The 57,671-nt window shown below is 45.0% G+C and carries 49 protein-coding genes (1 of these 49 running past the window's edge); 28 read left to right on the forward strand and 21 right to left on the reverse strand.

All coding sequences use genetic code 11. The features are described from left to right. The 7 genes from AACV78_RS18480 to AACV78_RS18510 form a co-directional block, all read left to right on the forward strand. Positions 1–1,874: hypothetical protein (locus tag AACV78_RS18480; protein ID WP_194074322.1), on the forward strand; the 1,874-nt coding region annotated here is incomplete at its 5' end. 106 nt (positions 1,875–1,980) lie between these two features. After that, complete coding sequence (locus tag AACV78_RS18485) at positions 1,981–2,784, forward strand: hypothetical protein (RefSeq protein WP_194008876.1); 804 nt, start codon at positions 1,981–1,983, stop codon at positions 2,782–2,784. Between the two features lie 912 nt (positions 2,785–3,696). Then, a complete protein-coding gene (locus AACV78_RS18490) occupies positions 3,697–6,060 on the forward strand; it encodes an ATP-binding protein (RefSeq protein WP_228042332.1) in 2,364 nt (787 codons plus the stop codon). Between the two features lie 130 nt (positions 6,061–6,190). Continuing rightward, on the forward strand, positions 6,191–6,946 hold the full coding sequence (locus tag AACV78_RS18495; protein WP_194008878.1) for a ParA family protein: 756 nt from the start codon (positions 6,191–6,193) through the stop codon (positions 6,944–6,946). Next, entirely contained in the window at positions 6,943–7,875 is a 933-nt protein-coding gene (locus AACV78_RS18500) for a ParB/RepB/Spo0J family partition protein (RefSeq protein WP_194008879.1), read from the forward strand. Before AACV78_RS18495 ends, AACV78_RS18500 begins: the two co-directional genes overlap by 4 nt. Positions 7,876–8,059: 184 nt before the next feature. After that, on the forward strand, positions 8,060–9,040 hold the full coding sequence (locus tag AACV78_RS18505; RefSeq protein ID WP_194008880.1) for a HipA domain-containing protein: 981 nt from the start codon (positions 8,060–8,062) through the stop codon (positions 9,038–9,040). Continuing rightward, on the forward strand, positions 9,037–9,792 hold the full coding sequence (locus tag AACV78_RS18510) for an HIRAN domain-containing protein (RefSeq protein ID WP_194008881.1): 756 nt from the start codon (positions 9,037–9,039) through the stop codon (positions 9,790–9,792). The genes AACV78_RS18505 and AACV78_RS18510 overlap by 4 nt, the downstream gene beginning before the upstream one ends. Before the next feature lie 381 nt (positions 9,793–10,173). Here AACV78_RS18510 and AACV78_RS18515 read toward each other — a convergent pair whose 3' ends face one another. Further along, positions 10,174–11,007: a hypothetical protein gene (locus tag AACV78_RS18515; RefSeq protein WP_194008882.1), complete on the reverse strand. Its 834-nt coding sequence runs from the start codon at positions 11,005–11,007 to the stop codon at positions 10,174–10,176. A gap of 292 nt (positions 11,008–11,299) precedes the next feature. Beyond that, positions 11,300–12,286, reverse strand: coding sequence for a tyrosine-type recombinase/integrase (locus AACV78_RS18520; RefSeq protein ID WP_228042333.1), 987 nt, complete (start codon positions 12,284–12,286; stop codon positions 11,300–11,302). Between the two features lie 734 nt (positions 12,287–13,020). Here AACV78_RS18520 and AACV78_RS18525 point away from each other — a divergent pair. Beyond that, a complete protein-coding gene (locus AACV78_RS18525) occupies positions 13,021–13,212 on the forward strand; it encodes a hypothetical protein (RefSeq protein ID WP_228042334.1) in 192 nt (63 codons plus the stop codon). 811 nt (positions 13,213–14,023) lie between these two features. Here the strand turns inward: AACV78_RS18525 and AACV78_RS18530 are convergent. Continuing rightward, complete coding sequence (locus tag AACV78_RS18530) at positions 14,024–14,200, reverse strand: hypothetical protein (RefSeq protein WP_194008884.1); 177 nt, start codon at positions 14,198–14,200, stop codon at positions 14,024–14,026. A 51-nt stretch (positions 14,201–14,251) separates the two neighbouring features. Between AACV78_RS18530 and AACV78_RS18535 the strand changes: the two genes are divergently transcribed. Beyond that, positions 14,252–14,497, forward strand: coding sequence for a hypothetical protein (locus AACV78_RS18535; protein ID WP_194008885.1), 246 nt, complete (start codon positions 14,252–14,254; stop codon positions 14,495–14,497). 241 nt (positions 14,498–14,738) lie between these two features. On the opposite strand, the gene AACV78_RS18540 is transcribed toward AACV78_RS18535, so the two are convergent. Beyond that, entirely contained in the window at positions 14,739–15,008 is a 270-nt protein-coding gene (locus tag AACV78_RS18540) for a hypothetical protein (protein WP_194008886.1), read from the reverse strand. 136 nt (positions 15,009–15,144) lie between these two features. After that, the gene (locus tag AACV78_RS18545) at positions 15,145–18,126 is read right to left on the reverse strand and encodes a DUF3987 domain-containing protein (protein WP_194008887.1); all 2,982 of its coding nucleotides are present in this window, start codon (positions 18,124–18,126) and stop codon (positions 15,145–15,147) included. A 290-nt stretch (positions 18,127–18,416) separates the two neighbouring features. Here AACV78_RS18545 and AACV78_RS18550 point away from each other — a divergent pair, with 290 nt between their 5' ends. Beyond that, positions 18,417–18,755: a helix-turn-helix domain-containing protein gene (locus AACV78_RS18550; RefSeq protein WP_194008888.1), complete on the forward strand. Its 339-nt coding sequence runs from the start codon at positions 18,417–18,419 to the stop codon at positions 18,753–18,755. 72 nt (positions 18,756–18,827) lie between these two features. Here AACV78_RS18550 and AACV78_RS18555 read toward each other — a convergent pair whose 3' ends face one another. After that, positions 18,828–19,589 carry a class I SAM-dependent methyltransferase gene (locus AACV78_RS18555; RefSeq protein ID WP_228042335.1) on the reverse strand — a complete coding sequence of 254 codons (762 nt, stop codon included), beginning with the start codon at positions 19,587–19,589 and terminating at the stop codon, positions 18,828–18,830. Between the two features lie 219 nt (positions 19,590–19,808). Further along, positions 19,809–20,384: a hypothetical protein gene (locus AACV78_RS18560; protein WP_194008889.1), complete on the reverse strand. Its 576-nt coding sequence runs from the start codon at positions 20,382–20,384 to the stop codon at positions 19,809–19,811. Positions 20,385–20,811: 427 nt separating this feature from the next. Here AACV78_RS18560 and AACV78_RS18565 point away from each other — a divergent pair, with 427 nt between their 5' ends. The 6 genes from AACV78_RS18565 (at position 20,812) to dnaN (ending at position 27,812) form a co-directional block, all read left to right on the forward strand. Further along, on the forward strand, positions 20,812–21,159 hold the full coding sequence (locus AACV78_RS18565; RefSeq protein ID WP_228042336.1) for a hypothetical protein: 348 nt from the start codon (positions 20,812–20,814) through the stop codon (positions 21,157–21,159). After that, entirely contained in the window at positions 21,131–21,445 is a 315-nt protein-coding gene (locus tag AACV78_RS18570) for a helix-turn-helix domain-containing protein (RefSeq protein ID WP_194008890.1), read from the forward strand. Before AACV78_RS18565 ends, AACV78_RS18570 begins: the two co-directional genes overlap by 29 nt. An 89-nt stretch (positions 21,446–21,534) precedes the next feature. Next, positions 21,535–21,783: a hypothetical protein gene (locus tag AACV78_RS18575; protein ID WP_333093920.1), complete on the forward strand. Its 249-nt coding sequence runs from the start codon at positions 21,535–21,537 to the stop codon at positions 21,781–21,783. Between the two features lie 461 nt (positions 21,784–22,244). Beyond that, on the forward strand, positions 22,245–23,486 hold the full coding sequence (locus tag AACV78_RS18580) for a hypothetical protein (RefSeq protein WP_194008891.1): 1,242 nt from the start codon (positions 22,245–22,247) through the stop codon (positions 23,484–23,486). A 595-nt stretch (positions 23,487–24,081) separates the two neighbouring features. Further along, a complete protein-coding gene (locus tag AACV78_RS18585) occupies positions 24,082–25,509 on the forward strand; it encodes an ATP-dependent DNA helicase (RefSeq protein WP_194008892.1) in 1,428 nt (475 codons plus the stop codon). Positions 25,510–26,261: 752 nt separating this feature from the next. Next, positions 26,262–27,812 carry a DNA polymerase III subunit beta gene (dnaN, locus tag AACV78_RS18590; protein WP_194008893.1) on the forward strand — a complete coding sequence of 517 codons (1,551 nt, stop codon included), beginning with the start codon at positions 26,262–26,264 and terminating at the stop codon, positions 27,810–27,812. Between the two features lie 239 nt (positions 27,813–28,051). Here dnaN and AACV78_RS18595 read toward each other — a convergent pair whose 3' ends face one another. Continuing rightward, complete coding sequence (locus AACV78_RS18595; protein WP_228042337.1) at positions 28,052–28,888, reverse strand: SGNH/GDSL hydrolase family protein; 837 nt, start codon at positions 28,886–28,888, stop codon at positions 28,052–28,054. A gap of 904 nt (positions 28,889–29,792) precedes the next feature. Between AACV78_RS18595 and dnaX the strand changes: the two genes are divergently transcribed. Both dnaX and holA read left to right on the forward strand, forming a co-directional pair. Continuing rightward, the gene (dnaX, locus tag AACV78_RS18600) at positions 29,793–31,208 is read left to right on the forward strand and encodes a DNA polymerase III subunit gamma/tau (protein ID WP_194008895.1); all 1,416 of its coding nucleotides are present in this window, start codon (positions 29,793–29,795) and stop codon (positions 31,206–31,208) included. Then, positions 31,205–32,161: a DNA polymerase III subunit delta gene (gene holA, locus AACV78_RS18605; RefSeq protein ID WP_194008896.1), complete on the forward strand. Its 957-nt coding sequence runs from the start codon at positions 31,205–31,207 to the stop codon at positions 32,159–32,161. The genes dnaX and holA overlap by 4 nt, the downstream gene beginning before the upstream one ends. A 253-nt stretch (positions 32,162–32,414) precedes the next feature. On the opposite strand, the gene AACV78_RS18610 is transcribed toward holA, so the two are convergent. Continuing rightward, a complete protein-coding gene (locus tag AACV78_RS18610; RefSeq protein WP_194008897.1) occupies positions 32,415–32,612 on the reverse strand; it encodes a hypothetical protein in 198 nt (65 codons plus the stop codon). Positions 32,613–32,881: 269 nt separating this feature from the next. Between AACV78_RS18610 and AACV78_RS18615 the strand changes: the two genes are divergently transcribed. Next, positions 32,882–33,328, forward strand: coding sequence for a DUF6932 family protein (locus tag AACV78_RS18615; RefSeq protein WP_194008898.1), 447 nt, complete (start codon positions 32,882–32,884; stop codon positions 33,326–33,328). Continuing rightward, positions 33,325–33,858, forward strand: a complete 534-nt coding sequence (locus AACV78_RS18620) for a helix-turn-helix domain-containing protein (protein ID WP_194008899.1) — start codon at positions 33,325–33,327, stop codon at positions 33,856–33,858. Before AACV78_RS18615 ends, AACV78_RS18620 begins: the two co-directional genes overlap by 4 nt. Before the next feature lie 334 nt (positions 33,859–34,192). Here the strand turns inward: AACV78_RS18620 and AACV78_RS18625 are convergent, their stop codons facing one another. Next, on the reverse strand, positions 34,193–34,795 hold the full coding sequence (locus tag AACV78_RS18625) for a CBS domain-containing protein (protein ID WP_194008900.1): 603 nt from the start codon (positions 34,793–34,795) through the stop codon (positions 34,193–34,195). Between the two features lie 520 nt (positions 34,796–35,315). Between AACV78_RS18625 and AACV78_RS18630 the strand changes: the two genes are divergently transcribed. Together AACV78_RS18630 and AACV78_RS18635 are read left to right on the forward strand one after the other, a co-directional pair. Then, positions 35,316–37,949, forward strand: coding sequence for a DEAD/DEAH box helicase (locus tag AACV78_RS18630; RefSeq protein WP_194008901.1), 2,634 nt, complete (start codon positions 35,316–35,318; stop codon positions 37,947–37,949). A gap of 226 nt (positions 37,950–38,175) precedes the next feature. Then, a complete protein-coding gene (locus AACV78_RS18635; protein WP_228042338.1) occupies positions 38,176–39,357 on the forward strand; it encodes a DNA methyltransferase family protein in 1,182 nt (393 codons plus the stop codon). Between the two features lie 12 nt (positions 39,358–39,369). Here AACV78_RS18635 and AACV78_RS18640 read toward each other — a convergent pair whose 3' ends face one another. Next, on the reverse strand, positions 39,370–40,431 hold the full coding sequence (locus AACV78_RS18640) for a hypothetical protein (protein WP_194008902.1): 1,062 nt from the start codon (positions 40,429–40,431) through the stop codon (positions 39,370–39,372). A gap of 327 nt (positions 40,432–40,758) precedes the next feature. Between AACV78_RS18640 and AACV78_RS18645 the strand changes: the two genes are divergently transcribed. From AACV78_RS18645 to AACV78_RS18655, 3 genes are all read left to right on the forward strand, one after another. Next, complete coding sequence (locus AACV78_RS18645; RefSeq protein WP_194008903.1) at positions 40,759–41,190, forward strand: helix-turn-helix domain-containing protein; 432 nt, start codon at positions 40,759–40,761, stop codon at positions 41,188–41,190. A gap of 128 nt (positions 41,191–41,318) precedes the next feature. Then, positions 41,319–42,029 (forward strand): hypothetical protein, encoded by a 711-nt coding sequence (locus tag AACV78_RS18650; RefSeq protein WP_194008904.1) that lies wholly within the window; start codon positions 41,319–41,321, stop codon positions 42,027–42,029. 273 nt (positions 42,030–42,302) lie between these two features. After that, the gene (locus AACV78_RS18655) at positions 42,303–42,980 is read left to right on the forward strand and encodes a response regulator (protein WP_194008905.1); all 678 of its coding nucleotides are present in this window, start codon (positions 42,303–42,305) and stop codon (positions 42,978–42,980) included. Positions 42,981–43,061: 81 nt separating this feature from the next. Here AACV78_RS18655 and AACV78_RS18660 read toward each other — a convergent pair whose 3' ends face one another. Together AACV78_RS18660 and AACV78_RS18665 are read right to left on the reverse strand one after the other, a co-directional pair. After that, positions 43,062–44,225, reverse strand: a complete 1,164-nt coding sequence (locus AACV78_RS18660; protein WP_194008906.1) for a hybrid sensor histidine kinase/response regulator — start codon at positions 44,223–44,225, stop codon at positions 43,062–43,064. Beyond that, positions 44,222–46,156 (reverse strand): type IV secretory system conjugative DNA transfer family protein, encoded by a 1,935-nt coding sequence (locus tag AACV78_RS18665; protein WP_194008907.1) that lies wholly within the window; start codon positions 46,154–46,156, stop codon positions 44,222–44,224. Before AACV78_RS18665 ends, AACV78_RS18660 begins: the two co-directional genes overlap by 4 nt. A gap of 83 nt (positions 46,157–46,239) precedes the next feature. Here AACV78_RS18665 and AACV78_RS18670 point away from each other — a divergent pair, with 83 nt between their 5' ends. Then, positions 46,240–47,304, forward strand: a complete 1,065-nt coding sequence (locus AACV78_RS18670; RefSeq protein WP_194008908.1) for a DUF5895 domain-containing protein — start codon at positions 46,240–46,242, stop codon at positions 47,302–47,304. Between the two features lie 3 nt (positions 47,305–47,307). Here the strand turns inward: AACV78_RS18670 and AACV78_RS18675 are convergent, their stop codons facing one another. From AACV78_RS18675 to AACV78_RS18705, 7 genes are all read right to left on the reverse strand, one after another. After that, positions 47,308–47,943: a hypothetical protein gene (locus AACV78_RS18675; protein WP_194008909.1), complete on the reverse strand. Its 636-nt coding sequence runs from the start codon at positions 47,941–47,943 to the stop codon at positions 47,308–47,310. A 526-nt stretch (positions 47,944–48,469) separates the two neighbouring features. Next, positions 48,470–50,557 (reverse strand): hypothetical protein, encoded by a 2,088-nt coding sequence (locus AACV78_RS18680; protein WP_194008910.1) that lies wholly within the window; start codon positions 50,555–50,557, stop codon positions 48,470–48,472. A 335-nt stretch (positions 50,558–50,892) separates the two neighbouring features. Continuing rightward, positions 50,893–51,114 carry a hypothetical protein gene (locus tag AACV78_RS18685; protein ID WP_194008911.1) on the reverse strand — a complete coding sequence of 74 codons (222 nt, stop codon included), beginning with the start codon at positions 51,112–51,114 and terminating at the stop codon, positions 50,893–50,895. A 411-nt stretch (positions 51,115–51,525) separates the two neighbouring features. Continuing rightward, positions 51,526–51,822, reverse strand: coding sequence for a type II toxin-antitoxin system RelE/ParE family toxin (locus tag AACV78_RS18690; protein ID WP_194008912.1), 297 nt, complete (start codon positions 51,820–51,822; stop codon positions 51,526–51,528). Then, complete coding sequence (locus AACV78_RS18695; protein ID WP_194008913.1) at positions 51,822–52,076, reverse strand: type II toxin-antitoxin system ParD family antitoxin; 255 nt, start codon at positions 52,074–52,076, stop codon at positions 51,822–51,824. The genes AACV78_RS18690 and AACV78_RS18695 overlap by 1 nt, the downstream gene beginning before the upstream one ends. A gap of 444 nt (positions 52,077–52,520) precedes the next feature. After that, complete coding sequence (locus tag AACV78_RS18700) at positions 52,521–53,192, reverse strand: hypothetical protein (RefSeq protein ID WP_228042339.1); 672 nt, start codon at positions 53,190–53,192, stop codon at positions 52,521–52,523. A gap of 129 nt (positions 53,193–53,321) precedes the next feature. Continuing rightward, positions 53,322–54,572 carry an RNA-guided endonuclease InsQ/TnpB family protein gene (locus tag AACV78_RS18705; protein WP_339383712.1) on the reverse strand — a complete coding sequence of 417 codons (1,251 nt, stop codon included), beginning with the start codon at positions 54,570–54,572 and terminating at the stop codon, positions 53,322–53,324. A 108-nt stretch (positions 54,573–54,680) separates the two neighbouring features. Here AACV78_RS18705 and AACV78_RS18710 point away from each other — a divergent pair, with 108 nt between their 5' ends. Continuing rightward, entirely contained in the window at positions 54,681–56,504 is a 1,824-nt protein-coding gene (locus AACV78_RS18710) for a bifunctional 3'-5' exonuclease/DNA polymerase (RefSeq protein ID WP_228042340.1), read from the forward strand. 175 nt (positions 56,505–56,679) lie between these two features. Next, complete coding sequence (locus AACV78_RS18715; RefSeq protein WP_194008916.1) at positions 56,680–56,913, forward strand: hypothetical protein; 234 nt, start codon at positions 56,680–56,682, stop codon at positions 56,911–56,913. A 243-nt stretch (positions 56,914–57,156) separates the two neighbouring features. On the opposite strand, the gene AACV78_RS18720 is transcribed toward AACV78_RS18715, so the two are convergent. Next, on the reverse strand, positions 57,157–57,671 hold the end of the coding sequence (locus tag AACV78_RS18720) for an ATP-binding protein (RefSeq protein WP_228042341.1). It continues 1,159 nt past the right edge of the window; the window shows 515 of its 1,674 coding nt (coding positions 1,160–1,674); the start codon falls outside the window, past its right edge; it ends in the stop codon at positions 57,157–57,159.

Here is a 57,671-nt window from a genome sequence, read left to right on the forward strand (position 1 = left end):
CCCCCTCCCCCTCGAAAGATGATGATATTGATGAAAACTTCATTGCTAATTTCGACCCCAATGCACCCCTAACACTTGAAACTCAATATCAACTCGCTCAAGATGAGGAAAGCCCACTGCCCCCGCCTGTTTCCGAAAGAGGCGTTCCTAGAGCAGTGACAATGCTGCTGTTGACTGGTGGAATACTATTGCTAGGACTGCTAATTTGGCAATTTATCAAGCCTAAATCACCTCGCGAACCTATCGCACAATCAACACCAAAAGAAAGCTCTTCTGGCACCATTAAAGATGAAAAACCGGAGTTGCTGGCTAAATTAGCTTACCAAGACCAACAAAAACTGTTAGCCGAAAAACCGCAAAAAACCGCAAAACCCAAAACAGAACCGTCACCCAAACCGTCAAGAGCCCCACGAAATCCTCGAACTCCGCGTCTAGTTACTACCCGGAGCTCCGCACCGCCACCTACTCCTCTACGCGAACCCCTACCCGCACCCAGAACAGTAGTGCGGACGGTAACAGTACCCGCACCCATACCTCAAAGAGTACCCTCAAGAACACCCGCACCGGCCCCCATACTCAAACCGTTAGTACCCCCACCTTTAATTCCAACTCCAACATCCGAAAAAATCGACCCGTTTGAGCGGTGGAATCAACTCGCCCAACTCGGACAAATCAGGGGGAATTTTGACCCTAACCGAATAGCGAATGCCGTGAGTGCAACACCAAGCACTCCAGCGACAACAAGTGCTACCGCCGCCGCTAGTACGAACCCAACTCCAACAAGTGAATTCCTAACAGTCAATATCGGCAACCAAAAGTTGCAACCCTCATACGTTTCTTTGGAACAAATCCCACAAGAATTATATAACCGCCCAAATAACGCCACCAGGGAAAAGCTACACCCGGAATTTCCCCCGCCAGAGGACAGCCTCGAAACCGCCGACAACTCCCAAAACCCCACCAACCAATTAACTCCGGCTCCCTTTTCCCCCCAAACAAGTTCCGATTCTACTGATAACTCAATCGAGACGGAGGCTCGACTGAGCGCGAGCCGAACGTCCTTGCCCGCCGATACAGAATTTCAAACCCTTTCCCCTGAAGCTGCTCCAGAGGCTTCTGCCTTAACAAACTCCCCAACCCTAGAACAAGTAAACTCCCCAGGGGCAAAAGGCATTCTCAACCGCACGCCCCAAAGTTCTTCAACCTCCCAAACAGCTCAGGTTCCCCTTGGAACCACAGCCAACAGCGTAGTTTCGGTTCCCCTGTTGTGGGATGAAGGCTCAGGCAAACAGCTTTACGACAAATTTGCCGTCACCCTCACAGCCGACTTCACGGCAACTGACGGCTCTATTGCTTTTTCTGCGGGCACGGTTGTCATTGCCAAAGCCAGCACCGTCAGCAAGACCAATCGCATGGTACAAGCTACTGCTGTGGCGCTCGTCTACTCTGATAGCAACGGTCAGATTAAACAGCAGCCCATTCCAGAAGGCGCAATTTTGATTGCAGGAGAGGGTGGAGGGCCACTAATTGCTTCAGGCTACTTCGACCCCGGTTCCGATATTGCCGGACAGGATATCCTCACCGCAGTGCTGTCGGGAGTTGGACGAGTCGGGCAAGTATTCGCAGAGCCTAAAGTCAGGAGTTCTAGCAGTATTAGTGGCGGGTTTGGAAGCAGTACGACCACCGTTGAAAGTCGAGACCCCCAAATTTGGTCAGCCGTCCTCGATGGCTTCTTCAGCCCCCTAGCAAAACGGATGGAAAGCCGCTCAGATAGAGCAACTGAAGAACTTTTAAACCGCCCTAACGTAGCTGTGGTTAATAAAGGAACCCCCGTTTCTATTACTGTTAACAGCTTTCTCAACATTTACCGTTGACCGAGGCGTTGGTAAACGGTTAAGTCGCCCCAACGCGACTGCGATTAGTAAATAAAATCCCCGTTTCTACTGTCAACAATTTTCTCAACATCAACCGATAACTGCCATGACGAATCGCATCCAATCTCCAATAATGCTTTCCCTCGGAGGGCTTTTGTTCACAGCAGTGTTCGCCGCTGCAAGCTACCCCGACTGTGCTTTTGCTCAATCAAGAGTAACAGGCTATCAAACTGTGGGTCGAGATATTGCCGTCAATAGTGCGATCGATATTTTAGTCTATCCCGGTCGCGCAAGTGCGATCGACTTCAGCTCAACCGACGAAGCTCTCGCCTACGTTTTAATTGCCGACCCCTCAAAAATAGTTTTCAGCACCGATGCACAGTTGGCAAGCGGCCAAGCCAAAACTGTTTTCTTACGTCCCATTCAAGCGCTCAATTTTCCGGGAGCTACCACAGCTACCATCACTAACCTTTCAATCAAAACTGTAGATTCAAAAGGGAAACAGCGACTTTACAACTTCAACATCGTTCCTACCAACAAAGAACCAGAACACTTAGGAATTCGCATCGCTCCCGTCACCCCAAGAATGTCGCCGACTGTGAACGTTGATAGAGGTCGCGCACCCTCTGCATCAGATGTTGAAAAAGGATTGCTGATTGCCATTCAAAGAGGCTACACAGCAGCCAACGACCCAGTAGTCTACAGCGTGCGACAATTTTTAGCTCTGGTAAGAAATCAGAATCTATCGGCGGCCGATGCTGCTGCACGAGCCGGAGTAGACTTGTCTGTGATTGTCGAGCTGAGCCGCATTGCACGAGAAGAATTCAACTACCCTCGAACAAGATTTCAACAGCGACAACCGCCAACAGCCCGAACTACTAGGCTTCTTAAAAGTAGCTCTGCTTTTTGATTGGAGCCGGAGCTGCGGGAATAGGTAACGGGAATGGGGAATGGGGAGTGGGAGAGAATTTGACTGACTGTCTCCTCACTTCAAATTCCGCTTCATCAAAATTGTTGGGGAAAAGGTAATTTGGAAAAAGGTAGTTAACTCATAACTCATAACCGAAGAGCGCTTGGGGGGAGGCTCTCGGCAATCTCATAACTTCCTATTACCCATCCGATTATCGAAAAATTGAGATGCGAATCCTCTCCTCAATACTGCCCGCGCTGAGTCAGGCGGGAGCCTGTGTCGCTAGCCGCTCGCTCTGAGCACTTATGGCTTTTGACTGATTCAGATTGGTTTGAGGCTGCGCTACTAATAGGAATTAGTCAAACAGCATAACGAGACCGAGCGGGGATGGTGAATGAGGAGAGGAGAACTCTTTTACTTTTTACTTAACGCGAAGCTGAGTTATGAGTCATAACTCAAAACTCTTTACTTACTCCCAAACCGCTACACTCATTACCGCTATTCTTCTTTCTCTGACGAGAGCGCCCACGAGCGTCTTTCATCTGTTCGTTAAATAGGTATTCTTTGAACGGTTCGGGAGCAACATCAAATCCGGCTATTTTACACCCTAATCATTATGATCCTAGCTCCGGCTGTTGGCAAGCCAATTACCTTCTTGCCAATTACCTTTTTCCTAATTACCAAATAATAAAGGGGTTATCAAACCGCATAGGGTGTTAATTCCCTCTGAAAAAAAACGTTTTTTTTCTCATTCCCACTCCCTTTTTTCAACCAATGTTCCGCCCAAAAAGCTCAGTCAAAAAAAAGTCTGCCCTCCCGCTGCGCGTTGTGCTTACAGTTCCCAACGCTCTTTTGATTTCAACTTTACTATGTCTGACGGGATGGCTTTCTTTTCAAACAGGGCGGCAGACGATGAACGACTTGGTTGCACAGCTATTGGGAGAAGCAACGAGCCGCATCTCTGACCGCCTTGACAACTACTTAAAAGAAGGAGTTCTTGACAACTACTTAAAAGAAGGGGCTGGGGTTGGGAAAGGAGAAAAGAATTACAGTCAAATTCCAACTAATTCGGTAAATCAACTTTCTCCAAGTCAAACAGCCGGAGTCACAATCAAATCAAATGGGAAAAGAAATGGGTCAGACTCTCCAAAAACAATATTCCGTCAACAAAAAACAAATTCTGCTTTTCCCACCCCAACCTCAAAATTCAACTTGCACGATTTCCACATCAGCCCTAACTGTCAAGCCTTTATCTTAGACCGTTCGGGACGTTTAGTTGCTCGGAACGAGGTAACTGAACCAAAACCGTCTATTTCTGTTGACGGACTGCAGCGAGTTCGCACCCAAGCTCTCCAACAAAAAGTAATCCGGCTTTCAACAGAGTATTTGCTTAAACATTATGGCAGCCTCGCTGCTATTAACAGCAGCCAAAATCTTAACTTTACTGCCAGCAACTCACTATATTTGCTGCAAGTCAGACCTTTTGAAAACTCGAATGGCTTAAATTGGCTGATTGTGGCAGTTGTACCCGAAACCGACTTCACGGGCAAAGTTCAGGCCAATACTCGCAACACTATTTTGCTCGTACTGCTGGCTTTGGTTCTTTCTATCTGCCTTTTGCTGTCCATTTCCCTAAGAATAGAACAGCGGCTACTGCGATTAATTTCGGCAACAGAGGCGATAGCTGGCGGCGATTTCGACTCAACAGTTTCAGGTAGTGGCGTTGCGGAACTCGAAGCCTTAGCTTGTGCTTTCGAGCGCATGAATTGCCAGTTAAAAGCATCTCGCAAGCGGTTAGAAGAATATTCCGGCGATTTAAAGCGGCAAGTTGCACAGAAAACGAAGGAACTAAAACAAGCTAAAATTGCCGCCGAAAGCGCCAATCGCGCTAAAAGTACCTTTCTGGCTAATATGAGCCACGAATTGAGAACGCCTCTGAATGCGATTATCGGTTTTGCCCACCTCCTTGTAAACTCTAAAAAAACTGCACCGGAACAGCAGTCGAGTTTAGATGTTATCAATCGCAGTGGCGAGCATTTGTTGAAACTAATCAACGATATTTTGTCGCTGTCTAAGATTGAAGCTGGTCAAATTACCCTCGAATCAAATGCTTTTGACCTGTACAGTTTGCTCAATGATATAGAAGGGATGTTCCAACTCAAAACTCAATCTAAAGGGTTGCAACTTGTTTTTGAACGCAGTTCAGATGTACCGCAATATGTCCGAACTGATGAAAGCAAGCTGCGCCAAGTTTTGATTAATCTGTTGGGTAATGCTGTTAAATTTGCTGAGACGGGTAGGGTGAAGCTGACTGTAAAATGCCTTCAGTTGCTGGCAAAAAAACCGTTATCCAAATTCTTTCTCCAGTTCTCTGTGAAGGATACAGGCCCAGGCATTGCTCCTGACGAGGTTAGCCGTTTGTTCAAGCCGTTCGTGCAAACTGAAGCTGGCCGGAAATCGCAAACGGGAACGGGCTTGGGATTGCCAATCAGTAACTCTTTCGTCAAGCTGATGGGTGGTGAGATTAAGGTCAAAAGTTCTGTGGGGAAAGGAACGGTTTTTAGTTTTTACGTTAAAGTCAGTCATGCAAGTGAGAGCGAAATTTATGACAGACTGCCGCAAAAACGAGTGAAGGGGTTGGCACCTAACCAACAAATTTATCGCATTCTGGTAGCGGACGATGAGTCGGCAAATCGGTTGTTGTTAACTCAGATATTGAAGTCGGCTGGTTTTGTTGTGCGGTTTGCGGATAACGGGATTGAGGCGGTTAAGTTGTGGCGGAAGTACAAGCCGGATTTAATTTGGATGGATTTGAGGATGCCTGTTTTAGACGGCTTTCAAGCAGTTCAACAAATTCGAGCTCTGCCTGACGGTTCTAACACTAAGATTATTGCTTTGAGCGCTAATGCTTTTGTTAAAACCCAGGAACTTGCCTTGTCGAATGGCTTTGATGATTTTGTTGCCAAACCGTTCCGAGAGGCTGTAATTTTTGAGAAGATGGCGCTTCATTTGGGTGTTCGCTATATCTATGAAGAGGGTTCGGCGAGGAAGTCCGAACAGGATGAGCCTGTTATGCAACTGACTCCTGAGTCGCTGGCTCGGTTGCCGAGGGAGTCGATTGAGAAGCTTTATAAAGCAGCCGCTTGTGGAGACGAGCAAGCGGTAAGGCTGTTGATTGAGCGAATTCCGCTGTCGCAGAAGCAAATTGCTGTGGCTCTGACTAAATTAGTTGACAATATGAGCTTAGATATTATCAGCGATTTGACTCAACACTAGCTTTAAATGCTAACTGCGATCGCAGTTAGCGGTGAAAAGTTCTCAAAGTTCTTTCAAAGATTAGCCTACAATAAGCCGCAGTCCACTAATATTGTTTAATCAACACGTTTCAGAGCGTGCTTAAAAATAAATGAGCAAAATTATTGCGCTGTTCAACCAGTCAGGCGGCGTCTCCAAAACCAGTTTGACAATGAATTTAGGCTACCATTTAGCCAAGCGGAAGCAAAAAGTCTTGTTAGTAGATATGGACCCCCAAGCCTCACTTACCGCCTTCATGGGCTTGGAACCCTCTGAGTTACAGGAAACTGTGTACGAGTCCATTATGAACGGTTCTGACGCGGCGCTCCGCAAAAACCTTCACAACATGGACTTGCTCCCTTCTAATATTAATTTGAGCGGAGCAGAGCTGGAACTGGTGGTGGCTGACATGAGAGATAGTCGGCTAAAAGAAGTCATTGACCCCCTTAGCTCGCACTATGACTTCATATTGATAGACTGCCCTCCTTCGCTAGGCATCCTATCCTATATCAGTCTAGTTGCCTCCACTCACGTCTTAATTCCGATTCAGACTGAATATAAAGCTCTCAAAGGAACCGAATTGCTGTTGCAAACTATTGCTCGCGTCAGAAAACGCGCTAATCGGAAATTGCAGATTGCTGGAGTGATTCCGACGCTGTACGATACCCGTACTGTGCAGGCCTTTCAAAGTTTGCAGTCAATTACTACTTCTCTGGAGAAGATTGGTGCGATTTACCCCGCCGTGCCTCGGACTGTGGCTTTTGCCGATGCGTCACAGCAACACGTACCTCTGGCCGTGTACAATCCAAAACATCCAGCCGTCGCCGTACTCGATACTATTGCACAAGGACTCTTAGCTCTGGCATGAATCAAAAGCGCGACAGTCAGCCTTATCAAATCAAAGGAGTTGAGGCTCTATTAGGAACCAGCGACAGTGCAGATGCCGCATCCGAATTTGTCTCAATACACAAAATTGTCTTGCCCCAGCAGCAGCCGCGCCGCTATTTCGATCCGACAGCTATGCAAGAACTGGTGGAGTCAGTCAAGCAGCTAGGAATTCTGCAACCGCTCCTGGTACGCCCCATAGATGGCAACAAGTACGAATTGGTAGCGGGAGAACGGCGCTATCGAGCCGCGTCGTCGTTAGGCTTGACTGAAGTTCCTGTCGTGATTCGGGAACTGACAGACACAGAGGCTCTGCAAATTGCACTGCTGGAGAACTTGCAGCGGGAAGATTTGAATGCGATTGAGGAAACCGAGGGGATTCTGCAATTGCTGGCAATGAAATTAAACTCTACCTCCTCGTCTGTTATTGCTTTGCTCGGAGCGGCCGCGCACCCGGAACGCACGGGTGTGGATAACGTTATCCACAGCTCGGACTGGCAAATAGTAATCGATATATTTGCACTCGTTGGGAAGTACACTCCAGAGAGCTTCCGAACCAATCGCCTCCCCTTGCTGAACCTGCCAGATGATGTGATTGGAGCGCTGCGGAAAGGACGGATTGAGTATACCAAAGCCAGAGCGATCGCCCGAGTTAAGGATAGCTCGGAGCGCTCGCAATTACTAGAGGAGGCGATCGATCTCGACCTCTCCTTGACCCAAATCAAACAGCGCATTGCCGATTTAAAAGCGAAAACTACGGGGGAGGAGACGGCACCGGATCGATCGCTTAAAAGTCGCGTAGATGCAGCTTATGGCAGAGTGAAAAAATCTAAGGTTTGGGATGACCCCAAAAAGCAAAAGAAACTAGAGAAGCTGTTAGCTGAACTGGAAGCATTGGTGGGTGACGGATAGGAAAAATGAAGCGAATTTTAACTAACTCGCGGGAAGTCCCGCGATCTATCTGAAAGATGAGCGTCGGGTTAGCACAAGGTAGGGTTCATTCATGACCCCTACCGGACTTTGTGTTCTAACCGACGAAAGCGGTTGCTATATTTGTCAACTGCGAGTACGGCGAAAGAAATAGGTTCTCCAATTTATGTCCGATGAATTCCCCATCATTATTGTCACCCCTCAAGCTTACGAACTCTCCAAGACTGAGGCAATGGGAAGCAAGTATAAGTTTTGGTTTGAACACCCAGAACTCGGCCGCTGCCTGTACAAACAAGCAAGACTTGATTTAGGCGAAGATTGGGCAGAAAAAGTGGCCTCCGAATTGTGCGAATTACTGGGAATTCCTCATGCTAATTATGAACTGGCCGCCACGAGTGAGGGGAATCTCGGTGTAGTCTCTTCTTACTTTTTACCCAACGGTGGCACCCTCGTTCACGGTAACGAACTTCTTACTCCCATCGTGCCAAATTACCCCACCTTTGCAACCTACAACCTGTCACAACATACAATTGATCTAGTGTTGAGAATTATCTCTGATGAATCTGTGAACTTACCCATTGGTTGGACAGTACCCAGTGGCATCCAAAAAGCTGTAGAAGTGTTTGTCGGCTATCTTCTGTTAGATGCGTGGATTGGCAATGGCGATCGCCACCACGAAAACTGGGGTGTTGTCCGAAATAAGGCAGTGCCTACTACATCCGAAACAACACACCTAGCACCCACTGCATCCGAAACAGCACACCTAGCGTCTACTACATCCAAAACAGCACACCTAGCACCCAGTTACGATCATGCTTCCAGTCTGGGGCGCGACCTCTCAGATGAACAAAGGCAAAAACGCTCAGTAGAGGCTTATGCTAACAAATGTTTCTCGGCGTTTTATGGCAGCGTTGATGATAAAAAGCCTCTCAAAACTGTTGATGTATTTGACTGCGCTGCACGTCGATTTCCGAATGCAGCGCATATATGGCTTGAGCAACTTGAAAGTATCTCAAAGGCGAATATACTAGATATTTTTAATCGAATTCCTAACACTCGTATCTCACCGATTGCAGCCGAGTTTGCCCAAAAGATTCTTGAATTCAATCAACACAGACTGCTTAACTTGAGGAAAACGCTACCGTGAAAACACACTCAACGCTTTTTTTGGCTTGGCAAGATCCAAACAGCCGTTCCTGGTTTCCCATTGGCAGGCTAACATTTGACGGAACCAACTACCAATTTACCTACACGCAAGGCGTTTTAGAAGCTCAACAGAAGTGCGGTTTTGAACCCTTGCCCTCGTTTCCGCGCTTAGGTGAAGTATATACATCAACCTACTTATTTTCCGTATTTGCTAATCGGTTGATGCCTAAAAATCGCCCCGATTACTCAAGTTTTATTCACTGGCTAAATCTGACTCAAAATGAAAGCGATCCAATTGCCATGTTAGCCCGCAGCGGTGGGCGGCGAGAAACAGATACTCTAACTGTTTTTCTCATTCCTGAACCAGATTCAGAAGGGCGGTATCGCCTTCACTTTTTCTTGCACGGACTGCGGTATTTGCCACCCTGTGCAATTGAGCGAATTAACCGCTTAGAGACAGGACAAAATTTGTGGTTAGCTCACGAATTTCAAAATCATTATGATTCTAAAGCATTGACTTTAAATACAGAAGACCACCATATTGTCGGGTATTGTCCGCGATATTTGAATAGTGAGATTTTTGAAGTTCTATTGAGGAATCCCAGTTTGGTAGAGGTGCGCGTAGAGCAAGTCAATCTACCGCCGACACCACTCCAGTTTCGCCTGCTGTGTAATATAACTGCTCAATGCTATAATGACTTTCGCCCCTTTTCAAGTTATGAATATCAGCCCCTCAGCAGCTCTTGGGTTTAATAACTGCATCTAAATAACTAGACAATACTGTATATAACTCGACAAAACATTTGGTATAATGGCTCCATGTCTAGCTTGTCTAGATTTGTGTAGGTTCTATCGAGCGGTACTGGAAAACCCCCGCAACTTCGAGTTAGACTCCTCTTGGCAAAGTTGAGCCAAACATTCATCACCGCAATTCGCTCAGGAGCCTTTTCGCAATCCGGCCTGCTCGATCGGCGCTTTCTTCCCCAATCCGGTCTCACCGGAGTGCTACTGAAGAGCAGAATGTAGCAATTTAGTATCAATTGCTACATTCTGCACCAAATATCCGAGAGAGCCCGACTGCTAAAAGCCGATCGACTGCTCGCGAGCGAGCGCCCTCAATATCTCAAAGCGGTTCTATACTGGGCTTTTTTCTTGTTGGTGCAAAGATTCTGCAAATTCACGAAGTTGAGCAAGCGCTTCTTCGGATAAGTTTTCAAGCATTGAATTTAGCTGCTTTTTATTACCATTTTCGGGGCGGCTGGTGGCGAGAGATTGTGTTGCTATCGGAGAGAGTTCGCGCTGTAAAAAATCTTCAAATAGCTGAAAAAATGTATCAAGCGCTTGGGATTCATCTTCTGAATAAAAAAGGATAATTCGCGCCCAAGACCGGGTAGATTGCTGGTTAAATTGCTTTTCTATCCAGTCTTGAAATTCGGCAAATTCTTGTTCCTGTTCAGTAACAGGAATTCCGAGTTGGCGACAGGCACAAGTGTAACCGTCTAAAAAAGCTTGCAGACTAAAGATAGAACGCTTGCCAAGATAAAGGGCGGGTCTAGCTTTAATTTTATCTAAAAGCTGATAAAAATTGTTGTCTGCCGTAATTGGGGGTGTAGCTTGAGGATTTTTCCAGGCATATTCTTTGAGGGAGGCGGGTTCTGAGGGCTTTTCTCCTTGGTTAAATTCTGCAAGTAGTTCAAAAAAGTAATTGAAGGCTTCTCTATCATTGATGCAGAAAAGTTGAATGATGTTTGCCCAAGAGTTAACGGTTTTGACTTTTAATTTTTTCTGAATCCAAGGTTGAAAGTCTCGATAAAAATCCTGTTCTTCTGAAGTGATTGAGATGCGTAAATCTCGCTTTGCTATTTTGTAGCCATTTAAAAACATGAACAGATGAGGCAGGGAAGTTTGTCTTAAATATTTCGTGGGTTGATTTTTGATTTCTGCTAGAATGTCATAGAGTTGACTCATTTGATTGACCTTCATTTTGGTTAAAAGTTGTACTATCAAATTCTGTAATAATGAATTCTTCGCTAATGAATTGAAAGTCGTTTAGCCAATCTTCGCGGGTTATTCCTACTTAAACACTTTGAACTGAGGCGAAAATTTGGTCAGCAGATTCAGCACTTCATCTTTCAATTTGGTTCCCTTCACCGCCATCCGGCTCCTCAATTAAATCTAAACTTAGTATAAAACGCTCTAAGAGGACTTCCTCTGAGAGAAGCCCGCGCTGTACCGCCTAGCGGTCAGCGTCGGGAGTACATCACCGCACCAAACTAGCCAGGAGTCCCGACGCTTCCCGCTGCAAGCTCTGCCGATTGTCATCGTAGCAATTAAGGACGTTCGAGCTGGTATGGCGGCTCAACTTCTGCGCCATTCGCGTATTGCCGTTGCTTGCATCTAACAGAGTCGTAATTGCAGCGTGGCGTATTCTGTGCGGGCTGATTCTTTTAGGAATTCCCGCAGCGGAGCAAGTTGAGAAAACAAGCTTGTAAATAGCGTACCCGCTCAACCTCAACCCGTATTCCCGCTTTGTCAAAGCGATAAATAAAGGCTCTTGGGGCATTGCAGCTCCCCGCACGCTCAGCCAATCAGAAATCGCATCTGCCGTCGCGCTGTGCAAGTCAATTAGCTGCGCTTGAGTTCCCCTACCTTTGCCGTAAATGTTCAGAGTTCGGGCTAGCGGGTCAAAGTCGCCAATATTGGCTCCGCCGATCTCCCCCCGGCGCAGCGCATTGTCCCACAGCAGCCGGAGAACTGCATAGTCGCGCTTTCCCTGGGGTGTACTCCGGTCAGGAATTTCCAACACCGACTGCATCGCCGCCACATTCTCAGAAGCAACTCGGCCAAACCCTGTAGTATCCCGGTAAGGAACCACCTTCTCTCCTTCAACATCTACCAAACTCCACTCGCACTCGCCCACCTTGCGAGCAAAATTCACTCCTCTTTTGATCGCCGCCAGCCGCCGATTAATCGTCGCTTCCTTGAGTCCCTTGTCGATTAGTTTGGCTTTATATTTGAGAACCACCGCGACAGCGGCGAAGCGGTTCAGCCGTAGGAACTCGCGCACCAATGCTGGGTGCGGTTCCTGCTCCGTCATTGTCGTAAAGAAATCGTACAAGTCTTTCTCATAAGCACGCCTAGTGTTGACAGAGCGCTTGGCAGCTAACAGCTCTGCCACTAGGTCGCGCGTCGAAGCTATTTCTCCAAAGGAATTAGTAGCGTGTTCTAAGTCCATAGCCGGCCTCATAATGTGGCTTTCCAGACCAGATTACCCGATCAAGAGGTGCAAATAGCACAAGATTCAACCTTGAAAGACAACTTGAATACGTGCAGAAAATTTGCTGGGCTGTAAAAATACTCAGTTTCAATTTTGAGTCTCAACACTACTTATAACTAAAATTTATTGACGATTTGACGATTCTCCTGAACTTCCCTGTTTGTAAAGGTTTCAACTTCTAAGCTTCATTGACGATTTTTGACATTGTTTTTGACGATTCTCCCCAAATGCTTTCCCACTATAAGTTTGGGGAATAGCCGCTCTGTTTTTGACGATTCTGACGATTGGTTGATCGACCTGTCGCGATCGTCATTGACGACTTACGCCTGACATGATCCGGTCGCCACTGCTATCTGATTGACAATCGTCAATGACGATTCTGAATTGTCAAAGCTGTTATTGACGATTGAAGTGCTTATGGAGTAAAAGTTTTAGGGAATCGTCAAATCGTCAACGCTAATTTTAAGCTTTTGCAAAAAAGGGATCGGCAGGCCTTCGCGATCACACTCGGGAGCAACTAACTTCCCTGTAGCGTTTTGAACCAGCATCCGACATAACCTTGGCTTTTGAGGACTTGATGCCTCACGAGTGTCCTAACTCAAGGTCACGACAAATTTTCTTTGACGATTTGACGATTCTTCTAAACTATCGTAGTTATAAGGCTTTCAGCTTCTAACTTTCATTGACGATTATTGACATTGTTTTTGACGATTCTCCCCAAACGCTTTTTCAGCATGGATTTTGGGGATATACTGCAAATTTTTGACGATTTTGACGATTGCTTGACGCCCATCGCCCTATCAAGCTGGCAGGGAAGCGGATTGTCCTTGTTATCGCGGGAGCGGGCGATCGTGAATTTATTGGGATGTGGCTGGGGAATCGTCAATGACGATTGAAAATCGTCAAAGCTGCTATTGACGGGGGAACTGCTTGATGTGTAAGAGTTTCAAACTATCGCCAAATCGTCAATGCAATTTTTAAATTAGCAGTAAATTAGATGCCGGATAGTCCGTCGCGATCGTCCACAACCAACTTGCACCCCAGCATTTTCCGCTTTTCTCCTAACACAGCTTTTACAAAGGGGTTGGGATTCAGTGTCAAGCCGTGAACCAGAGCGCGACTAAAAAAGAAATTTTCTTTGACGATTTGACGATTCTCCTAAACTCTTCTATTTATAAAGCTTTCAGCTTCTAGCTTTTATTGACGATTATTGACATTATTTTTGACGATTCTCGATAAACGCTTTCTCTGCAAGGGCTGTGGGAATGTACTGCGAGTTTTTGACGATTCTGACGATTGCTTGACAACCTCTGGTGGACAAGCGAACTGCCACTATCACATGAACTCGATGTAAGCGAATGAGCAGGACTTACGCAGTTACTCTATATATAGTTATTTAATGTAGACTTTAATTTACTAAAACACTATATATACCGTTTTTTGTAAGTCCCGCGAGTAAGGTCAACAATGAATCGTCAATGACGATTCTGAATCGTCAAAGCTATTACTGACGATTGAAGTGCTTACGGGGTAAGAGTTTTAGGGAATCGTCAAATCGTCAACAAAAAAATAGGACACCACACCACCTATGGCGCTATATGGCGCTTGATGTAATTACCGTGAGTAACGTCAGCAGTGAATCGTCAATGACGATTCTGAATCGTCAAAGCTGTTATTGACGACTGAAGTGCTTATGGGGTAAGAGTTCTATGGAATCGTCAAATCGTCAACAAAAAATTTGGTGTACTCGGAGTTTTCTACGATTCTGACGATTGCTTGACGAGTCCAGCTTGCCGAACTAGCAGTTTGTAGGTTGCCGCTGTTACCAGTATGCTCACCTGCGGGCGATCGTAAATCTCTTGGGATGTGCTGAGGAATCGTCAATGACGATTTTCAATCGTCGAAGCTGTTATTGACGAGGGAACAGCTTGTTCTGTGGGAGTTTCAAACTATCGTCAAATCGTCAACGCAATTTTTAAACTAGCGGTAATTAGGTATCCGGTGACAATTGCGATCGCCCACAACCGACTGGACTTTAGTGTCTTCCGCTCTTCTCCCAACACAGCTTCTTTCTTGAAGCAACAGACGAAGGTTTCAATGCTCAGCTTTAGCCCTGGCTGCCAACAGTTACAAATTTCGCCCAACGTGCAAGACGATTATAGTGAACTGTTCTCTCTGTAAAGGTTTTAGCTTTTAAGAATCATTGGTGATTTTTTACAAAATTTTTGACCACGACTCACTCCGCGACAAAAAATGTGGTGGTTTGATGCGTTACGCTATCACTTCGCACCTTACATATAGAGGTTTTGCGTAAGTCTGGTTGACGATTCTCGCGATCGAGTTCACTCCACATAAGGCAAGAGGGATGCGCTACCTGGTTTTGACGATTGAAGTGCAAATACCCGCTAAGGTCAGATTTCTATCATGCGGTTTGAGGAATGCCCTGCCTGGTTTTGACGATTCTGACTCCGGTACGAGCAGCCCCACCGTGTAGAGCGCTCCAGACGGGAAGCGCGATCGTCAATGACGGTTGAGAATCGTCACAACTGTCATTATTGATAACGTAATCGCTTACTCTGGAAGACTTTGGAAGAATCGCTGCTGTCGGAGGACGGCATTTTTTGCAAGTTGCCACAAATACCCTGGACTGCACTTGCAACTCGGTTCGCGCGATCGCTCTGCGGGCTTGCAACTAATACCATTTCCGAAAAATTCTGCAACAGTAGCAACTTTTTTGTTGGCTTTGACTTGCGAATCAACCCAACGCTCGTGTTTGTAGCAGGGTTTTTCGGAAATGATATAACCGCCAAAACGTGGCCGAGCAACAATTATCTTAGAATCCGCCACTTGAAAGACTTACCGACCTTTTTCGTTTCACCGAGGTTCATCGAAACCATTTGGTTGAAGACCGCAGCCGTAAAGTCGGTGTTCGACATCTGGCGCAGTTTAGCTCCTGCAACGAGTTCGCGACAGTTGCGGTATGCTTCACGGGTGCTGATCCAACCTTCAGCAACCGTGTCCCGCAACTCTTCTGATTTCTGAATCAGTTTCTGGATGACCGGGACTGTATCGTCCTCATCTTGCTGCTGCCCTTTGTAAAGCACTTCAGCCTGGTTGATGTAGAAGTAGCTGGTGGCGATCGCCTTTTGAATGATGTCGGCCCCAATCAAGGTAGGGATTTCAATCTCAAAAGGCTTCTCGGAATGTTCCCTGCCTGAGAGCTTCCACTCTTCTTTCAACTGCAAGTAAGTTTTGAGGGTGCCGTCCAGGTTTTTCAACTTGCAGATTTCGTGCAAGCAATGCAGGATGAGGGCAATCCGCAGGCAGTACCCACTCCACTTGGACATGGCTAGCTGGAAGCCTTCATTAAGTTCAGCTTCTTCGCGCTCGACCATCGGGTTGAAGAAGTGCTGTTCGTAGTAGTCGGCTGCCGAGTCGCTGAGGTGGTAAGTAATCGGAAAACCCTGGTAAACAGTGCGGTTCGTTTCATCTCTGAGCACTTCGCCTGTCTCCTCATTTTGAACGGGACGATAGTGCATTTTGAGGACGGAAAGTTTGTGGTAGATGTCTTTGAGAAAGGCGTCAATGTCGGGGTAGGGCAGTCGCGTCCGCCGCCGTTTGGGCATCTGGGCCAAGCAGATTACCCACCGGGCCATCCAGCCGCTGGAAATTTTGCGGGGCGTCATCTCTTCGTCAAGCGTCTTGCGCTGGATGGTGCCGGTGATGGGGACGCACGACCTCTCCACCTCGACTCGGCGATCGCGGTCAATGAGGATGACTTTGGGACCGCCGCCGTTGTTGAGCGTGAGGTAAAAGGCTTCGTCGTCCCCCTTGCCAGACCGATATTTGTTGAGGGCTTTGAAGAAGCCGTCGATTTCGTCGCGGTGGACGAGGAAGCCGCGCGGATTTTCGTTGATGGTGCGGATCAGGGCTTCTACGGTGATGTGTTCGACCCAATACTCGCGGGGCACGGGTGGGGGCGGGAGTTCCTCGGGCGGGCTGTCAGGGTCTCGATTTTGCTGGGAGGCTTTTTGTGCTTCTTTGTAGCTTTTGAGGGCAATGCAGTATTCGCTGTTGGCCTCCTGCTGCAAGAGCCGGATGGGATTGACCATAACTTCTTGAGTTTGACTTTTAAGCTTCCCCGACCGGGCGGTGTTAATCGTCCACAGCACGCAGGACTTTTGTCTGAATCCAGGCCAAGCAACAACTTCAGCGGCCGTGCCGATCGCGCAGCCGAAGGTTGACCAACCTACTGTCATCAGGTGTTCGGCGCTGGTGGGCATTGCAGCAGCGATTTGTGCCAGGATGCAGGCAATTTCAGGCGGTAAAATTTGGTGCAAGTCGAGACTCTGCTTGCGCTTGCTAACTAAATCTTCAATAAGGGTTTTTTCGCTTTCGACTTCTGCGAACTGCCATTCTTGCAGTCGGGTTAAAACGATTTGTTCGACGTATTTGGGGTCGAGTTCCAAAGCTTGAGCGATTTGGGCACACTCGGATCTTCGTTCTGACAGGGGAATGTTGCCCCGTTCGAGGAGCCGATCGATATATTTGAGGAGCAGGTTTTCTTTCTGTTTGCTGTCAGAATCCGGCGGGTAAAAATTATCTGTAACCTCACTGTTGTTTGGCGGGATGCTCTCTGGCGCATCTGCTTGTAACTTTTGAGAATTGAGCTGCTGCTGGCTCGCGGTCGGTGATGCCCTGGGGCGCTTGTCGATACCCCATTCTCCTAAAATCCTGTCTTTAATGTGAGGGGGGCATGAAGCCTGGAAGGTTTCTCGATCCAGCCGGTAAATCTTTTTCCAGCAATTTTCAGAGTCTCCGCTGTGATATTCGGCGGCGGTTTGGCAAGCGGAGGGGCTAATGGTTTTGAGGATGCGCTGCCATTTGTAGGGATCTCGGCTGCTGTCTTCCATTTGCCCCCAGGCGTACTCGGCTAAGATTTCAGTGGTGCCGGAGTAGGAGATACTGTAGCGGTGGCAGAACTCTTCCCAGCCGTAGCATTCGGAGGCGAGAGCGGTCAGGGCGTCGGAGCGATCGCCTGTTTTGGCACCACCTGTCAGAATTTCAAGGGTGCGGGGGGAGATGAGGTCTTCTAGGCGAATTGCGCCGGGGACGTAACTTCCTACAGAACGGGGCGAGGTGTTGGCAGGAACAGACGGGTGCTGTTGCCGTGTTGGGTAAATACCAACATCTTCCGGTTTGGCAACTGTAGGCGGATATGCAACAAAATATTCCCAGCGGTATGGGATGCCGTTCGCGCCGACAGTAGGGGGCAGCAGGGTGTGACCGCCGTTTCGGGCAAGCAGTTCGCCCATTCGGGATCTGTCTCTATCTAGGCTGAAGGCTGTCCAATCTGGTTCTTCTGTGAAGGCGAGGATAACTCGATATCCGCCGGAAGGGGTGCGAAATCGAGGGGCGACATTCAGGAGGGGGTAGTCGTTGAACCACTGTTCAAGGCGCGCCTCAAAAGCTTGTGGCGAGGAGAAGACTTTTTCTTTGCGATCTAGATCGACAAAGGCGATGTAGTGACCCTGTGCATTAGGTCCGCCGCCGAGAGTGCCGATGCCAGTGGTGCGGGGGAACCACTTCGCTAAGTTTGCCTGAGTTGGCAATTGGTTTTGATAGGGTTTCCAACTGACTTTGACTGCTTTTCCTTTCTGGTTTATCCAAGCAGGCGCTTTGCCTCCGGGAACGTCGCAGTCCCTTTCGCATTCCTTGGGACATTCCGGCAGCGCAGGTCTGCCCAAGCAATTGTGGAGCCAGTCGATTGTCTGGGCGATCGTCTGGGGAGCCTGATTAATGTCGCTCATCGGTGCACCTCCAAGCGATATGAGAGGAATTGGGCGATGCCTGTTTTGACATCTTCCAAGTGCCGGCTCCGGGTTACCGAGAAGTTTTTGCTAAAAATTTGGCAATTTGTGTTGGCAAACCTCCTAATTTTGCTAAAGTTAAATAGCACCCAATTTTGCTTCCCCAGCCAAAAAGCTTGATGCGGCTGTGGATGCAGGTCAGTCTCCATCAAAAACCTCCAATTTGACCCCAATTATTTACCAATGGTAAATCTAGATTCACCCACAGTGAATTAAGGTGACAAATCTTAATGCTAATTTATGAAGCCTTCCACAATACTTTGAAACGTTATGACATCAGTGGCAAAGCCCTAGCTCGAGTTGCTGGGGTCAGCGAGAGTCTTGTGTCGCAGTTTAGGCACGGCAAGAAGGGTGTAACTGACGAGATGCTCGACAACCTGTTGGAGGCGATGCAGAAGATTGCTCCGGGAGCACGCAAACATTTTTGTTCGCTGGTAGCTGGGGAGCTGGTGGAAGGAGCGGGTGTGGAGAATGCAATTAAGGAGATTTCTATTGAGGAGATTCCTGAATTGTTGATGGCGATCGCGCGTTGCTGCAAATCGGGTGAGAGTCAAGTTTTGCAAGTGTAGTAACGCAGCACTTTCGATCTTCATTGTGACAGCTTAAAATACATCTGTTATAACCCTGTCAGCTTTATTGGTTTAAATATTATTCCTACATATATAGATATATCTTCCCTGTGGCATAGGCAGATTTGATGGCAGAGTAACACATCGCAAACCTGCACTTTCTATCAAATTTTTCATGTGAGTATCTTTAACAGGATAGAGACGCCAACCGAACAAATATTCTTGTTGCATTTGAGATGTTGGAATGAGTTTAAAATTTTCCTGATACGCACCATTTTCCCATTTGCCTTGAGCTTGTAGTATCCATTCATGGTTAAGTTGTTCTGATTTTTCTGTCCAGTTGTACTCAGATTTTTGCGAGAGGTTTGAATTGGATATAACTATAACACCTTCGTCAGCAAGCAAACAGCGACTATTGTTCAAACAAGAAAGCCTTTGCTCGTCGGTACTGAGATGCAGAAACTGACTACCGCCGAAAATAATTAGGCAAAATTTCCTTCTATTAATAGGTGGAGCCGTCATATCGCCAAGTATTAATTGAACCTTCTCTTTCAATCCGGGTTTAGCATTATTGAGTTTTTGCTCAAAGACGCTCAACATTTGAGGGGAGTTATCTAAGCCCACTACCGAAAAACCCATCTCTGCTAATGGAAGAAGTTTAAGTCCAGTGCCACATCCTATTTCCAATATCGGCTCTCCAAATTGTTCTGAGCAGAGCCTAAAAAACTCCGTATCTAAGTCTTGTCTGCCTAACCGTTCGATGATAAAATCATAAAGCTGAGCAAATAATGAATTTTTATACGAATTTCCAGATGTGTAGCCTTGTGCGTCCATATCTACTCCTGAAAAAAGTGTTTAAACGATCTGGTAACTATTGATTTCTAAACTGATTGCCTAACAGAATTAATTGTATGCTTGATCTCAGTTTTCACTCTGTTCAAATTCTCAACATTATCAAAAGGAACGGCGTTTGTTTAATCTGGAACCATACCGGGAGCAGAACCTGGTTAAACGATTGACCGACATGGTGTTGTTTCGGAGAATAACCCGCGTCTACTGCCCCTCGTAGCGACTGATGCCAAAAGCGATGTAGTTATGGGGAATTAACTCGGTGCGATCTGAATCGTTGACTATCAGACCTATAGTAGCATCGTGCACCCAATCGCTCCAATCCCACACTCGCCTCTCTTTTTCTGAGATTTGTACGGCGATGTAGATCCCCTCAGCTAGACGGGCACTCATCAGGTTATTACCGAAATCAAGTCCCAGGTAAAAATATTGCACGGGGACGTTTTTGCGGCGACTTGCAATTGCCTTGGTTAAGCCAACTGCCATCGCTGAGAGGGGCGCGATCGCCGGATTGAGGCGGGTTAAAGCTGCAAGGTATAGATTTCCATCTGGTTCTGCGTAACTAATAGCATCGCGATATTCCTCCAAGGTAGCATCAAGGTTGCCTGTAGTGTTGTAAATGGCACCAAGTAAGTTGTACATCCATGCTAAATCATCCACTGCATTCAAACGCACTAGCCACTTGATGGCATTACGGCAGAAATCTAGGGCATTGTTACCCACATCCCGCACCCCAACTGTCACAACACCGTTCACCGATGTTGAAAGTCTTGCGTACATCGCGTTCGTAAGCACGGTCTTTAAGTAAAAATACGCAGTTCTTTGAGGTAACTCGCGATGGCCTGCTGATGCTCGCGGACTCAGATGCGCCTGAAAGAACTGCGTATTTCTGGGCCATCGCGAGTTAAATCTGTTTTAAAAGAAGAAACAAACTCCGATAAATCAGAAATTGAAGACAAGAGCGATCACAGGTCACACTCACCTGCACCAATCAAAATTACCTATAGTTATTCCCGCGATAAATTGACAGTTTAATTGGCTAAAATGCGGGTAAAAATACGGCATCAATTGTTTGACAATACTCTGTAAAGTATACATTTAAATTAATTGATTTGAGAAAATACCACGCTGCAATTTCTTTATCAAGAAATTGACCTGAAAACCTATCAAAACAAATCCGATGCATTCGATGCACAGTTAATAACTCATGTCAATCTCAAAAGGAAAGCGAGATTTGATTTCGGGCCTGCCACTAAAACAGTTGAAGGATATACCACCTTCAACTGAGTTGCCTGCAAATTTTGCCCAAATTCATCCCCCGCGCTTTGAGTGTGGCGAGATGGTGCGCTGGACTGATGTTGGTGAAGAAGCCGATTGGGGAATAGTTATTGGCAAATTTTACAACTACGAACAGCGCCGTTGTTGTTGGATGTGGTGCTACGTAATTTGGCTGGCTCCTGATTCCAAGAGTACAGCTTGGTGTCAATTTGATACGGCGTGGGAGGAAGATTTAGAGAGGTATGAGGATGAAAAAGCCACATACTTTGACAGATAGAGAACGCAATTTGATTGCAGTTTACAGCCAATGCCAATTGGGCATGACGCCGAAACAGTTTTATGTCAAGTGGGGGGTAAGTTACGAGCAAATTGCCGAAATTTGTTCCCGCTCTGATTCGACAGTACAGGGTTGGTTTAAGCGGGGGAAAAATCGAAGATTTCCTACTGCTGTTGATTTGCGCCATTTGGCAGTAATGGATTTTCTGCTGGAACACTTTGAGGAGATTCCCGACGTACTGGCGAACTTGCTGTGTCCGCATTCCGAAGATAAGAAGGTGCGTTAGAAGAGAATTGGAGCGGTTTAAAGCACAAACCTAATTAATTGTCAAGGTCAGCGTGACCTGTCTTGAAGAATATTCTCTCAACTAGCGTAATGGCAAGCAAGGAAAAAAGAACGCAACCTATTACTGTCGCTGGTGAGGTTAAAATGACTTATTTTGAGAGATTGCATCCGTGGTGCATCATTAAGCTGCTTCCTAATTGTCAGCGTATTGTTGTGGCGCGATTTCGCAGGAGGAGGGATGCAGACGATCATTTTCGGGTTTTGCAGCGGTTTGTCAAAGAATTCACATTTGTGATTGTTTTTGACATCCCACCAAAGCCTACTTTGCCTAAAGAATAACGACGCAGCTCTATGTGAAATCGAATTAATCGATATAGCTGCGTTAGATTAATATATCCGCTTTCGGGCGAATTACCCCAGCTACAGCTCCTACTGATAGCTGGGGTAATTTTTTATCTACTGGGGGCTGTTAACTGGAGTGATAGATTGTCAAAACCGGGTTTGTTAAACTCTACTAACTAGAGCTTGTTATTAGACTTTTAATTGACGCTCCAGAGCCATCGCATTTTGTATCGATTTCTCTAATTATATGAGTAATAATCCTAAAGTTGATAGCTGTGCGATTCTAGGGCTGGCTGATACCAGTATAGTTTGCGATTGCAGCAACAGAGTCTCCCCTCTAACAACAGCTAAGTCATTTCCGGCAATGCAATAAGCAAGAACCATTGCTTGAGAAACGCTCTAAGTTAAAAGCTACCCCCTAGCGGGAGAAGTTAAGGGATAACCAACTTTTTACCGTTATGAATACTAACAATTCTAATATTAACCCCCACAAAACCTTTCCTGAATCAGCCAGCCAGCACTCCCCTCAAATTAAAGAAGTGATTGCAGTAATTTTCCCTTTCCTCCCGGATGCACCTGCTGAAGAACATCCCTTCAAATTAAACGATATCGTAAAAACAGGCAACCAATACGGTATTGTTACTTCTCTCAACAAAACTGAAAAACCTGTGACAATTACTTGGGACGCAAGTCCCGGCGAAGATTCATTTTCTTGGACTTATAACCTCGACGAAATCCGCGCCCTCACAATCTCCCTCGTTCCTCAGTTTATCCCTAAAAAAACTGCTGGAGAACTTCCAACTTGCACAACCATCGTACTGGCTAATTCCGACCAGGTACAATTCAGCAATGCAACTCCTTTCAAAGTAGAATCCCTGACCGAACACCACATTCTCATCTCGGCTCTCGACCAATTGTATCACTTTCCCATCAACCTGTTTCCCGGCTACCCGACAAGTTGTACTATAGATATTCCTGCACCCCAGCAATTAAAAGACGCCCGCTGTTTGTCTGTCAATGAACTCAGAATCAGAGCTAAGACGCATTTAGCTCTTGAAGTGCCCGATAATTTCTTAGAATTCGCTATGCCGCTCCAAAAACAGCAGTTGAAAGAAAAGCTGGTTCGACAATTGAGCGAAGAAAATTACGAACTTCTCGACTTTGACATAGCTTGTGAAGAAGCCTGGAAGCAGCAGTTAGAAAACCTAGCCAAGAAACAAGGATTCTACGGATTTAGAGAGGGAGATTGCATTTTACAGCACCGAGAAGGATTTCAACGAATGGGGAGAGTCCAACACTTGAACGTTGAAGAGCCACGTCCATTTCACATCCAGTGGAACAGCGGAGAACTCCTAAGTTACAGCTTGAGAGAACTCAAAAGTTTGGGTATTGCCCGCATCGAACCTATTGTTAAATTATCGCCCAATGTGGCTTATCAAATTAGCGAAGACGGCTCCTACTTTACAGCTTGGATTGGGTTTCGTACTAAAGCACTAGCTAAAGCGTGGCTAATACCTGTCAAAAAGCTAGTCGGCAACTTGAGCAACTTAATTGAGTGCCAAATTTATGAACTTCAACATACAGGTTCTAAATATGAGTATGCTGTAGAATGTCCCCGACATAAAACATTAAACAAGCGTCTTGAAGCTTTGGAAAAAGTTGTTAAACTTGATTTAGAAAGGATGCCATTTAGGAGATGAGTGGGAAGTAGCGAGCACTCCGTAGGGTGTAAACGGTGCTTTTTTGCTGGTAGAAAAAACAGAAAAGTTTCCTATTTCTCTTAAAATTTTTATAACAGGACTTACGAATTATAAGGGCAACATAAGGGTTTGGGATTTGGAGTTTACTTGCATAGTCCTGGACGCATAAATACCAAAGAAACTGGGTTTTTCACTCCTATTAAAGACTCAAATGCAGTATTTTCCTAAAAAAACCCGGTTTTCGCGTAACGTAACTCCTATTGCAGAACGCAGTGAAAGCCAACACTTGTGAATGACAAAAAATCATTCTCGCTGCGTAAATAATGAGCGATTAAGAGGGATTATCGGACTACTTAATAAGCGTCCATTCCCCTCTCCCCTCAAGGGTAGGTTTTTTACAATTCAGAAATTGAGGGCAAGCAAGAGGCAAGTTTTAAAGGCATAACAAGTCGAAATCCGGGCTTTTTCGCTTATCCCTCTCTCCCTCTCTCCCTCTCTCCCTTGCCCGGAATCTAAAAAACCTACTCTTGAAAGACTTCCCCGTCAAGCTAACGCTTAATCAGAGATTGATAAAATTAGTAATGGACATTAACTAATGATTCAAGCCTTACTAGAACAACCCCAGAAACTTACACAATTTGCCTTCACACTCAAACCGCAACAGCAGCAAGCCCTTGACAAATTGAGAACCTTTCTAACCACTACCGAGTCATTCTTCTTGCTGTGCGGCTACGCAGGAACTGGAAAATCCACAATAGTCTTCCAAATTATCCAAGAACTCTTGAGTCAAAGCAAACGCATTGCCCTCACAGCACCTACTAACAAAGCAGTCGGCATCCTCAGAAAAATGGCAGCGGATCAAGGCATTTTCGGAGTTGATTTTATGACAATACACCAACTTTTAGGATTAGGCATGGTCAGAAAAGAACAAGAAAAAGCCTTGTCACAGACAAGTTCCAGCAGCCTTCACCTCTACGATATCATCTTCCTCGACGAATGTTCGATGGTTGGAAGCGAATTGTGGAAATGGATAGAACGCAATTTTGAACGCACATTCTTCAATCACCGCAAGCTAATTTTAATGGGCGACCCCGCTCAACTTAATCCTGTAGGAGAAAAAAAGTCGCCTGCTTTTAGCATTGCCAATAAAGCTGTACTGACCCAAGTTGTCAGGCAAGCAGGGGAAAGCCCTGTGCTCGATTTCATAACAGAATGCCGCTCTTTTGTCAATAGCAAAGCAGACATATTTTTGCCACACTCTAAATACAAAAAAGGAGACAAGTCAAACGGTGCATTCAAAGTTAAATCAGAAACGCTGCTACAATATGCCGTCAAAACTATCAATCTGGAATTTAGTCAAAATCCCGATCGCTTCAGAATTCTGTGCTGGACTAACAAACGAGTCAGATACTACAATCAGCTTATCAGAGAACAAGTCTACGGTCAAGCTGCACCCAGATTTGTACCGGGAGAAAGGCTAATTACCAAAAAACCCGTCATGGCACCCGATGGGAAAACCGTAATTTTGCCGACTTCAACGGAATTTACCGTCAAGGAAGTTGAGATTAACCAGCACGGAGGCTATCGAGTTTGGCTGCTAAAGATTGTGACTGATAACGGTTTCTTTCGGCAAATCTTTGTCCTGCACGAGTCTGAAAATAAGCGCTACCAGGCTGAACTTAAAGAAAAGCTAAAGAGTGCTAAACGCAATGGATTTCTTTGGAGAAAATATTACTGGTTCAAAGATGACTTGTTTGCTGAAATTGACAATTGCTTTGCTCTGACAATTCACAATTCCCAAGGCAGCACTTTTGATGAAGTTGGCATTGACGGGAGCGACCTTTTCAGCAGATTGTTAATCGGCAAAGATTTGAGCCGTCAACAGAAACTTAAAGAGTACCATCGACTTTATTATGTCGGTGCAAGCCGCTGCCGATATCGGATATTATTTGTTGCCCCCAATGACTCGTACTCAAACAATAAACTTCTCAAGTACAATGTAAACTTCTCAAGTACAATGTAAAGTCCTCAACTAATAGGTAAAGTCCTCAAGTAACAGGCACAGACTTTTGTGAAAAACAGTCAGTAATGCTCAACTTTCAGAAATTGTTTCCATCGGGACTTACGCTGCATTCCTTCTATTTTTACACTTTTGTAGTAGTAACGTAACGTGTGCCATCAGCGCTCTACAAGTAGAGTTTGTGCGTAAGTCCTATTTATAAAATAAGAAGAAAGAGAAACGGAAAGGCAAGGGGAAGCAGAAGGTAAAGATGAATAAAACACTTTAGTTGTGGGTTGATAGCAACGCTCAAAAAATCAATAAGCTGTTCGACATCTAAATTGCAATTTTTGTGCGGGCTTTCTGGCCCACCCACAAGAACTTTATCAACTTTTGACTGTGCAGTTTAAATGCAGAACAGCTTATTTGTATCGATCCGCACCGATTTTGATACAAAATGTCCATGTTTCAATCCTATGCTTTTAAGCGTGGGTTCCTTCCCATTTTCTTTCCCATTCTTTTTCCTCTAGCAATCCTAAATCGGTTGTGAACACATCGGGCTTCACCAATCCAGAGTAGGTTGGTATTAGTTCAGATGTAACTTATAAATTTTTGTGAATCATTTAGGATTGCTATATTCTCTTTCCCATTATCCTTCCCATTATCCTTCCCATTATCCTTTCCCTTATCTTTCCCCTTTCTCACTCCCTTTCTCAGGCACCATAACAAGTGCTGCTACCGCAGCGGCCAATCGCACCCCTGACACCAGACTAATTATGGCAAAATCTCGACTGACAGGAATACCGCGTAAAAAAGAAGTAGTGGAGACAGCAGTTAGGAAAAAACGATCGACTGCAACAGCAACTAATTCTGCAAAAACTGTGAAGAAATCAGTCAAAGCAACAACTGAAAATGACTCGGTTTGCGAACCATCAACAATCTCTCCACAAGAAACTGAAACTGACTCGGTTTGCGAACCATCAACAATCTCTCCACAAAAAGTAGAAGCCTTGCAAACTTGCACGAGTTTTGCAGAACTTCCAGCCGTCGGTGTTCCTTCTCTAGAAACATTGTCAAATGAGGCAATATTGCCTTCTTCTTCCCTTCTCCCATCAGCTATTGAAGTTGCCTGCGATTCAAGAGAATTCAACGATTACGTGCAAGCTCTGAAAGGCATCATTCCCAGCAATAGCAGCCATCCCATTTTGTCCAATATTTTGATTGAAGCTGATGCTGAAACTCAACATTTGCACCTGACTGCTTACAACTTAGAATTTGGAATGCAAGTGAGCTTTGGTGCGAATGTCAATCAATCTGGAAAGCTTACCCTCCCCGCACCCATACTTGCTGACATTCTGGGAAAATTTCCTAACGGCAGCCTTACCTTAAAGAGTTCTTCTGAAATTATTAAAGGAAGCGACGTTCCATCAGTCAGTGCCACTCTGAGTGCGTCAAGAAGCAAGCACGCCATTCGCGGGCTAGCTGCGGACGAATTTCCGGCTATCCCCAGCGTTCAACAGAAACTTGTAACGCTTCCTGCTAGCGTGTTAATTTCTGTTCTAAAAGCTAGCTTATTTGCTGTCAGTTCTGAGGAAAACAAACGCATTTTAACAGGAGGGAATTTTCAACTCAGTCACGACGCAGACAGAGGACTCGATCAACTGAGAGTTTGGACGACAGATGGGCATCGGGTAGCAATGGTTTTAGGATTGAACGAAAGCAGCAATTCCCATCTTTTGAGCAGTCAAATAGTTAATTTTACTGTCCCTGCTAAGGTACTCCGGTTATTGGAGCGTTCTTTGAATTCTGCTGACAAAGTTACGATTTACTATGAATGTTTGCCAGAGCAACCTAGTAATTTTGTCGCATTCGAGTGGAATAATTGGCGGTTGACAACGAAGTTGCTAGAAGGGCAATATCCAATTTGTGACCAAATTATCGCTCCCTATCGACCTGAATTTAGCCATCAAGTGGTGGTTGAGAGGCTGAGCTTTTTAAAAGCCTTAGAGAGGTTAGCTTCTCACAGCGACAAGTCTCACCTAACAGCTATTTTAGAATTCGATTTAGATGCCCAACAAGTGCGAGCATCACTCAACAATACTCTCAGTTCAGGAACTGAGACAGTTGATGCTAAACTATGGGGCTGTGAGTTTCGTCTCAAGTGCGACATCCGCTATTTGATTGATACAGCCAAAGCGATTTCCAGCTCTGATTTGCGGGTGTTAATGGCAACTCCTACCGCTCCCCTACTGATTGCACCGTTTGGAACGCCTGCGTCGGGTACAGAGGCTTTAGAGTGCGAATACATTGTCGCTCCGCAAGAATAATTGAAAGGTGGGGAGTGGTATCTAAATTTGATGCTCTCCCTTACCGCAATCGTATAGCCAAAATTACGCAGAGTGTTCGTATATGGTGTAATAGGAGGCCAACCCCCCCCGATAAACAGCCCCGTCTGTGGTGTTGCGTAAATTATGTATAAATCCTACAGATTATGAAGTGCTCTATCATCAGTTTGACGGGCCTCATGCCGTTCTTGTGCCGATCGCCCGGAAAGCCTAAAAATGGTTTACCGAAGCGTCCCCAATTCAGATCTAATCATCCCGCTCTCCTGCACAAGAGCAAATGCTGCTTCCCCCAAAATCCGGTGTGCGGCAGTCGTAGGATGAATGCCATCCCAAAACAAAAATCGATCGGGACTACCGCAAACACCTCCTCCCGATAAACACGCACCCGTCACATTTGTCAAGCCATATTTAGCCGGATTCGCGATCGCTTCCCGATAAAGCGCATTAGCATCCAGAGTCGCAATCTTTAAGCCAGAATGCTGTTGACTTAATACCTTAACCGTTCGCCTTAAACCCTGATTGTGTGCTTGTGTTAATGCAGTGAGCCTTGCAGAATTAACGCCTGTTCGCGTCGCCGGTAACTGCCCCAAATCTGGTAAATTTGCCAGCAGGATATTTTTGGCACCCACAGCAGCAAGAGATGCGATCGCCCTCGCCACATTTTCCACGGGAATATTCGCATTATTTGCCCCCTGCAAATAGTCATTCGCACCCGCCCACAGTACATACAGCGCATGAGGATTTGCCTGTTTTTGGGAGTTAGTCCATGACTGAACTTGCGCTAACAAACCAGGGACAAGGCTATTGCGATCGCTTCCGGTTGTTGCACCTCCATAGGCAAAATTAGTGACTCGTTCAGGCGGCAATTTCAGGCGCTCGGCAAGATACTCTACCCAAACTTTACCATTCGAGTAACGCCCTTGAAAGTAAGTCGATCGAGGCGGATATTGACCCCCGGTCGATCGAAACACCGTTCCCATATCCGAAAGACTGTCCCCAAATACATAGAGTTCACTGACAGCCTCAGAACTTTGAGCTGATAGGATAAGTGCAACCATAAAAGATAAAAGCGCAAGAATTACTGCAAAAAACTTTTTTTTCAACATTGTTAAAATTTTTAAATAACTATTTAATTTTAATTTAAATTGAGCCTTTTTTTGCCCTATATGTACGTTATAGCGAACGAATTGGCGATTAAGTAATTACAACAAAAACTCAGTTTGTTACCTCATAACTTTATGTTCATCATAAAACTAAATGTTATTTTTTATAAATTAATTGCTAATTCTTCCTCCCATATTTGAAGTTTTTGAAGTATAATAAACCAATGGTAATTACGCCTTTCGCCTTTCGCTATTTGTAATCAAAGCTCGCAATTAAGAATTGCAAATTAACAATTATGACTTGTTCAGTGAATGAAATTTTACTAATTGTAATTGTTGGGGATTGCAAATTAACAATTACGACTTGTTCAGTGGAAGGAACCTCTACAAATTGTAATTGTTGCGAATGGCTAATTAACAATTACGACTTATTCAGTATTGGAAGAACCTACTAATTGTAATTACGAACTTCGCATTAACAATAGTCCGGACAGTTTTTATATGGCCCAATGGCTTATTCTCGCTTGACTTTGAGCCACTGTGGATAATTAAATCAATGTCAGCTCCACCCCTGGCTTGCATTTAATTCGACTTTATTTATGATCCTTGCCCCGCGTAAGCTTGTAGTCTCGTTCCAAAAACTGTCCGGAGTATTGCATTAACAATTACGAATTATTTTGACACTTTTCTAATGGTATCTAGCTCATAGCGCTGTGGAGGGGACGTAACCGTACATATTTTGGGTAATTACCCCATAAAGTTAGGCAAGAGTCGAACAACCGGACGATCGATCGAACTGCTGCTGGGTAATGCCTCCCCTATCGGGGAATAGTCAGCAGAAGTATTCTAACCACTCAAAATGTACCAACCACTGCACCTCAAATACCGCCCCAAAAGCCTGCAAGAATTAGTGGGTCAAGACACAATCAAAACAACCTTGACCAATGCCATCACCTCCGACAAAATTGCTCAAGCTTACCTGTTTACTGGCCCCAGAGGAACAGGCAAAACCTCAACCGCTCGCATTCTTGCTAAATCCCTCAATTGTTTGAATAGCAAAAAGCCAACCGCCACTCCTTGCGGAGAATGTTCAAGCTGCAAAACCATTGACTCCTGTTCAAGCTTAGACGTAACTGAAATCGATGCTGCCTCTCACAATGGCGTGGATGATGCCAGAGAATTAATACAACACAGCAACTTTGCCCCAGCGCTGAGCCGCTACCGCATCTGGATTTTAGACGAGTGCCACCAACTCAGTACCAGCGCTCAAAATGCTCTCCTCAAATGCCTTGAAGAACCTCCGGCTCATGTGGTATTTATTCTCTGTACGACTGAAGCACATAAAGTCCTGCCGACAATTATCTCCCGCTGCCAAACTTTTAACTTCCGAGCCTTGTCAGTTGATGCTATTATCGGACAATTGCACAAAATTAGCTCCGCTGAATCTATTGAGATCGCAAGTGAGGCCATGCGGGCGATCGCTCGTACCTGTGACGGGGGGTTAAGAGATGCCCTGCAGTTACTTTCTCAGCTTTCACTGCTAAACTCAGAGATTACCCTAACTCAAGTTGCAGAAGTATCTGGCAGTATCAGCGAGCAAGAGTCGATCGCCCTTATCAAAGCCATTCATTCTGGCGATACCTTAAGCGTACTGCAATCTGCAAGAACGCTGATTGACAGCGGCAAAACCCCTAAACTTATTCTCAGCAGCTTGCTAGCAGCAATGAGAGATTTGCTGATTGTCAAATCAACGCGCCACTGCCAGAATTTAATTGCAGGGCCAGTAGGCTACTCACAACTGCGCTCGATCGCTCTTCATCTCGATTTTGAAACAATTGATGCCGCTTGTACACAATTGCAAAAATCAGAATTTCAATTGAGAACTAGCACCAATGCGGCTACCTGGTTAGAAGTCTGTCTGCTGAACTTGATGCTGTCAAGCAAACCAGCTGCCCCCGAAACGCGGTTGCCGGCAACTTCCCAATCTGATCGGCCTGACAAATTCGATCGAACCCCTCAAAAAATAGAGGCATATTCTCCTGACTTCGAGGCAACTTGGGCGCAAGTAGTAGCAGCAGCGAAACCAGGCAATCGCAGCCTCTTAAACCGCGCTCAAATTGCCGAACTTTCTGCTGATTCATGCGTGTTAGCAGTAGAAAGAAAATACGCAAAAAAGTTTCAAACTAACCTTGAATCCGTGCAGCGTATCGTTACTAAAGCTTTAGGCCGCTCTGTTACTGTAACTGTCAAACAACAGGAGGAGTTAGCAGCATGATTAGCATCCTAATTGGGAATGATGCCTACGCAATTGAACGAGAAGTTGAAAAGTTTAAGACTCAAACTCATCTTCTCTGGCGAGATTTCAACATCCACCGCTTCCATGCTTCTTTCCTGGATGCAGCCCTCTCTGCTGCTGCTTCAGTTCCTTTCGGCGGAGGAAACAAACTTATTGTCGTTGAAAATTGCGATTTCAAGCAATTTGGAGAAATGGGGCTAGAATTGCTGCAAATTTTGCCCCAATTACCTGCTACAACGCACTTAGTCTTCACTGCTGCTGTTATTGACAAGCGACTCAAGGTAGTCAAGCATTTGTTGCAGTTTGGTAAACTTAAGGAGTTTACTCTCATTCCCCCTTGGCGTACCGATTTGATTGAAAGTGCGATCGCTACTAATGCTAAACAGATGAATCTCTCAATTGCCAGAGATGCTGTCAGCTATCTAGCGGTAGCGATTGGTAACGATTCTGCTAGAAGAGTTAGTGAACTGGAGAAATTAGCCATTTATGCAGCAGGCGATCGCATTACGAAAGAAGCTGCTAAAATCCTCGTGCCAGCTAGCACAGCCAACTGTTTTCAACTTGCCGAAGCTCTTTTAAAAGGTCAAGCAGTGGCGGCAATTAAGGTGCTTGATGAATTGCTCTCTAGGGCAGAGTTTCCTTTGGCAATTATCGCGACTCTTCAAACTCAGTTTAAAACTTGGTTGTGGGTAAAAGCTACTCTCAATTCCGACCAACAACGTTCTGATAGTGAAATTGCTAGTATGTGCGGAATTAGTAACCCCAAACGACTGTATTTCCTCAAGCAGGAGGTTAAGGAAGTATCTGCGAACTTCTTAAGTCGATCGCTCTCCATTTTGTTTGATTTAGAAATTGCTCTCAAAACAGGAGATAAGCCTGACTCGATGTTGCCTGCTTTGCTCAGCATCACTCAACTCACTCACCTTAAATAACAGGAAAGCGCTGCTGAGTTAATTCGGCAGCCTTTCATTAACTGCCTTGTTAAAAAAGCTGTTGTTTCATTACTTATCCAAGTTATTTTTTAACATTTTTGGCGTAATATAATGTACAATAAGTCCAGATTTGTTGCCAAATTTTACTGGAACTAAAGTCTAAGAGAGTCGCTTGCATCGAGCGGACTAAATAAAGTTTTGCTCGCTTTCCGCTTACCATATTTTTTCTGTAAGGTAATTTCGTCAATGCGAGTTACAACCGACCCAGCAGGTGGAGTTGTATTGTTGGCCCGGATGCTTGGTGCAAGTCGTAGCTGTATGATGTGACGTTGCCAAATACATCTGTCATCGATTTGGCCTGTTCCAAGGCATCATAAACTACTGATTGACTGTTACCTTGGGAGGTTCTGATAGCGACGATTAGGTTCTCCGAATCCTCGTCGTATTCCATCGTTTAGGTGTGACTTTGACCATTGAGTCTAAATGTAGTTGTGGCGACTTCTATTTGACCGTATTGAGTCGGAATATTCGGAACATTCGGTGTCGAATTAGAACTGAAAGTTAACTCAAAACCCTGCATCGCACCAGTCGCTTCTGTTACAACTTATTAATTATCACTCAGAGCGATGGCTTTTTTCCTACATATTCAGGTATGCTGAGGAAATCAATAGCTATAAAAACCGACAATAAAATTGTGTTAAAATGTAAAGGTGTGAGGGTATGATTCCCGAATTTGATGAGAACGGCAATTTGCCACCAGGAGTGTATTGGGCCGAATGGGAAGAATTCAAAGATCGCTTTGGAATAACACCACTTCGTACTCGCATGATAGATGGTTTGCAAATGGCAATGGAGCAGCTAAAGGCAGCAGGATGCAGAACAATTTACATCAATGGTAGTTTTATTACTAGCAAACTAGCTCCTCAAGATTTTGATGCTTGTTGGGATAGAGAAGAGGTTGATATGAATTATCTGAAAACTCATGCTCCTCGACTGAGAAATTATGCAGATAGAGCCGCACAGAAAGCTCTTTATCGCGGTGAAATCTTTCCGTCCGACCAGCCAGTCGGTAGTTACGATCTAACTTCCTATGAATTATTTCAACGGGACAGAGAGCTGCATCCTAAAGGAATTATTGCTATAGATTTAGTAAGGTGGTCGCCATGATTAGAAATAAAAAGCAATATGAGTATACCCAAGAGTTAGCGAAAAGATGTGAATCTACGCTAGCCCAGTATGACGCCCAAGATGAAGAGGTGAAAAAGAACGATCCTTGGTGGTTAGTGATGCGTGAATCTATCCAAAGTCATCTGGATACTTTTAGGGCAGAAATAGCTGAGTATGAAAGATTGGTGGAGTGCGATCGCACTCTTGACCTCAAAATTGAAGTAGATTCGATTTTAGAGCTGCCAAGAGTCTTAATTAAAGCTCGAATTGCTGCGAAAATGACTCAAAAAGAACTTGCGGATAGACTGGGGCTGGAAGAAAATCGAATTAAGCAATACGAAGACTCAGATTATCAATGTGCGAGTTGGGTGGAAATTATCGATATTACTGAAGCTTTAGCGGTTGAGCTGAAAACAGCTAGTTTTGTGGTGGATTTTCAGGAGATGGAAGGGAGGAAAAGTTCTCTGGCTGAGTTTGTAGAACGACAGCGAAAGCAGTTAGAATTTAAAGCTCAGAGAGTCGAAAAATAGTCATTATTTATTGTCCAATACGGTTCATTTAAGGCAGTCTGTTCAGTAAAACGATGTGAAAAACAGACGGGATTGCTTTCCTACCCTTCACCGAACGCCTTCGGCGAACGGATCGCGAAAGCTAACGCGAAGACGCTCGCAATGACAAAAACAGTTAATCCAAGCGTATTGAGTTATTGTCTAGATATCGCAGCAGTTTTTGAGGGTACAATCGCACTCTCATCTCTATTTGTATAAACTTCCGAGCCGCAATAAACTTACCCACTCTCATCATTATTACACTTCCCAGTGAAAATTAGTTAACCGATCTACTCAAAAAACGTTTAATAGCAGCTCATCTTTCCTGCATCATCCAAACGAGAAAGCCCAAAATTTGCTCAACCGGAGGTAGTGGATAATCTGTAAGGTCAATGGACGCGCATTGCTCTTCTAGTTTAAGAAACCGCCAAACTGTACCGCTAGTTACCGTTCCGTAAATCGTCGATATCGGCTGTCGCTTTTGTTGGTTAAAGCGTTGAGCTGCAACCATTTCTGCAAGGCATTGCCCTAGAGCCGGTTTAAGGTCTTCTTTTTTGGCTGACACCAATACAACCGCAGGGGCTTTAATGTATAGTTGTTCCGGGGAACGACTCAGGAGAAAGTCAACATACCCTGTGAGTTCAGCCTCCGGTTCTACATTGAATTCCTCGCCTGAAAAAACGCTAATCAGTCCTTGAAGCTGGCGTTTTACTTCCAATAAAACCGGATTGATTATACCCTCAGAACGTGCTTTTTCGCTACTCACCGCGATAGCCCAGGGAATCGTTTCTTTAAGAATATCCTGTAGTAAAACACTAGGAGTCACTGGGAGGATTTCTGGTAAGAAACGCGAGCCTTCAATGATTGTGAGATGGAAATCATCGACAGCTTTGCTGAGAGTAAACTTACTGTAAGGCATAGGTTTATTATTCTTAATTGGATACTATAACACTTCTGGGTTAAATGAGGTACATCTGGTAATTGGTAAGCTGTCGCGTCTTTAAATTATATACTTCAATCCTTGTAGAAAAAGCGTAAAAATTTCTCCCTCTCTCCCCTTCTCCCCTTCTCCCTTTCTCCCCCTCTTCTTTGCTACATTCCAACCTTCAACTCAGAACTGCACTCTCTCCCTTTCTCCCTCTCTTCCCCTCATTCCCAACAGACACTTTAAATGCGTAGCAGTTTAATGGGCAGTTGACGCCTCACTTGCTTGAGAACCGCTATATACATAGCAAGTGTACTGTGTTAATGCTAGCGTCTCACGGGGCAGGGTAATCGCGCAGTGAGGTGGAAGTCTACCGCTTTGTTGGTTCCTGAACCAAATCCCATAATTGCTACCAAAATCAGTCCGACTCCCAGTTTTTTTATTAATTTCCTCTCTCGTTCTTTTTCCTACCTATCGGTAGTAAAAGAGAAAAGATTCATTCTTAGAGTGACCAATGCCTCCCAATTATATCAACCTTCTTTCCCAGCTAATAGCCAGACATGATTTTCACCAAAATAACTTCCCAGAAGCAAGCCATTTGCAGCCAACTGCAACAGCCGATTTGTGTGAGTTTTTAGGCGAAGAGGTTATTTATCAGACAATCGCGCCTGCTATAACTCCTAAGCTCTACAAAATTCCTCAAGACTTGCCACCTTCAATAATTTCTGCTTTGCACCGCCAAGGCATTCAACAGCTTTATTCGCACCAAATTAAAACACTCAAAGCCGTGCGCCAGGGCAAAGATGTCATCCTCAGCACAGCAACAGCTTCTGGCAAATCTTTAAGTGCGTACTTGCCTATTTTAGAGGGCATTCTCCAACATCAATTTACTGCACTCTCTATTTATGGCTTGAAAGCTTTAACAGCAGACCAAAGTCAAAAACTTGCCGATTTTATCCAACTGATTCCTGAGCCTGCGCGCCCGCGCCTTGCCCTTCTAACTGGGGATACTCCTCCACAAACCAGAGAACAATTGTTAGCTGCAAATCCTAGCATAATCAGCGCAACACCAGAGTTAATTCACTATGCGCTGAAAGGCGTTCATTGGAGTCAGCCTTGGCAGCATTTTTTAAGTCGCCTCCGCTATATTGTCCTAGATGAAGCTCACACTTTTAACGGAGTTTACGGAGCTAACATGGCTAGCTTAATTCGCCGATTAAAATTGGCAGTAGACGAGCGCGGAGGTTGTTCTCAAAAACTGCAATTCCTAATGTTGAGTGCTACCGTTGGCAATCCAGTTCAATTAGCAAAGTTACTATCTGGTAGAAGTCGCAAGCGAAATATCAATAAACCCGAGCGGTTAGTTTGGATTAACTCTAGCGGAGCTGCTGTCCCAGAACGGCAATTAATTGTTACTAAACCGACTCATGATGCTAATTCCGATGTTGCTCGCATCATTATGTTTTTGTTGCAGCAAGGGCAAAGTGGAATTTGCTTCGGTAACGGCAGACAAGCAATTAAGAACTTGTGGGCAACTTTTAAGCAAGAAGCTGTGACTCAAACTAACTGTGGAATTGAGTCGCAACTAGCAATTTTCTACGGCAGTTTAACAAGCGAGCGCCGCATGGAAATTATTAACTCTTTGCAGTCAGGAACAGTTAAGTGTATCCTCAGCACTAGCGCTCTCGAAGCAGGAATTGATTTGCCTCAACTTGACTTTGCTATTATTAGGGGATGGCCGGGAAGCTTGCAAGCTTTCAGGCAGAGGGCTGGCCGGGCTGGTCGCGCAAACTCCGGTTTAGTTGTCTTCATTCCCATTGCACAATCACCTTTGGATAACTATTTTGCCGATCGCCCTGAATTGTTGCTGTCGGCCGAATCTGAATTGGTGAGCTTTAATGCCAATTATCCCATAGATATTGCCAAACATTTGATGTGCGCGGCTGTCGAAACAGGCATTCCTGCCAATAAGCTCAAGCACTACTTTGGCAAGAGCGCTCCTCAAATTGCAACGGCTTTAATTGAGCAAGGTGTTCTTCACAAAAGCCGGGATAAATTATGGGCTAAGGGCTTTCCCCATAAAGATGTAAACTTTCGAGGGGGAACGGGTTCTAGCACGATACAACTGGTGGATGCGGAGACTCAAGAAGAGATTGAACTCCTCAGTGCGGAGATTGCTTATCGAGAGGTATTTCCTGGTGCTATTTACCGCACGCAAAACTCAGACGGCTGTTTGGTGACTTATACTTCGCGCTCACTCTTGAATGGCAAAGCTATTTTGCAAAACACCCCTGAAACTCGACTGTTTACTGTAGCGATTAGCCACACTGATACCAGCCTCAAGCAGAATTTGAGTTTGCCTCAACAAATCCCGTTGGTCATTCCAGAAGTTGAAGGAAATGTTCAAACCAATTCAACGGATAGTAAGGCAATTCCAGCTCAAGCTATTCTGGAACTGGTTTGGGGAGAAATTAGCCAACTCGTCACTGGTTATCAATTATTAACTCGCAATTACGAGTTAACTTGTCTCAATAGAAAGTGCGTCAATTACAAAGAGCATTTACCAAAATGTACTGCTTGTCCTGTTTGTGGCAAGAGAACTCGCTCTGCTGAGCTAACAGCGGTTCTTAATGAGGTAAACTTTGAGCAACCTTACGAAATAAAATTTGCGACTCCTGTACTGCAAATTAGTTTTAATTCCCCGGTTGAATGTTATCTGCAACAGGTAGTAACAGCTACTCGCCAGGAATTGCTTCAATCTCAACAGGAGATTCCGCCCGGATATCAGCAGTTGTGGGAGTACCCCGCGAATTTGTTGGCTATTCACAGTTTCGGCCATCAAATTTTAGCAGCTTTACCTCTGACTATTTTGGCTTCAGCTAATGATGTGAATTTTCTGGTAGAGAAGAGAGGTGCAAATGACTATGCAGGACTCTTTTACGATTTAGCAGAAGGGGGTTCGGGAACCTCGGAAGCTATTTTTCGTTCTCTCCCTCAATTAGCTCATGCGGCTGCTGAGTTAGCCCGCAGTTGTTCTTGCAGTTCTGGCTGTCCTAAATGTTTGATTCAGTCGGGATGCCCTGATGGTAATAAAGCTTTACTCAAGCAGGTGGGGCTGCTGCTGTGCGAAGCATTTTCTACTCCTTAAATATCAAAAAATTGGTGGAATAGACGGCTGAGAAATGGGAATGGGGAGAGAGAAATAGGGAAAATGGGAGCGGGGAATACAGTGTAGGTTTTTTCAAACAAAAAAGCTACACTGTATTCCCAATTTTTTTTACTGTTTTTATTAAACAAGACGCTGCTTGCATCAACATAGAATTGTGCGAACCGCTACTGCGGTTTTTAGGGGTGCATTTTTCAGACTTGTACTCATGAAAAACAAGCTTGTCTTGCCAATCATTGACTCCAAAATTAGAGAGTCAACGCTGTTACATTTTAGAAATCAACCCTATAAACAAAAGAAAAAGCAAGCTTTAATCCCCAACCTCAAACGAGATTTAAAGCATGGCTGGCTTTTAACAATTCTCGCACAAATAGACCGATGTTTATGGGGAAGGTGGGATTATTGGGCTTTGTGTCAAGCTGTCCCCGCTCATGCCTGGATGCGGTGGAAGATGGAGCCAATGCTAGCCATTCTGGAGAACAGAAAACCAGAAATTTTACCCAAATTTGTAATTGAGGAAACTTTGCCAGCAGAACCGATTCCCCAAATCGAATGGCAGCATTCTCCTACCGCAGAAGCCATGTTAGATAATAGCCTCAATTGCATTCCTCAACATGGAGAATGGAAAACTTGGTCAGCTTGGGACTATTTGGAGTTTTTCTTGGACTGGGTTTTGTTCGCATTCGGACATCCAGCTTATAAAATCTTACCCAAAGAACCCGCCGGCTGTGAAGGTGCATCAATGCGTCTCTATCAGATGTTTGACCTGTCAATTCTCATGCTATATCCTGAAGATTATATGGGCAGACTGCTACCCCAAATTTGCGGAAAGACTGCTCAAAAAAGTTCAGGGTTTTATCCGACACCCTTAGCTTTGTGTCAGTTCATATCTAAGTTAGTCAGTGGTGATAAAACAGAGCGAATTTCCAGCTTCAATGAACCTGCGTGCGGTACGGGTACTTTAATGTTAACACAGTCGAATTACTGTCTGAGCGGTATCGGTCAAGATATAGACCCTACTCTGTTAAAATGCGCTTTGTTTCAGTTTTATATGTTTTCACCTTGGCTGGCTGTTCCGATTTGGTGGTTGGGTCAAACTGATTTGCTCCTTGGCAATACTTTAAGTAGCGATCGACCTCAATCAATAAACGCTGCTTACTGGTATAATGAGTGGTTTGAGCCAGTCGAGTCCCAGGCTGAAAATTATACTGATTGTCGTGTCGAACATGAAATAAGTTCAGGAGAAAGCTCAGAAGTTATTGACTTGAATGAGAAGACATCAATTCACTCAAATCCAGTAATTCAAGAAGTTGTTAAGGGCAAACGCCGATCCAGAAAAACGACAACATCTCCTCACCAATTTACGCTGTTTAATTTGGATGATTTCTAACCCAATACGTACCTAATTGTCACTTGTGGCGGCGAGCGTAATGTTATGAGTAGGCTGGACTTCAGAAGCAAAACTGATTGTAGAAACTGCTGCTTTGAGGACTTGTTCCGCCCAATCTGCTACAGCCAGACCTTGAGTTTTAGCCGCATCTTGCATCTGGGCTTGCAGGTGTATCGGGAGCTGTATAGTTAAGGTAAAAGTATCTGGTTGGGCTCGTTTTGCCTTTTTGACTAACTCTGGCTCGATCCATCGATCGAGCCACAATTTACATTTAGATCCTCGTTCGTTACCATCTTTCTCAATAAAGCTTAGTTTGCCTAGCTTTTGACAATAAAAACTGTGAGGGTCGTCTTGAACAGGCTCAAAACTGCAATGATAGCAATTCCAGCAGCTTCGGCATGGAGTTTCTGTCTGACTGGATGTTGCTCCCAATTCCCCAGCATTCTTTTGAGTGGATGCTGAAATTTCACGGTTTGACGGATGATTGGCTGTTTGAGTTCGTTGGTTTTTGGAACTGTTCTCGTTGTTAGACTTATTCCTCGAAATTTTTTTCTGGTGTTCTTCAACAACTTGGGCAACGTGAAAAGCCGTAAGTTTGCCGTTCGGAGCAGTAGAAACGGCTTGGGCCCAAGCCCTAGGCTGCTCTTGGGAGGGTAGTGCTGTTAGAGGGCGAACTTGGCGCTCATTGGCGGGAAGGATTTGTGCGCCATGGCGCACATTTTCATAGACGGTTGCCGCTTCAATCAATTGGTAAGCCCAGCGACGAGACATTTCCCACCGATTAGTGCAATAGTCTTCAAACGTCGAGAAGTCTTGTCGGTAGAGGCGCCGATCGCGGATATGGCGCAAAGCTTGCCCTATTTCCCAAAAAGCTTTCAAGCTCCGTTCGACTGTAGCTTCCAAGCTGCTTAATTCTAATGCTTCAGCATCAGTGAGCGTGCTCTGGGCAGACAAATCTTTAGCGTCGGCTTTGTTTGGCTGGCAGTCCTGTGCAACTCTCGCAGTGAGTTCAGCGCTGCGAACAACAGAGAAGTTATGTGCATCAGAACCGCGAACTGTGTTGGAGGATGACATTGATGTTCCGTCCGTCTTGCGCGGTGCAAGATTAAGTATTGCATAATGCAAGGGTAGTTGCGTAATCGATTAAGGCTTTGATGGCTCAAATTTTGTAGAAAAGGGGTAAAATACAGCAGGGGCAGTCAAAAATGCGATCGTCAAAAAATTGCTCAAACCTTGCAAACACAAGGACTTTACCTTATATGATGTATAGTGCCAGGTAATTTATCTGATTCTCAAAAGGTCTTGTCTCAATCCCTCCCTTTTGTAGCGAAGAGGTTAGACAACAGTTTCTATGCTACAGAAAGTAAAATAGTGTACGGTAATAGCGTCAGGTAAGCACTTGTGACTGTTAGCTCTGTGTCTTCTCTTATACTCGATCGCCAAAAGCGGCTGACTCAGTTGATCGAGCTGCTGCTGAAAGAAGGCTGGACTCAAAGCGCTTTAGCGTCCGCTATCGGAGTAGATTTTTCAACAATATATCGGTGGTTAAAAGGGAAAACGATACCCGAATCCGATTCTAAGAACTTTCGGCAACTGGCAAAGTTAAGCGGTGGCAGTACCAAGACTCTGCAACTTTATTTGGATGGAGAAATATCCCTATCAGTTTATCAACGCGGTTTGGATGAGGTGGCGATAAGTCAAGTGAGTGGCAGCAAGAGGATAGGCTCTGAAAAAATTAAAAAAGAAGTTTTAGCAAAGATTTATTCCCTCGATCCAGATGATATTGCCGATATCATTTCTTCATCAGTAGCATTTTTAGCCAAACTTGTATAATTAGGTAACAAGCAGCCTACACCCTCACGGTTTTCGGTTGAGAAGCCGGAAAAGTCAGCGTCTCATTCTCCATTCCCCCCTGACTTCTGGCGATCGCCGCTATTGCTCAGTCTTTTATGCTCTGAGCAATGTACCTCCTTACTCTATCCGACCTCAATCAAACTATTCATACTAGCCCACTACAAGAGCCACCTCTTGTTCCTTCCTATCTGCAAGAACGCTTGCAACTGCTTGTCAAGCAAATTTTAATGGGATTACCTGTCGAGCCAATTCTCAACAGTCACCCCCAGTTCCAGCAGTGGGTTTTCCAGCTCAAAGAACTATCGCCATCACTGTTTTTACCGCAGCGAAAACTGTTTGTTGACATTCCAATTCAAACAAAACTAGACCGAACAAAAAGGGGAGTGACAGAAGAAAATTCTTCCCCTTCTCCTCCATTTAAAGTGATACAAGTCCGTACAAATGTGGGTCTAGTCAAAGGGACGCCCAAACTATTTGAGTGGGCGATTCGCCATCCTGTACTGACTTGGCAAGACCGAGTTAAGTTATGGGTAGCTGCCGAATTCTTCGAGATCGAGCCTCACAAGCTACAACTGATTATTTTGGCACTGCACCCGACTCAACCTGCAGAAAAAGTTCTGTTTGCCTGGGACAGCAAGCAACACCGACACACTCAAAATTGGCTTTTGACTACCATTGAACGAGAGAGAGAACAAACAGTTATCAAGCTCAATGGTCATCTAACACCTCAACCGAAGGAAGTAGCAACAGCTATCAATTTGGATGAAGTCAATTTGGATGAAATCAATTTGGATGAAGTCAACGAAGTGTCGATATAATCTGTTCAGACTGTGTATAGCTCTTCTGGATTTGTGGTGGGAACGGTAGTGTGAGCCTCTCGCGCGGGCTTTTCGGGCCGCATCACTAGAATTTTTCTGATCACCTAAAACTCGGGAGAATCGACTTTATTACCATCCTCCTATCGAGAGACATCCACCTTCCGACGAAATTGCCCAAAAATCAATACTTTTCTTCTCTCCATAGGAGGATGACACTCTTTAATATGAGGAAAAACAATAGACTATGGATAAAATGTAGTAGGAATCTTAGCCGTGACTGCAACTACCGCCACCCAACCAAAAACAAGCCAACTAAAAACCATCCTGATAGTTGAAGATGACCCGATGATGCAGCTCGGTCTACAGCATATCCTCAATAACCAACCCCATTTAACAGTTGTCGCACAAGCTGTTAACGGCAACGAAGCCGTCAGTGCTGCACTGCAACACCAACCAGACATCGTGCTGATGGACATTGACTTACCCGGAATCGACGGTATTGCAGCCGCGCAGCAAATCAGAGCCGCACTGCCGCATACTCGCATCCTGATGCTCACCCACCACAGCAATCCAACTCAGGTAATGGCGGCTTTGTCAAGCGGCGCTCACGGCTACTGCGTTAAAGGCACTAACGCAGAACAACTTCTAGCAGCAATTACGGCTGTGCAAGAAGGTGGCAGCTACTTAGACCCTAAAATTGCCGACTGCGTACTGCAAAATCTCAAAACGCCGCTGCCCGATAGCTATGCGAAGGACGACATTAAGCTGACTGAACGGGAAATGCAGGTTTTGCAGCAGCTAGTTGAGGGTAAAAGCAATAAACAAATCGCTGCTCAACTAGGAATGAGCGTCCACACCGCCAAAGGTCATGTAGAGATGATTATAGCTAAATTTGAAGCGAGCGATCGCACCCAGGCAGCCGTTAAAGCACTGCGTTTGGGCCTGGTTTAGCCGTTGGAATGCAGCTTCTAATTGTTCTAAAAAAAGTGGTTTTTGAGGCGTAGCTATCGCGTAGCAAATTATGGCATCTTGTCAATCTTCAAACTTTGGCAATGTCAACCAAAACCTCGCTCCTTTTCCCAATTCGCTATCAACGCCAATCTCTCCGCCGTGAGCCTCAACAATTTGCCTGCAAATGTAAAGTCCCAATCCCAATCCTTGCCTTAAACTAACTCCAACTCCCCTCGTATAAGGCTCGAATAATCTTGCACATTGCTGAGGAGAAATTCCGGCCCCATTGTCTGCAACCGTACAGCGAACCATCTCACCTTCCTTTTTAGCTTCTACAGTCAAAATAAACCCAGACTGATTGTATTTAACAGCATTGTCGATCAGATTGCCAAACACCCGCCATAGCTGCTGGGCATCAGCATGGACTAAAGGCAAATCGGCTGCAAAAAGCTGCTTAACCTTGACTCGATGCTGGTTGAGAATTGGTAATCTTTCAATAAGAATATTTTGGACTAAAGCGGGCAGCGACAGCGGCTTCATGGCTAAAGAAGCACTTTTTACGTCAAACTGCTGTGTTGCTGTTAGTGACTCAATCAACTGGAGTTGGCGCGAACAACTTTGCACCATAACCTCCATAGTCCGCCTATCAATAACAATGTTGCTGCCAGCATCATTGAGGCGACTTCGCAGCAGTAGTGACATTCCTGATAGAGGCGATCGCAAATCGTGAGAAACAGCGTGCAACAGCATTTTTAAATTGGCTTCTGCTTGCTGTCTTTCTTGAATTTCCTGACTTAACTGAACATTTTGTGCAGCCAATTGCACGTTAGCGGCGCGAAGTTGCTGCTGCAAGCGCTGCATTTTAAGTTGAGCCGATACCCGCGCTAACACTTCAACAGGCTCAAAAGGTTTTATAATGTAGTCAGCACCGCCCGCCTCAAACCCTTTTACTTTGTCAAATACGTCATCTAAAGCGCTGATGAAAATTACAGGGATATCGCAAGTAACTTCAGATGCTTTAAGTTGACGGCAGACTTCATAACCATCCATACCGGGCATTTTTATGTCTAGCAAAATCAAGTCTGGCGCTTGCAACTCTACTGCTTTTAAAGCTCGCTGTCCACTAATCAACTTCCTGACTTTGTAACCGTTTTCAATTAGCAATTGAGAAAGTAGTTGAATGTTAGCGGGAATATCGTCAACAATCAAAATGTCAGCCAAAAATTGTTTAGTTTGCTCCATCATCTATCGCCACCAAAGGACAGAGTTTTGAGTTTTTTCCGAATATTGCCAACCGCTATTTTCTCAGCCGCACTGTTCGCACCAGCAGCATTAACAGGCGACTTAACATCAGCCACAGTCACGGGTTCTTCTGGATCGTTCGGATGTGGCAGCAATGCCCGAGCGAATCGAATCCGCTGATCCAGCTCTTCATCTATATTGAGCAGTTTACCCGTCTGCTGCTCTACTGACAAAGCTTTCGCCCGCCTTTCAAGCTGCGGTCTGATGCTGCTGTCCCACAGTTCTTCAGATTCTTTAGCTCGCTTTATGTCGCCGGGCCGCACCGGAATCTTGAGAGGGTAGGGAAATAAAGCTTCCGTCCCCGTTGCGTAAGCCGGTGAAGTGATGACGCACTTGCCTTGAGGAAACCTCAGAATTTCGTCAGGACTAATCAGCGGTTTTTTTTGCAACTGTTCGCTCCAGTTGACAGAACGGCTCGTTTGCTGCCCCGTCGAACTGCCGGTCGATCGATTTTTTACCAGCACTTCCACTTCCCCGTACCGCTTAGAATATTTCTCGGCTGTCTCAAAATCGCCGGGGTTGAAGAGGACATGAGTTGACAGAGCACTGGCGATCGCCGCCCCTTTTTTATCCCCATAGAGATTGTAAAGCTGATTGAGTGATTGAATGCCAACAATCGGCACGCCGCCAGCAGAACGATATTCGTTAGCCCACTGATCCATTCTGTCGAACTTGAGAGACGGAAACTCGTCTAAGCAGTACAAAAATGGGTCAGAACGTACCCGACTCAAATTAGACACCACACATAAGTGAATAGCAGCAGCTAACAGCGGCCCCACTACAGTGCGTCTTTGGTCATCTAATTTGAAAATAATGCACTTTTTCCCTTCTAAAGCAATTGGAATGGTGCTGCGACCAATAAATGCCCGCAGCAAATCTTTTTGAATGAAACTGGAGTAGGTTGCCTCTGCGGTTGCCTTAATGCCCGCCACTGTTTTTTCAGCATCTTTTGAACTTAATAACTGCGAAAAACTAGAGGCAATCCACCTGTCCATTTTGAGGGGATGACCGTCGGGTCGGTGAACGGCGTGGTCGATGCGCTTGACCAAATCTGGCAGTTGAATAATTGCGTACACAAAAGCTAAATCCGGGTAAGGACTGCTTTTTGCCAACTGCACTAAACCCTTCGCCATCAACTCGCCTGCTTTCTCAAAAAACTCATTGCCTTTACTCTCCCCCGGACTAGCATTTCGAGCAATAACTTGTCCAATTTCTGCTGCCATTACTGCATCTTGTGCATCTCTCATAAAATCCAGAGGATTGATAGTGCCGCTGTAAGCTTCCCCTGGCGCAAACACTTGCACATCGTAGCCATAGCGCACTGCAAGGGGTGCAAGCACTTTCATCTGGTCTCCTTTTTTGTCGTAAATAATGGCAGGAAAACCTTGCTGGAATGCACTTTCAACCATCCGGTCAATGACGCTGAATGTTTTGCCAGAACCCGGAGCACCAATGACTAAAGTTCCGCGTTCTGCGTGGGGAAACCAAACCGTCGGATTTGCACCTAATAGCGTTTGCAATCGAGCACTCAATCCCTGACAACCTTTAAACCAATAAGTCGGCGTACCGCTCCACAAAGTAACGGGCTGCCGTTTTTTTTCTTTCATTTGTTTGAGGGCAGAGCCTGTGGCTGCCAATTTTTCAGCCGTCCCGCAGAGCCGCCCGGAGGTAATTTTACCCTTCCCGTTTCCAACTAATTTGGAAGCAATAAGTAAGCCTGCCATTAGCCCTAACATTGCCAGTCCCTCTGGCTTCATAAACTGACCCAACAACCCGCCAAAATCTATGCTAGTTAACGAACGTTTAGGAGGTTGAACTGCCATTGGTATCAAGGTAGCTTTGTTAATTTTAGGCAGAAATTGCAAATTGTTCATTTTTTTTAGCTCTTAAAAAAACTAAATGTTTCAGCTAGCGGCTATCGCCTCAAGGGAGAGACCATGACAAAAATAGGTAAACAATGGTAAGAAGCAATAACGCGAAATCTCCCAGTAAGACAGTACAGAATTCTAGTGGAAAGTCCAACACGCAAAAGAACAAGAGTGCTGATTATTACGAGATAGATCCGGAGCTATTCAACAGTGATTACAACCAAACTCGCAAGCCCTCTTTGCCCTATGGAATCGTGATTAACGATAACCCAGCAGGTATTTTGCTCCCGAACGACCAGCTTGTCAAAGCGGAATGGCACGTAATACCTAATGTTGAGGAATTGACAACGGTCGAACTAAGCGAAGAAGTGACAGGCTTACTGCTCCCAAAAGCGAGAATGTTGGTATTAGCTTTTGTGCCTGAGTACATCCGCTACAAAGATATTGAAGAAAATGGAGAATTAGCAGGTAGTTTTATTGGGCTTTACGACGAATATCGCGATTCCCTCGATAAAAAGACGCAGGAAGTGTGTTCCGAACACGCTCTCATCTTTCTAAATCCCAAAAACCAACCCCTGCATCAGGTACCGATTGTCGTCCGCTTCAAGAATGTAGCCCTCTGGAGCTTTAAGAGCGCTAGAGAAGAATTTTACCGCAATTTGGAACGCGCATTTGCTGATTGCTTTGGGAGAGATTACAGCGGTAAAAATGACAAGTGGCGCTCTTTGGGAGTGTTGAATGTCGAGTTTAGAGCTCTTAAAGAAGGGGAAGGCAAAAATAAATCATTTTGCTGCAAAACTCACAGCATTACTCAGCCAACTGATGCTAATTTTCACAAGCTATTTCTCGGTCAAAAACCACAAAAGAAATTGATTTGGGGACTGCACAATAACATTGCTGGTTTCATTGAGGCTAGCGATGCCGGGTTGCCAGCTATAGCTGCTGGTGCGGAACCTGAAGTCCAGGCATTGCCAGAAAGCGTAACTAACCGCAAAAATCGAGGTAAATTGTCACCCCCTCGCAAAATTGCACAAGTTGAAGGAGGAACAGACTCAGAATTAGAGGAATTAGATGAATTTTCCGAGGCTGCTGAGGTTGAAGTTGAGGTTGATTCAGCAGAAGATTTTGACTTCGATGAACCCGCCGACTACTAAACACTAACTACTGAAAAGCTGGCTGTCAGCAAGTTGATAGGTAAGGCCGTCGTAGCAAAATTGAAGCTGGCGGCGGCCTTCTTTGGAAAGCTGATTCACTCCTAGACAAGGCAAACCCTCGTGTGAGGAACTGTCAGCCTTAAACAAAGGAGTTTTCTGCGGTTTATGGGGGTCGAGATAAGCTGCAAATACTTCTGTTGGCATTTGACTTGAATCATTAGGAATTAAGTAGCCAACATAAAGGCAGCCTTTTGTGCCGCACAGAGTGGAATTATTGAAATCATAAAGGTTCAGCCGTCCTACCGAGCCATTAACTTGCCACACTCGCATTCTCTTAATCGCTTCCGCAGCAGCACTTTGCCCAGCCGCTACTTTGAGTTCTGGAAGGCTGCTGTGTTCCTTTACAATTAGGGTTAAAGTTTCTTTTGGAGTGACTCGCAAAGCTTGTTGCCAAGAAGCTGGTGCGGTTGTTGCTGAACTAGAATTCGTGCAAGCAACTGTCCCCAATAATAGCGACAGGGCGGTAAAAACTGTCAAACCAATGCGAAACCAGTAACCAAGTTGATTTAACCAAACCGGGGGGTTGACAATCTTTTGGGTGCCTGCTGTTTGTTGCTTAACTCTATTTTGTTTAACCATTTGTTACTACCATCCTATAAAATAAAAGGAAAAAAAGCAGAATAAAGAAGAAAAAGACAATAAAAGAGAGAGTATTTTGTTGAAGTAAGCTGTTGTATGTCTAAATCTTACAATCAATTTTTATGACTTCCTTCGGGGAAGACTAAACGACTCTACAATTTATATCTTGAACAGCTTAGAAGTCATATCTAATCAGTTGACATCGGAATTATTATCTCTCTCTTCTCTTTCTCTGTGTCCTCTGTGTCCTCTGTGGTTTAATCATTCGGGAGCATCTCAATGAAAGCAGCCAAGCCCAAAATTGGAGTTAGGAGCCAGGAGCCAGGAGTCAGGAGGAAAGAGTCAGAAGGAAGGAGTCAGAAGAAGTGTTTTTACTAATATGAGATGCTCCCAATCATTCCGATACAACCAGAATTGATATCAGTGCTATAAAATCAATGGCTTCAGCAATTAAAAACGTCCTGGTTGCGGATAAGGTTGTTAGATTTGTTAATAACTTGCTTTTCCACCTCCTCTTTCCCCTGGTTCAATGGGATAGCGCAGCCGCGCCCAGACTAATTGCTAGTCCCAAAACGATTAAAATCATAAAAACTTGCTGCTTGCGCTTGTAAACAAGTCGAATTAAAAACCACATTCCCATCAAAAAAGAGCTGATGAACAGCGCAATCTTAATACTCCAACTAGCATTTAAAGTAATGCCGGAGCCGACCGAGTTGCTGATGCCATTGCTGTCACCAGAATTAGCTTGGCAATTGTCGCTGGTATTGTGGTTATAAAGCTCTCGAACCTTTTCTCCGTACTGTTTGAGAGAATAGCCGCCTAAAATGTTGGAATAGCTGGCATCAATTTTACTGCCAGAACCCCCAAAGTGTTTCTGCGCTACTCGCTCAATTAAGCGATCGCCCTTGAACACCTGCCCAGTTTTAGGGTCAATTTCCTGCTGGCTACTGGCTACGTTCTCAGCTAGAGAATTTTGCAAGACTTTATCCTGAACAGCAGGAGGAAAATATTGGAATAGTTCCTCTGTTGTAGGTTTTTGACCTTTGTTGACGTTGAGGAGAAAGTTAGCCGCCCCCGGAATTGAACTGACAGCACGCTGCACGTCTTCCCGGTAGCTCATCAACTGATAGCGACCGATCGCCCGCCCGCAGTTTTGAGATCCTTCGGTACAAACGATCTCGCCAATAGCTTCGTAATCGCCACTGGCTGTATTTTCCAAATTGGCGATTCCTTCGGAAAGCTTTGCTAACGCCTCCCCTAATGAAGCCATATCCACACCGCTAACGTAAGTTGCGGGGCGCGCGCATTCTCGGTTTGATTCAGGTACCGGCTGAGCTGGTAAAGCATTTTTTTTAGCTTGATTTGAACTCAGCGGTTTTGAAGGTTTTGTTTCAGATACCACGCCTTTTGAGCGAGAAATACTGTTAGAAGAACCGCCCTCCAATCGACCGACAAACATAGGCGAATTAACGCTGTAACTGAGAAACGGAACCGGGCCAATAATGTAAGGCGATTTGCCGCAGGGTAAACTAAACCTGAAGTACAGAGCCGTGTCAACAGTATCGCTGGTTTCTGACGGCTCCATTACCACTACTTTAAACACTTCCCCAAAAGGATGCCGGCCCGTTGGTTCCCAACCGCTCAAACAGCCAGAACCGCCTCGCACTTCCTGATATTTGCCGCTAATCCACTGCTTGCCTTCTAGCGGCCCTGTGGCGCGGCGACCGGTGTTTTCCATGTCGTCGAGTTCGATATAAGCGCAATCTTTCTCGCACGCTACTGCAAATCCTTCTACATCAGAACCAGAAATTGTATTAGAGCGTTTGCTTTCGTACCGACTGTAGATCGTGTCAATTCGCATGATTGTGCTGCCAAGGGACGCAATAGGAACAGGAAAACTAGAAAGCGGGACTTGACTCAGCAGCGGAATATTGCTGATGAGTTCCTCTGACCAGCCAGAGAACTGTTCTAAATTTACGCTATTAAGGTTGGGAATTTGGGCGAGCGTAAACTCAGATAGGTCAATTTGGTTAAGTTTTGCCTGCGCTAGTTGCGGTACTTGTTTTATAGCTTGACCAATTGGTAATTGGCTGATGTTAGGGTTCACTCCGGCTATTTGAGAAGATAAAGAAGCAATTGGAGGAACATTGCTCAATTGAAATTGGCTAAGATTCGGAACAATTTCAGCTAAGTGACCGACAGTTTGCTTACCAGCTAAGGGAAATGCTGACAAGCTGATATTCTCTAAATTGATATCCCCTAATGCCAATTGTTCAATTGCTTGCAAAGACAGAATTTCAGGTTTTACATCGTTGATGTCCCGCAGCTTCAAGATGTTGTCAACAGAAGTGCCGGCTTGCCAGCTTCGACCGCCAGAACTTCCAGAACTAGCAACGGCGGGCAGGGAACTAAATGTAATCTGGCTCCAATCTGGCAGCAAAACTCTAGATTGTTCTTTGTCCCAAATTTTAGTAGGTAAGGAACTAGCGCTAGCAATTGATGGAAAGCTTAAGAAAGTAATGCAGATGAAAGCAAAAATTAGGCAGAGTGTACTGGCAGCTATTAAGGCAGAGCCTATCTGGCTTGATTTTTTTAACGGCTTGGGACTGTTCATGGGAATCCTATTGATGTTAACTCAAATTAGGTAAAAAAAGCTGCTCTATTCCTTCTAATTTGGAAAAACTTTAAATGGTTTTTAAAACATTACGAAAAATAGAGCAGTATTGCAGAAATTAGCCATCAGCTAAATCTCCCTCTCCCCCTCTCTCCCCCTCTCCCTCTCTTCCTCTCTACCTTTCTCCCTCTTTTCCTCTCCATTTTAGGAATTACCCAAAAACCTGGCCTTCCTATGTAATTCCGTCATTTTAGGTTTAGCATGAGAACGAGAAACTGGTTTTTTTAGGTTGATAGTGCGTCCAGGACTGCATTTCTCCATCTTCGCTTTTTTCTTTAATCAAGCTCCAGCTCAAGCTGTGGATTCGGGCGGACTGCTGAATCTGTCCAAGGAGTATCTGCTAGGTTGGACAAGTCATACACATTTTCTTGGTAACCGTTGTCAAAATTACCTTGGCGAACTTCTTTAGATGACGAGTAACCGACAGTCAAATCGGGTGCCGATTCGTAACCGGAGTTGTTATAGCCGGAATTAGGTTCAATCGAAGCATTGTGCATGGTTTTTCTTAGTTTATGTGGTCAATAATTCCAATTTAAATCGCATCGAGTTCGTGCAACTTCATTCCTGTGAGCGATTTCGTTCAGTAAAAATTACCCCCTCTAAATGGAGGGGGCGGCTTTAGGAAGGTTGCCTAACGGCTCTCAGCACTGGGCAATGCTACGAAGTCGAGAAAAATGTCTTTAAGAAAGTTAAGAGAGGTGACAAAGTGCGATCATCGCGCACTAAAATCTTTGGTTTTGCAGTTATCGCGGTGTAATAGGTAGAATTCTAAACCCAGAGCGGGTTTCATCTACTGAAATTAATGCCCCTCACTCAATTTGTGACTCGAATTTACGCAACACTTCCACAACCAAACTCTCTATATTGGCAGGCAGTACGTCTTGAATACGCACTTGAATTACAAGGAGTTAGCCGCGACTGAAAATGTCTTCAATGTCCCGTGAACCGTGCAGAACACGAATTACATCTATTCCATTTTCAATTTCCCGATAGAACACCACATAATTGCCGATCGGAAAGCTGTGCAACCCAGCTAACAGTTCCTCACGCCTTCTGCCCAATCCTGGATTACGTGCCAAGGTTTGCAGTTTTCCCTCAATGCGATCTAAAAACTCGTCAGCCCGATCTAAACTATCATCAGCGATGTAGTCCCAAATATCTAGCAAATCCAGTTCAGCGCGTGGGCGTTTAACGATCGTGGCCATTACTGCGGTTTCCTCCGCCGACGCTGCCGCGCTTTTGCCTTGATTGCTGGCATATCCAAGGGAGTTGCTTCACCGCTGTCTAGCCCTAGCTGAATTTCCTGCCGCAATTCCTGCAAGCGAGCTTGCTGGAATTGTTCCCGTTCTTTCAACAGGCGCAACCCTTCACGGATTACCTCGCTAGCAGAATAATACAGTCCGCTTGAGACTTTCTCCTGGACATACTGCTCTAACTCTGGTGTCAAAGACACGTTCATGCCTGAGTCCTCCTGTAATTTGGGCTATTCCATTTTCGCCTTAATAACAGGGAATAGCAATCGTTGTTATTATTGTACTAAAAAACTCGCTCTTGTGTACAAGCAAGTTGAGCAATTTCTCAAGTAACTCTCGCGATCGATCGAAATGAACCAATAGACATCTCCAAAAATGAATCTGAAACCCTTATCCTGCTTAGACTTATCTGTAATTTATGGAGATGTATAATCATGCCCCAAGTGGGTTTCCAACTAATCCGAATTTACAATGATTACCTACAGTTGACCTGGAGAGATCAATCGTACCCAACATTTTGAGCAAGTTCATTTTTCCAACCGCGATCGCGCTCACATCGCTGAAAACTTTTGGCTATTATGCAATGAAACTGCTAACTGCAGAAGACATACTCCAGCGTTACTCAGAATACCGGAAATATTCCGCATTTTTTAATTGTTCAATAACTCCAAGCAAATCACTTGGTTTGGTGCGAGAACACCTCCGACTTTTATTACTTGCAGCTCTCCGGTTTCGTGGGAATATTGTGCTTTAACTTGGGCAATTGCTGCATCTAAACTAGATGCCTGAGCAATATACACCTTCTCAAGAGCACTTAGTACCCAAATAGGTTTGGGCCACTTATGTCGAGGTTGGAGAATTGAATAGTGAATCACTTGACCAGTATACTGAACAATTTGCTCGATCGCAGTTTCCGAACAAAACTCCCTCAATTCTGACTCAATACATTGTTTGAGTTCTTTCGCAGGAATCTGCTCAAAAACTGATTCTAAAAGCATTAATGTTGGTCTTGTCTGCTCTAATTGAGTGTGTTCCTGCACGACTAATGACTCTACGAAATGACTCACCTGGTTGATGATTGAGTCAAAATCTAGCTCCATCAATAAATGACCTAAATACTCCCTTAACAAATTTCTTAGCTTTTCATCAGAGATATTGATACCGCAGGTTTTCAGATAAACTGAAGGTTTATTACCCAAATCCCGACCGCAGCCAACTTCTCCATTAGCTGCATCTTCTGCTTCTATCAGTTCCATCAAGCGCGGATAACTGGTTGTATCATCTATTGTGGATTGGGGCTGGGAGGGAATTGAGTTACTCATTTGTCTTTCCTTAATGTTTCAAAGTAATTAAGATTGTCGGGTTCTTCAGGATCTGGACCGCAGTCTAGCAACCCCACTTTCAACTTTCTGTGACATCTCTCCGACAGCCAAGGACGGAGCTTCTAAGAATCACTTCTTAGATTTCCTAGTTATTCCCTTACGGGGTTTCGACTTTGACCTAGATTGAGACATCTCAACCCCTGGCAAACCGTCTGCATAGGCGCTTTGGATTCCCGACTGTCCATCGGTACTAATCAGAGTTATTCCTCTATTTCTGATGACTTGACTGCTAGCCACATCTCGATCTGTTGTGTATCCACAACTAGGACAACAATGAACTCTAACACTCAAATCCTTTCTCACCTCCGCACCACACTCAGGACACTCCTGAGAAGTCCCCCTGGCGCTCACTTCACCAAAGAATTTGCCACGCTTCCAACACACGTATTTGGTGATAGTTCGGAACTGTCCAAATCCAGCATCAAGCATCTGTTTCCCGAACATCCCTTTGGCAATAATTCGGTAATCCAAGTCTTCCATGAAGACCATATCACCTGCCCCGCAAAGGGCATGAGCTTGTTTGAAGTGAAAATCTTTACGAGTATTATCAATTGCGTGGTGAATTCTAGCAACTTTAATGCGCTGTTTCTCGTAATTTTTAGACTGCTTCTTTTTCCGAGTAAGTCTGCGTTGCAGCAATTTCAGCTTGCGGAGCATAACTTTCAAGAACTTGGGCGGTTTTACGATCACCCCGTCACTGGTTGCTAAAAACTTTTCAAGCCCAACATCTACTCCAATCGGATGACCGTGTGGCATTGGATTGGGAACACTGACATCACATTGGATGTTGATAGAAGCGTACCAAATATCCGCTTTATTAATTATTCGGACTTGCTTTACTACAAACCCCTGTGGGATTGGGCGATGCAGGTTAATTGGAATCAACCCCAATTTTGGTAAGGCAATATGTACTCCAGTCACAGGATTCTGCTTGAACTGGGGAAACAACAAAGATTTGAATTGCCCAAACTTCTTGAATCGAGGGAAGCCATGCCCAATTTTTTGAAATCCCTCCCATGCTCGGTGTAATTGCTTGAGCGCTTGCTGCAACACTTGGCTTGGTACTTCACCCAATCGGGGAAATACTTTTTTGGCACTTGGCAGAGCATTAAGCTGTTTTACTTCGTTAGGGAAGGTTAACTCAGCAGGCATGATGTATTCATGACTGATGGAGCATCTGTCAACCTGGCATTTCCGGCTATTGCACCAGTCCTTAATTTCCCGCAGCCCATAGTTATAGGCAACACGACAAATATCCATCCACTCTTTCAGCGCTTGCTTTTGATTGATATTCGGATAGATTCGATAGCTATAATTCATGGTTAACATTCCACTATTTTAACATATATCGATATTCTTTCACTATTTTTATGAACGGAACTAATTATGAAACCTAAGCCGCTAAAGAAACAGAAAATATCAACCGCTATGCCAACTTTTTTGGCCTCCGATAAACTTAACATAGCTCAGTTGAATGTTACACTTAAAACTCCTTACCAATTGATCGATACTGCTTTCAATCTTGAAACAGCCCTTCAACCATTCCAACAAGCAAAAATCATCGGTATAGACTGCGAAACGACAGGGCTTGACCCCTACAAAGCCAAAATTAGATTGTTACAACTTGCCATTCCTGACCATCCAGTAATCATTGTAGATTTATGGGCAATTGAACCGAGTTCCCTCGAACCATTACGCTTGCTCTTAGCGAGTCCTGCACTCAAGGTAAGTCACAACCTCAAATTTGAATGGCAAATGCTCGCTTTTGCCCGACTGGAACCATCCAAACCCTTTTTCGATACCTATTTGGCTTACCGAGTGCTGACGGCTGGACTAAAACGCCACCTGTCCCTAGAGTCTGTCACTGAGAATTTGCTTAAAGTAAAGCTAGACAAAACGCAGCAACTTAGCGATTGGTCGGGAAACTTAACACTCGCTCAACTCCAATATGCTGCTACCGATGCTGCAATCTTACTCCCGCTGGCTGCTGCTCTGCAACAAAAACTGAAAGCTTCTAAGCTTTGGAAAACTGCTTTACTAGAGTTTGCTTGTCTGCCTGCGGTGGCTTCTATGGAACTCAACGGAATGCTTTTAGATAGAGAACAGTGGAGAGTTTTGGGAGTGAAGCTCTGTTATCAACGCGACTCTCTTTTAAAACAAATTAATTCGCAACTCCATCGACCTAACCCTAATCAACAAATCTCTCTCCTGCCAGAATTTACGGATACAATTAATCCTCGCTCTCCCAAGCAAGTCTTAGCCGCTTTGCAAGAGAAAGGTATTCCTGTTACTTCCACTAGCTCTCAACATTTAATTCCTTTGCAAGGCGAGTATCCCGTTATTCAAGCACTGTTAGAATACCGCAGTTTATCGGCTCGTATCGATACTTATACTCTGGGTTTACCTGAACGCATTCACCCGATTACAGGGCGCATTCATCCCAATTGGTTTCAGATTGGTGCTAGATCAGGACGGTTTAGTTGTCGAGAGCCAAATTTAACGAATATCCCCAGAGATAAGGAAACCCGACAGTGTTTTAAAGCTGCACCCGGTTACGTCCTGCTCAAAGCCGATTACAGCCAGATTGAACTGCGGATTATGGCGAAGGTTTCGGGCGATCGCACGATGGTCAAAGCTTACTCCAAAGGGGAAGATTTGCACTCTCTCACAGCTTCCTTGGTGCTAGCAAAACCTTTATCTAAAATTACTGTCGAAGACAGACAGCTCGGCAAAATTATTAACTTCGGTTTAATTTATGGCATGGGAGTTACGAAATTTAAGAATATGGCTCAAGCAGAGCATGGAGTCACTTTAACGCTGCAACAAGCTTCACACTTTCGTAAGAAGTTCTTTGAATCCTATACAGGTATCAAACAATTTCACGGCAAAGTTCGGAGCGCCTGGATCCGAGGTATTCGAGAGAGTCGGACTGTCTTAGGCAGAAGGAGATTATGGTCAAAAGATACTAAACCGTTGCTTAATGAGATGCTAAATAACCCAATTCAAGGAATGAGCGCTGACATTACTAAACTCGCTCTTGCTCTACTTTTTATGCCTCTGAGCCGCACTGGTGCTAAACTGATTTGTGTCGTTCACGATGAAATTTTAATAGAGTGTCCTCTTGAACAAGTGACGGCAGTTAAAGCCTTGCTTAAAAAATGTATGGTGAGAGCCGGGAATAAATTTCTCTCTCCGATTCCTTGCGAGGTAGAAATTAAGGTGATGGAAAGTTGGGGGGGGGTAAGAGATTAACGGGGAAAGATTGGGAGTGGGGAGGGGAGAAACCGCACCCCAGGCATTGCTGTGAAAATTCCACTTCCTGACCACTCCCCATTCCCCTAACAGTCACCGCATAATTCCGCGCCCAACCTCCCACCCCTAAACAACGATTGTTGAGGTGCAAGTGAACAGTTGATTTCAAAACATAATGAATGTAATTCTCACTGTTAGTAACCAAGCCGCAAATATCCTTGGTAAGTTATCAAAATGCGCTATTGCCATGCTGCACCAAGCTGAATATAGCGTTATCAGGCAGGAGGGAGAGCGCGGCTACACAACCAATGCTTTAACTGTACCGCTTGAACCAGAAACAGGTTTAACTTGGCAGGGAGTAAAACTATGCCTTGAAAATTGCGGCTACCGCGTCCAAGTTAAGTCTTAGATTACTTATACAATAATCCGTGCATCTGGTTAATAACAAATGCACGGGTTATTATTTCCCAGACCGTCCTCGACGCAACGCCACCACCACAAACGGGGGGATTGCCCGCTATTTCAGGCTTATTCAGAGGCTGGGCGTAAGTCCTGCTATAGAAAGTGCCATAAAACTTTTGCGCTAATTCTATCAACAGTCAAAACTTTTTGGCTCACCAACAAACCCATGCTATTGTTGTTTATCATGCACTCAAGTTTTGTCGTAAGCAGGTGGCCGATACTCGAATAATTCTTGCTCTCCCGCCGCAAATTTAGACCCATCCCTCCCAGAAGCAGGCCGAGCAAAGGACGCTTTGTTGCGAATCCCCTGGATATCTTCAGAAGAACGCTCAGACGATAGCACAAACTGAGTTCTCTGATAACGCAGATCGGCCAATTCAATTTTACCAGGTCGCCCTTCACAATAAGCTCGCTCAGCACAGCGTTTAACTGCGATCGCAATTTCAGCACTCGTTGCTCCGGCATAATCAGATAGTAGCGAATACCACTGTCTGTCGCTCCAAAGATTCTCTTTTCCTTCCCCAAACTGCTCTGGGAAATACTTAGCTAAGTGCAAATTAAAAATCTCATAGCGAGCGCCGCCGTGCGGCAAATCCACAAACCAGATTCCGCCGTCGTCAAATCTGCGGATAAGTTCAGTCGGCAGCATTTCTAAGCGGTTAACAGTAGCTAACATTAACACGGGGCTTTCATGCTCCTGCATCC

Origin of the sequence: Tychonema sp. LEGE 07196 (assembly GCF_963890365.1) — a bacterium.
GTDB lineage: Bacteria > Cyanobacteriota > Cyanobacteriia > Cyanobacteriales > Microcoleaceae > Microcoleus.

What these genes read in the sequence shown, in the direction of transcription:
- dnaN (WP_194008893.1), top strand. Translation starts at nt 26,262, where the DNA reads ATGGCAAAATCTCGACTGACAGGAATACCGCGTAAAAAAGAAGTAGTG.
- AACV78_RS18680 (WP_194008910.1), bottom strand. Translation starts at nt 50,557, where the DNA reads ATGAACAGTCCCAAGCCGTTAAAAAAATCAAGCCAGATAGGCTCTGCC.
- AACV78_RS18505 (WP_194008880.1), top strand. Translation starts at nt 8,060, where the DNA reads ATGTCCGATGAATTCCCCATCATTATTGTCACCCCTCAAGCTTACGAA.
- AACV78_RS18690 (WP_194008912.1), bottom strand. Translation starts at nt 51,822, where the DNA reads ATGGCCACGATCGTTAAACGCCCACGCGCTGAACTGGATTTGCTAGAT.
- AACV78_RS18500 (WP_194008879.1), top strand. Translation starts at nt 6,943, where the DNA reads ATGAATCAAAAGCGCGACAGTCAGCCTTATCAAATCAAAGGAGTTGAG.
- AACV78_RS18555 (WP_228042335.1), bottom strand. Translation starts at nt 19,589, where the DNA reads ATGGACGCACAAGGCTACACATCTGGAAATTCGTATAAAAATTCATTA.
- AACV78_RS18575 (WP_333093920.1), top strand. Translation starts at nt 21,535, where the DNA reads ATGGCAAGCAAGGAAAAAAGAACGCAACCTATTACTGTCGCTGGTGAG.
- AACV78_RS18520 (WP_228042333.1), bottom strand. Translation starts at nt 12,286, where the DNA reads ATGAGGCCGGCTATGGACTTAGAACACGCTACTAATTCCTTTGGAGAA.
- AACV78_RS18630 (WP_194008901.1), top strand. Translation starts at nt 35,316, where the DNA reads ATGCCTCCCAATTATATCAACCTTCTTTCCCAGCTAATAGCCAGACAT.
- AACV78_RS18550 (WP_194008888.1), top strand. Translation starts at nt 18,417, where the DNA reads ATGCTAATTTATGAAGCCTTCCACAATACTTTGAAACGTTATGACATC.
- AACV78_RS18610 (WP_194008897.1), bottom strand. Translation starts at nt 32,612, where the DNA reads ATGGAATACGACGAGGATTCGGAGAACCTAATCGTCGCTATCAGAACC.
- AACV78_RS18620 (WP_194008899.1), top strand. Translation starts at nt 33,325, where the DNA reads ATGATTAGAAATAAAAAGCAATATGAGTATACCCAAGAGTTAGCGAAA.
- AACV78_RS18670 (WP_194008908.1), top strand. Translation starts at nt 46,240, where the DNA reads ATGGTAAGAAGCAATAACGCGAAATCTCCCAGTAAGACAGTACAGAAT.
- AACV78_RS18580 (WP_194008891.1), top strand. Translation starts at nt 22,245, where the DNA reads ATGAATACTAACAATTCTAATATTAACCCCCACAAAACCTTTCCTGAA.
- AACV78_RS18565 (WP_228042336.1), top strand. Translation starts at nt 20,812, where the DNA reads ATGTCAATCTCAAAAGGAAAGCGAGATTTGATTTCGGGCCTGCCACTA.
- AACV78_RS18700 (WP_228042339.1), bottom strand. Translation starts at nt 53,192, where the DNA reads ATGAGTAACTCAATTCCCTCCCAGCCCCAATCCACAATAGATGATACA.
- holA (WP_194008896.1), top strand. Translation starts at nt 31,205, where the DNA reads ATGATTAGCATCCTAATTGGGAATGATGCCTACGCAATTGAACGAGAA.
- AACV78_RS18705 (WP_339383712.1), bottom strand. Translation starts at nt 54,572, where the DNA reads ATGAATTATAGCTATCGAATCTATCCGAATATCAATCAAAAGCAAGCG.
- AACV78_RS18660 (WP_194008906.1), bottom strand. Translation starts at nt 44,225, where the DNA reads ATGATGGAGCAAACTAAACAATTTTTGGCTGACATTTTGATTGTTGAC.
- AACV78_RS18585 (WP_194008892.1), top strand. Translation starts at nt 24,082, where the DNA reads ATGATTCAAGCCTTACTAGAACAACCCCAGAAACTTACACAATTTGCC.
- AACV78_RS18710 (WP_228042340.1), top strand. Translation starts at nt 54,681, where the DNA reads ATGCCAACTTTTTTGGCCTCCGATAAACTTAACATAGCTCAGTTGAAT.
- AACV78_RS18695 (WP_194008913.1), bottom strand. Translation starts at nt 52,076, where the DNA reads ATGAACGTGTCTTTGACACCAGAGTTAGAGCAGTATGTCCAGGAGAAA.
- AACV78_RS18560 (WP_194008889.1), bottom strand. Translation starts at nt 20,384, where the DNA reads ATGTACGCAAGACTTTCAACATCGGTGAACGGTGTTGTGACAGTTGGG.
- AACV78_RS18635 (WP_228042338.1), top strand. Translation starts at nt 38,176, where the DNA reads ATGAAAAACAAGCTTGTCTTGCCAATCATTGACTCCAAAATTAGAGAG.
- AACV78_RS18490 (WP_228042332.1), top strand. Translation starts at nt 3,697, where the DNA reads ATGAACGACTTGGTTGCACAGCTATTGGGAGAAGCAACGAGCCGCATC.
- AACV78_RS18675 (WP_194008909.1), bottom strand. Translation starts at nt 47,943, where the DNA reads ATGGTTAAACAAAATAGAGTTAAGCAACAAACAGCAGGCACCCAAAAG.
- AACV78_RS18595 (WP_228042337.1), bottom strand. Translation starts at nt 28,888, where the DNA reads ATGGTTGCACTTATCCTATCAGCTCAAAGTTCTGAGGCTGTCAGTGAA.
- AACV78_RS18485 (WP_194008876.1), top strand. Translation starts at nt 1,981, where the DNA reads ATGACGAATCGCATCCAATCTCCAATAATGCTTTCCCTCGGAGGGCTT.
- AACV78_RS18625 (WP_194008900.1), bottom strand. Translation starts at nt 34,795, where the DNA reads ATGCCTTACAGTAAGTTTACTCTCAGCAAAGCTGTCGATGATTTCCAT.
- AACV78_RS18650 (WP_194008904.1), top strand. Translation starts at nt 41,319, where the DNA reads ATGTACCTCCTTACTCTATCCGACCTCAATCAAACTATTCATACTAGC.
- AACV78_RS18685 (WP_194008911.1), bottom strand. Translation starts at nt 51,114, where the DNA reads ATGCACAATGCTTCGATTGAACCTAATTCCGGCTATAACAACTCCGGT.
- AACV78_RS18545 (WP_194008887.1), bottom strand. Translation starts at nt 18,126, where the DNA reads ATGAGCGACATTAATCAGGCTCCCCAGACGATCGCCCAGACAATCGAC.
- AACV78_RS18715 (WP_194008916.1), top strand. Translation starts at nt 56,680, where the DNA reads ATGAATGTAATTCTCACTGTTAGTAACCAAGCCGCAAATATCCTTGGT.
- dnaX (WP_194008895.1), top strand. Translation starts at nt 29,793, where the DNA reads ATGTACCAACCACTGCACCTCAAATACCGCCCCAAAAGCCTGCAAGAA.
- AACV78_RS18495 (WP_194008878.1), top strand. Translation starts at nt 6,191, where the DNA reads ATGAGCAAAATTATTGCGCTGTTCAACCAGTCAGGCGGCGTCTCCAAA.
- AACV78_RS18615 (WP_194008898.1), top strand. Translation starts at nt 32,882, where the DNA reads ATGATTCCCGAATTTGATGAGAACGGCAATTTGCCACCAGGAGTGTAT.
- AACV78_RS18515 (WP_194008882.1), bottom strand. Translation starts at nt 11,007, where the DNA reads ATGAGTCAACTCTATGACATTCTAGCAGAAATCAAAAATCAACCCACG.
- AACV78_RS18665 (WP_194008907.1), bottom strand. Translation starts at nt 46,156, where the DNA reads ATGAACAATTTGCAATTTCTGCCTAAAATTAACAAAGCTACCTTGATA.
- AACV78_RS18570 (WP_194008890.1), top strand. Translation starts at nt 21,131, where the DNA reads ATGAAAAAGCCACATACTTTGACAGATAGAGAACGCAATTTGATTGCA.
- AACV78_RS18640 (WP_194008902.1), bottom strand. Translation starts at nt 40,431, where the DNA reads ATGTCATCCTCCAACACAGTTCGCGGTTCTGATGCACATAACTTCTCT.